Below are 57,095 nucleotides of genomic sequence, written 5' to 3'. Positions count from 1 at the left end.
TGGCGCGGCCCGGGATTGCTATCAGCCGGAACCGATCTTCCCGAACGCCAGCACGTGCAGCCCGAGCCTCCGGCGGACGATCCAGAACAAGAGCACGGTCTCGAAGCTCAGCGACGTCGATATCGCTATGGCGGCGCCGTGGCCGCCGAAGCGCGGTACCAGTGCGACGCATAGCACCAGGTTCATGACGAAGGCGAGCGCGTAGGCGAGCGCGCAGATCTTCTGGTGGCCGAGCATGTTGAGCAGACGTTCGACCGGGCCGATTGCAGCGCGCACCACGAGGCCGATGGCGGCCAGGAACATGATGTCGTAGCCGACGACGAATTGCGGCCCGAACAGCCAGAGCAGCGGCTTGCCGAAGGCGAGCAGGAGGACGGTCGCGGCGAGCGAAGGCCAGAACGTCCACTGGATCGCATGGGCGACATAGGCCGATAGCCGCGCCTTGTCGCCGAGCGCGTTGTATTCGGCGAAGCGATGCGCCGTCGTCGCCGACATCGCGTAGTGGATGAAGGACACCAGCGCCAGCGTCTTCACCACGGCAAAGTAGACGCCGACCTCCTCGGAGGAGCGGAACTGCTGCAGCACCAGCACATCGGTGTAGGAGAGCAGCAGATAAAAGCTTTCGACCAGCAGGATCGGCAGTGAGACCGCAAGCCAGCCGCTGATGTCGTAGGCCTTCTCGCCCGGCTCGAGGTGGGCCGCGAGGCGGCGGTTCAGCACCAGCATCTGGCCGATCATGGCGATCCACACCGCCGCGGCGCTGGCGAGCATCGCGGCGGTGGCGCCGAGATCGAAGCCGAGCACGACGGCGCCCGCGGTGAAGCCGATGATCAGTCCCTGGCGCACGATGAATTGCGGCATCAGCCCGAGCCGCATCCAGTCATGCGAACGGGCAATCCCGTCCTGGGTATTGGCGACCACGAACGCCGGCAGCGTCAGGCAGCCGATATAAAGCGGCACGACCGTGTCCATGCCGATCCATGGCGACAGCAGCTTGACGAGGCCTGCGAGCAGCAGCGAGACCGCGGTCGATACCGCAAAAGTCAGCCAGCGGCTGCCGGAGAGAAAACCGCGCAATAGCGCGTGTTCGCTTGCCGTTCGGTATTCCGGAATGAGCTTCTGCGCCGAGGCGGAAATGCCGAAATCCATCATGCTGCCGAGCAGCAGCACCCAGGTCCAGACATAGACATAGACGCCATAGTCCGAGCTGCCCATCCAGCGCGCGAGCAGGACTTGCGAGAGATAGGCGGCGACGGCGCTGACGACGCGGATGACGAAGATCGTCCCCGCGAGCCGCCGCGTGACGGATGCCTCGCCGGAGCCGCCGATCAGGCCGCGCATACGCGCCATCATGCCCGTGGGCGAAGCGGTTGCGGATTGGGCGTCCATCACGGCCAAGGCGAAAATTCCCAAAATGCCGCGCGTTTGCGACAGGGGCCCTGAACTATCAACGAAACGTTAAGAATGGGTTGGGTGGATAACGGTGAAACCGTAGCCCGGATGGAGCCAACGGGTCGCGCGATGCGCGCCCGTTGACAGGCTCCGCGCAATCCGGGGCCCGTCTTTCAGCGCGGGCCACTGTCCCCGGGTTACGCTTGCGCTTCACCCGGGCTACTAATTCCTAATCACTCCAGATTAGTGTTGAACTCGTAGGCGCGGTCGCCGCCGACCAGGGTCAATTTCAGCGCGGCGCCGTCCGGATTGGCGCCCGGCGGCAGGCCGTCGAGCTCGAAGGAGAACCGTTTCACCCCGGGTGGCGAGTTCGGCTCGAGCTTCGGCACCGGCAGGGCCCAGTCCGGCGTCGGTCCCTCGACGTACAGGCTGACGTCCTTGCCTTCGGGCGCGGCGACATCGACCAGCACGGTCGACTTGCCGCTGCGTTTGACGTCGCGGATCGTCACCGGGTTGGGATCGCCGATATTGGCCGGCTTCGGCACGGTGTCGAGCGCGGACGACAGCGCGCCGTCCTCGGTGGAGGCGACGCTCGCAAAAGCAAGCTCGACGCTGGTCTCCACAGGGATGCACAGCTTCTCGCACACCGCATAGTTAATGTTGGCGCGCAGCGTCAGCGGCTTGTCCGCACTCTTGGCGACGATCCGAAGCGGCAGCACCACCTGGTGCTTGTAGCCGAGCGAGGTGCCGCCGGCGCCGTCGTCAAATTTCATAGGCGCCGGCCACAACACTGTCACCGCGTCGACATTTTCCGACTTCGAGAAATCGAAACGCGGCGGCACACCGGAATCGCCGGGGGTACGCCAATAGGTTTTCCAACCGGGCTCGAGTTGGATGGCTATACCGCCTAGCAAAACCGCGCCGCTACGCGAACCTGCAAGCAGCCGTACCGCCGAATGGGCGTCCCGCTGCCAGGGCGAGGAATCCTCGGCATGTACCTCCGTCGCAGGCCAGACGACTGAAAGAGTGGCTAGCAGGCCGAGCGCAGCCCGCATGGGAACTATGGCGATCATGGAACGTCTTTACCGGCTGGTTATTGCGTAAACCATTGAATTGCGTGTGATGGATGGCGCGAATACGGCGCTCTGCTTGATTGACAGAAGCCTCACCCAATATCAGGATATCAAATCAGCATGGAGGCCTTTCAGATGACTCCTGAAGGCAAAGCACCAAAGACCGCCCGCGGCAAGGTGGCCGGCGTCGGCGACAATTCGTCGGGCAGCGGTTATCTCGACGGCCAGATCCTGATCGCCATGCCTGTTATGAGCGATCCCCGTTTCGAGCGCTCCGTCATCTACATGTGCGCGCATTCCGCCGAGGGGGCGATGGGCATCATCGTCAACCGTCCGGCCGGAAGCATCGATTTCCCGGGGCTCTTGGTGCAACTCGACATCATCCAGAAGGCCGACCAGATCAAATTGCCGGAAAATGCCGAGACCATGAAGGTGATGAAGGGCGGCCCGGTCGATACCGGCCGCGGCTTCGTGCTGCATTCCAGCGATTTCTACATCCAGGATGCGACGCTGAATATCGACGACGATATCTGCCTGACCGCGACCGTCGACATCCTGAAGGCGATCGCCAAGGGCTCCGGCCCCAAGCATGCGATCCTGGCCCTGGGCTATGCCGGCTGGGCCCCGGGGCAGCTCGAAAACGAGATCCAGCACAATGGCTGGCTGCATTGCGACGCCGATTCGGATCTGATCTTCGGCGACGACGTCGAAGACAAATACGACCGCGCCCTGCGCAAGATAGGCATCGATGTCGGCATGCTCTCGAACGAAGCTGGCCACGCGTGAGGCTGTGTAAACCCTCCTCTCTCCGGTCATACTCCGCGAAGGCGGAGTATCCAGTACTCCGCAGCCTCTGAGCATAAGCACTGCTGCCGGATCGTCCGGTCAAGCGGACGATGACGGCGGTATTTCCGACGACAGCTACTCCGCCGCCTGCTGCGCGACGGTCGGCTCGGTGCCGGCCACGGTTGCGCGGCGCATGTCGCGCGGCTGGGACTGGTCGTAGCGGCGGACGCGATGCATGGTCTGGCGATTGTCCCACATCACGAGGTCGTGCAGCTTCCACTTGTGGACATAGACGAATTCAGGCTGGGTCGCATGCTCGGTGAGGTCGCGTAGCAGCAGCCGGCCCTCCGGCATGCTCATGCCGCGCACTGCGCCCGCGTGCGACGAGAGATAGAGCGACTTGCGGCGATGCACCGGATGGATCCGCACCAGGCGCTGCAGCACCGGCTTGAACATCTCCTTCTCCTCGTCGCTATAGTCGAGAAAGCCCAGCGAGCCGCGTGAATACATCAGCGAGTGCTCGCAGATCAGGTCCTCGATTTCAGCCTTGGTCTCCTCGTCCAGCGCGTCATAGGCCGCGCGCATGTCGGCGAATTCGGTGTTGCCGCCCTTCGGGTTCACCACCCGCGCCGACAACAGCGAGAATTTCGCCGGAATCGGCCGGAACGAGCTGTCGGAATGCCACAGGCAGTTGCCGAGATTGAACAGATGGGTGCGGTGATCCTTGGGTAGCGGCTTGCCGTCCTTGCCGAGGTTGGAGACGTCGTTCAGCCCGGAGGAGAGGCGATAATCCGCCTTCTTGGTCACGTTGCCGCCGCGCGCGTTTTCGCGCTCGCCGAAGTTCAGCGCAAAGGCCAGTTGCTGCTCGTCTGTTATGTCCTGGTCGTGGAAGACGAGCACGGCGTATTTGTCCATCGCCGCCTCGACTTCGATCGCTTCCTGCCTGGTCAGCGGCTTTCGCAGATCGAGGCCTGTGACCTCACCGACAAAATGCGGATGAAGCTGCCGGATCGCGATGGCCATGGCGTTCTCTCCTCATGTGCAGGCGGTTTTTCCGCTTCGTTTGAGGAAAGGCTATCCTGTGAACTTGCCAAGTCAACGCGGCGCCGGCGCATGGCCCCTTGCACGCGGCGGCCCGGACACGTTGCAGCGCATCACGCATTTCGCGCCATCAGCCCGCCATCCACCGGGATCACCGCGCCGGTCAGGAACGACGCCGCCGGCAGGCACAGGCTCAAGGTCATGTGCGCGACCTCCTCCGGCTCGCCATAGCGGCCGAGCGCTGTGCGGCGCTTGGCATAGATCGTCTTATGCTCTTCCGGAATCCGGTCGGTAATCCCGGTGCGGATCGGGCCCGGGCAGATGCAGTTCACGGTGATGCCCTCGCGGCCCAGTTCCACGGCAAGCGAGCGTGTCAGCCCGGTGACGCCGGCCTTCGCCGCGGAATAAGGACTGTGCAATGCGGTAGCGCCGAGCGCCTCGGTGGAAGCGATATTGACGATGCGCGGGCATTTCGATTTTCGCAAATGCGGCAAAGCGGCGCGGATGATGCGCTGATGCGCGGTCAGCATCACCGAGATCGCCTTGGCCCAGGCGTCATCATAGCCGTCGTCGTCGATTGCGACGCGCACGGAGATACCGGCGTTGTTGACGAGGATGTCGAGCCCGCCGAAATGCGCGGCGACGCCGTTAATCACGGCCGGGATTGCATTGCGATCGGCGACGTCGAGCGCCCACGCCTTTGCCGTCCCTCCGCTCTTGCCGATCTCCTGCGCAACCGCCTCCGTGCCTTCGGAGGTGATGTCGGTGACGGCGACATTGGCGCCCTCAGCGGCGAACACCAGCGCGGTGGCCCGGCCCATGCCGCTGGCGGCGCCGGTGACGAGAACGGTCAAGCCTTTCACCGAGCGGCTGAGCTGTTTGAATTCGGACATCGTGTGACCAGTGGGATGGAGGGAACAGGTTGCAGGATTGACAAGGCTGGCATCGATCCGCAGACAGGTCAAACAAGCAAGAAGCAAGGGAGAAAGCGTGCGATGAACGAGCTCGATTTCAGCGGCAGGCAGGTTCTCGTGGTGGGCGGCTCCAGCGGCATCGGCAACGGCATCGCGCAAGCATTCCGCGCCAACGGCGCGCGCGTGCATGTCTGCGGCACGCGCGCCAAGGCGAGCGACTATTCGGCAGAGGAAGGTTCGCATCTGGAGGGGTTGGAGTACTCGCAGCTCGACGTCGGCGACGCTCGTGCGATCGAGCAATTCAAGCCGACCTTCGACCGGCTCGATGTGCTGGTGCTGGCGCAAGGCGCGGTGATCTACCGCCGCGGCGAGTTCGAGATGGAGGGCTTTCGCAAGGTCATGGAAGTCAACCTCATGAGCCTGATGGCGTGTGCGACCAAATTCCAGGCGATGCTGAGCGCGAGCAAGGGCTCGCTCATCATCGTCAGTTCGACCGCCGCCTATCATTCAACGATGGGAAATCCCGCCTACAACGCCTCGAAGACCGGCGCGGTCGGACTGACGCGGACGCTTGCCGAGGCCTGGGCCGAGGATGGCATCCGCGTCAATGGCATCGCACCGGGCCTGGTTGATACCAAGATGACCAAGGTGACGACGGCGAACCCGAAGCGGCTCGAAGGCGCGCTGGAGCGGATTCCGCTGAGGCGGCTCGGCACGCCGCAGGACATGGCGGGAGTCGCACTGTTCCTGGCCTCGCCGCTCGCCGCCTACATCATCGGCCAGACCATCGTCGTCGATGGCGGGTTGATTTTGTAGGCACAGGAACCGCGGCTGGGCTCGCCGGTTACTTTCCTGGAGAAGGAGAGGAGTGACCGCGATGGATACTGATCGGATCGCTGGTGCCACCAAGGAGTTTGCCGGCAAGGCGGAAGGCACCGTCGGTGAAATGGCCGGTGACAGCAAGACGGAAGCATCAGGCCGCGCGCGCGAAGCCGCCGGCACGGTGCAGAATCTCTATGGTCAGGCCAAGGATGCCGCGCGCGACGCCGCGGACACCGCCGTCAACTACGCCAGGGATGCTTACGAGAATCGCGGCGAGACCGTTCGAAGCGGCCAGCAGGCGCTGACCAAGACCGTGCAGGACAATCCGATCGGCGCCTTGCTGGTTGCCGGCGGCCTCGGTTTGGCGCTCGGGCTATTGCTGTCGCGCCCGCCGCGCCGTCCGCCACCGCGCTGGCGCTATTAGCCGTCGTTCCAGGGCGCCGCGTAGGGGGCAAAGCGAAGCGTGCCCACCGCCTAACATTCCGCTCGCGATGGTGGGTATGCTTACCTTTGCCCACCCTATCTTTGGAATGACTGCCGTCACCATCTCATGAAATTGCCGAACGGCGCTTCCGCGGATCGTCCGACATCCGCCGGTGGACGTGGAACGATCGAGGCCGGCGGCCGCGGCGGCGCTGTCTGCTGACGTGGCCCGGTGGCAGGCGGCGAGCCGAAGCCGAAGAAATCGCCAAAGGTCGAGGCAGGCGGCGGATTGGGCTGGGCCGGCCGGAACACACGCTTCTGCGCTGCCGGCTTTGGCGGTGCGGGAGCTGCCGCCGCCGGCGCTGTTCCGGCGCCCGCACCTGCGCCAGTCCCCTCGGGGGTGGTCGCGGCAACCGGCGTTTCTCCCTTGGCCTGCTCGCGACCGATTTCGCGGCGCGGCCAGGCAAAATCGTCGGCGCGGCCGGCGGGTGGCGCGAGCGGTTCGCCCTTCACCAGGGTTCGTGCCGTGAGCGGATCGACCGCGGCTGGACGCGAGCCGGGGCCGCCGAGCAACTGATCGGTGCCGACGGAGGAGGCGACCAGCGGCACAATTGGTCCCGCCAATGGCCGCGCAGGCTGGCCGGGCGCAGCATTGGCGTCAGGCGTCGCCGGCTCGGTCGGCAGCGCGACCGGTGTGGAGCGGGCGAGCAGCCGCGTCACCTCGCGGTCCACATAGTGCGCCAGCTTGCGCGCGCCGGCCTTGGTGAAGAAGACGCCGTCCGAGGTGCGGAGCTGGCGAATCTGGCCTTCGAAATCCGGGCCCTTCTGCATGAAGCGACCGGCCTCGTCGACGAAGCCATCCCAGACATCGACGTAGGTGATGCCGGCCTTGGCCGCGCTGTCCCGGTACAGCGAATCCAGGAACAGCATGTCCGACGTTCCCTTCTGGCCGCGGATCGCCGGCAGGCCGACCCACAACACCGGCACGCCCTTGCTCTTCAGCACGCCGATCAGTTCATCGATCTTCTTGTTGTAGAGCTCGACCCAGCGTTCGTCGCGGAATTCATAGACGCCGTTTGCCGAACGCGCGCTGCGCTCGGGCGCCGCGGCCTGCGGCGCGTCGGCGGCATCCTCGGGTGATAATTCGGCATCGACCGGCTTGTCGTCCGGCTTGGCGGCGCCATCCGAAGGCTTGGCGTCCTTCTTCTCGGTTTTCTTGTCGTCCTTCTTGTCGACGACAGGCTCGCGGATCGAAACGCGGTCATTGAGACCGAGTATCACCACGATCGCATCCGCTTTTTCGGTGGCGAGGATGCTCCGCGCGGCGGCGGCCCAATCGGAGGGCTCGCCCTTGGGCTGGTATTTGATCAGGCCGGACACGGTCTTGTGCTTGCGGATCACGCCCATGTCGGGCTGTTCGGAATAGGTGTCCTCGAGGCCATAGGCGAGCCAGTCTGCCATGGCATCGCCAAGCACCAGCACGTTGCGCTCCGGCGCCGTGTCGCGCTTCGCCGGCGGTGGCGCTCGCGAAAAATCCTGACGCGGCGCCTGTTGCTGCTGTTGTTGCTGCGGCGGCGCATGCTGGAAGGGAGTGAAGAAATCCCCGCCGAACCAGCCGCCGCCATTGTTGCGCGGCGCCGAGCGCTGCGGTGGACCGCCAAAGCCCGGAAAGCCGAAGAACTGCGCCGAGGCGGGGCCGGCGATCCCGACCAGCAGCGCGATCGCAACCGCGAGCGCGACCAGCGGGCCGCTCTCGGTGAACATGCGCAGGAAGGACTTTGGCTTCGGCATCAAAGCTCGGTCGAAATGGATTTTGAGGACAACGCCATACTACCGGAATCGGGCCTCAAGCGGGCATATTTTCCAGCATGGATCGGGCATCCGCCCAGGTCGTCAAGGCGGCGGCCAAATAGCGGTATTTGGGTGATTTTTGGGGTCTTATCGCCCTCTCAGGCGCTCCAGCATGTCGGAAGTGGCAAATCCGTCGGCGGGCGTGCCGATCGAGGCCTGGAAACTGCGCAGCGCTTCCCTGGTCTGGCCGCCGATCTGGCCGTCCGGCGTGCCGCGGTAAAAGCCGCGCTGGGCGAGCAGTTGTTGCAGTTCCAGCCGTTCGGCCCGCGACAGCACCCGTTCCTGGCGTGGCCAGGGCTGCACGAAGGGCGGCGCGCCGCGCAGGCGGTCGGCAAAATGGCCGATCGCCAGCGCATAGGCCTCCGCCGGGTTGTACTTCATGATCACCCGGAAATTCTGCATCATCAAAAAGCCGGGGCCTTCGGCGCCGGCAGGGGCGAGCAGATAGGCCTTGTCGGTCGAGCGCGGGAACGGCTGGTTGTTGGCGCGCCGCAGTCCAAGCTGCTGCCATTGCGCGAGCGTCATCGCCTTGGCACGGTCGGCCATCATGTAGTTGAAGTCCTTGGGAACCACGACTTCGTAACCCCAGCTCTGCCCGGTCTGCCAGCCGTCCTTTTTCAGGTTGTTGGCGGTTGAGGCGATCAGGTCGGCCGGGTTGTCGACGACATCGCGCCTGCCGTCGCCGTCACCATCGACCGCGTAACGCTTGAAAGCGGTCGGCATGAATTGCGTCGGACCGAACGCGCCGGCCCAGGAGCCGCGGAGCTGCTCGGGCCGAAGATCGCCGCGATTGAGGATCTCCAGCGCCGAGAGGAATTCATCCTTGAAGTAGGCCTGCCGACGGCCGATGCAGGCGAGGGTGGCGGTCGATTGCACCACGCTGCGGTCACCCATCTGGGTCGAATAATTGGATTCGATCCCCCAGATCGCCGCGACCGCGTAGCGGTCGACGCCGTAGGCTTTTTCCGCGGCGTCGAATTGCACCTTGTATTTGGCGAGGATCTCGCGGCCCTTGGCGAGACGGTTGTCGTTCACGAGGATGTCGAGATAGTCCCAGATCGCCTTGGTGAATTCGGGCTGCGAATCGAGCAGATCCATGATGCGCAGGTCGGGCGTGAGTCCGGCGGTGAAGCGCTCGAAATTCTCGCGTGTGACGTTGCGTCGCGCCGCATCGGGCCACATCGAGGCGACACAATTGTCGAAATTGGCCGCCGCCTGCCGGATCGCGGCCGCCGTCATCAATGGGTGACCCGAAGCGCCGTCCTCGCCGCTCCATGGCGGAGCAGAGCTATCGCCAGTGGCGGCCGCGGGCGGTGGTGAGGGGTTGGGTCCCGAGAAGAGGTTGCCGAACAGATCCGCGAGCCCACCCTGGGACTGGGCCAAGGCCTGATTGGAAACAAGCAGAACCGCCGCGATTATCATCGCGCTGGTTCGGCTCCTGGTCGCTGTTCCCGTCCGCCGCATGGCTCGATCTGCCCGTTCCAACGATTGGTTCAGAAGGCCTTGTGACGGTTTCCAACAGCTTAACAAAGGCGAGATTTTGTTTTGATCGGTCACAACGACAAAAGCGACGCGGCATCACACATCCGCCTTTGTTCCCGGCTGCAAACCGGATAGCAAGGTGCGATACCTGTCTCACACATTTCAAGGCGCCCGACATTCCCATGAAAATCCGTAAAGCCGTCTTCCCCGTCGCTGGTCTCGGTACCCGTGTCCTGCCCGCCACCAAGGCAATGCCGAAGGAAATGCTGACCATCGTCGACAAGCCGCTCATCCAATACGTGTATGACGAGGCGAAGGAGGCCGGGATCGAGCATTTCGTCTTCGTGACCGGCCGCAACAAGGCCACCATCGAGGACCATTTCGACCGGATGTTCGAGCTCGACAGCACGCTGGTCGCGCGGGGCAAGAAGGCGGAGTTGGATGTCCTGGCGCAGTATCAGCCCGAAGCAGGTGCCGTCAGCTTCACCCGGCAGCAGGCGCCGCACGGGCTCGGCCACGCGGTATGGTGCGCCCGCGACATTATCGGCAATGAACCTTTCGCAGTGGTGCTGCCGGACGAACTGGTGCTGAACACGCCGGGCTGCCTCGCCCAGATGATCGAGGCCGCGAGCAAGCTCGGTGAGAAGTCAAACCTGATCGCGGTCGAGGAGGTGCCGGACCATCTCACCCACCAATACGGCATCTGCGGCGTCGGCCCGCGCCACGCCCATCCCACCATGTTTGAGATCAACGGCATGGTGGAGAAGCCGCCGAAGGGCACGGCGCCATCCAACCTCTCGATCACCGGCCGCTATATTCTGCAGCCGGAGATCTTCAAAATACTCGAGACGCAGGAGCGCGGCGCCGGCGGCGAGATCCAGCTCACCGACGCGATGATCGGCCTCGCGAAGACGCAGAAATTCTACGGCGTCGAGTTCGAAGGCGAGCGCCACGATTGCGGCTCCAAGGCCGGCTTCCTGCGCGCCAACATCGCCTATGGCCTGCGCCGCCCCGAACTGCGCGAGGGACTGATCGCGGAGATGAAGAAGTATCTGGAGAAGTGACGGCGAGGAGTTCGCTCGCGCTGTCATCATCCGCGCGCAGGCGGATGATCCAGTATCCGGCGATGCTGGTGATTGATCTCTGAAGCCAACGCGTGCTGGATGCCCCGCCGGAGCCTGTCATCGGGCTCGCTGAAGGCGAGACCCGGTGGCGGGGCATGACGGCTGTGGTGGCTCAGGCCACGAGCGACATTGTCTGCAGACTTGCGACCACACTCTGGTTGCGGCCATTGGCCTTGGCGGCGTAGAGCGCCCGGTCGGCGGCTTCCACTAGATCGGTCCAGTTCTGGCCGGCCAGAGGCGTCAGGCTCGCGACGCCGATGCTGACGGTGGTGATGGTCTCTCCGTCACACCATTGTTCGACCTTGCGGCGGATCATCTCCGCCACGCCGAACGCTTCCACGGCGCTCTGGCCGGGCAGCAGCACGGCGAATTCCTCGCCGCCCAGGCGTGCCGTGCAATCGCCGGCGCGCCGGACCGAATCCGAGATGCAGATCGCGATGCCAACCAGCACCTGGTCGCCGGCCTGGTGACCATAGGTATCGTTGAAGGCCTTGAAATGGTCGGCGTCGATGATGAGCAGGGCGAGCGGCGTCTCATGCCGGCCGGCGCGGCGCCATTCCGTATCGATATCGGCGTCGAACTTGCGCCGGTTTCGCAAACCGGTCAGCGCGTCGGTGGTCGCGAGCTCCTCGAGCTTCTCCTCGGCCTCGGCGCGGCGGCCGATCTCGCGCGCCAGAAACAGCGTGGTGCCGAGCACGAACAGGACCAGTGCCGCCATGATGGCGCCGATCCGGGTCGCCTCCTTGCGCCACAGGCTGAAGACGCCGTCCAGCGGCTTTCCGACCACGGTAAACAGCGGGCCGTTTCCGCTGCGGCGAACATAGAGCCGCGGGGTCTGGTCGATCGGGCCGGCACCGGCATAGGAGCCGTTGTTCTTCAGGTTGTCTGGAGTCCAGTTGCGCCGCCCCGCCAGGTTGGTGCCGATGACATCGAGATCGAACGGCGTGCGCATGATGATCGTGCGGTCACGACGCAGCACGGTGATGGTGTCGCCGGGGGCAAGCGTCAGCCGTCCGAACAGTTCGTGGAAATAGCTGAAGCGGATCGAGCCCGCGACGACGCCGAGAAAACTTCCGTCTTCGCCGCTGATGCGCCGGCTCAGCACGATCGCGTAGGCGCCGCGGTGGAGCATCGGCTTTGAGATGTAGAGGCCTGTGTAGGGCTGGTCGCGATGGATGTGGAAATATTCTTCGTCGCTGCGGTTCTCGATCAGGGGATCGAGCGTCGATGCATCGTCTACCAATTGCCCCGTGCTGTCGAAGACCTGGATCGCGCCAAAGTGCTTTGCGGTGGCGGCGTGGTCGAACAGGATCAGGTGCCGGACCTCATTGCTGACTTCCTTGATCTCCGGCATCACCATCGCGCCGGCAACCGCGCGCAGCGAGAGGTCGTACAGTTCGATGTTGCGGCTGATATCGGCGTCGATGCCGGCGGCGAGGTTTTCCAGCGTCTGCCGTGCCAGCTCTTCCTCGCCGCGGCGCATGTCGAGCATGACGCTGGTGCAGATGGTGGAAAAGCCGATCACGGTCGCGACCGAGGAAGCGATCAGGAGCTTCGTCGATAGCCGCCAGTGCCGCTTTGCTTGTTGTCGCCGTTCGTTTGGCATGTTTGGTCCCGGGCCACCCTTCATGCACCGGAAACATTGTTGCCGCCTTAAACGGCGACAGCGAACTGCGAATGGGTTAACGGTTGGTTGGTTCGACTGACAATTTTCGGCAATGACGTGAATTCAAGGGACCTGAGGTGAACGATTACGGCCCATTGCGGGACTATCTGAAGAGGCAGACGCTGACCGAACTGGTGCTCAGCTTCGAGGAGATCGAGGCCATCATCGACGCGCCGCTGCCGCGCGCGGCGCAGCGCGCCTCCTGGTGGGATAGCCTGCGTAGTCCACAGGAAAGGATGCCGCAGCGTGAAGCCTGTCTCGAAGCCGGCTACGTCGCCACGCGCCAAGCCGACGGCAACAGCGTGAAGTTCAAGCGGCTGCCCCAGCGTCGTTCCCGCGCAGGCGGGAACCCCTAACCACAGGGCGTTGTTGTTAAACTCGCTGTGGCTCCAGCGTGCTGCAAAATGCACACTTGTGGTTATGGGTCCCGGCTCTAGGCCGGGACGACAGCGGAAGATCAGCTCGCGGCTTCCAGCCGCTCCTCGGTGAGCAGGCGCATTGCGGCGTCGGCATCCATCGGTTCGCCGAAGGCGAAGCCCTGCGCGTATTCGCAGCCGAGCTGGTAGAGCTCGACCGCATCCGAATCCGTTTCCGCGCCTTCCGCCACCACGTCCATGCCGAGGTCGTGGGCGAGCGCGATGATCGATTTCAGGATCACGGGCCGGGTGCCGCGGCTGGTGGTGCGGACGAAGGACTGGTCGATCTTGATGGTGTCGAACGGGAAGCGTTGCAGGTAGGACAGCGAGGAGTGGCCGGTGCCGAAATCGTCCAGGGAGAGCCCGGTGCCGAGCTCGCGGATGCGCGCCAGCATCTGCGCGGCGTGCTCCGGATTCTCCATCACCAGCGATTCCGTCAATTCCAATTTCAGCGTGCCGCGTGCCACCGAGGAGCGCGACAGCACGGTCCTGATGTCGTGGATCAGGTCGTGGCGTAGCAATTGCCGTGAGGAGACGTTGACGGACGCAAAGATCGGCTCGCGCGAGCGCATCGCGCGTTGCCAGATCGAAAGCTGCCGCGCGGTCTGGTCCATCACGAACGTGCCGAGGTCGACGATCAGGCCGATCTCCTCCGCGATGGAGATGAATTCGGACGGCGACATCCGCCCGAGCTTCGGATGATCCCAGCGCGACAGGGCCTCGAAGCCGGCGATCGAGCGGTCCTCAAGGCGCACGATCGGCTGGTAGAGGATGGTGATCTCCTGCCGCTCGATGGCGCGGCGCAATTCGCTCTCCAGCGTCAGCCGGTCGGTCTTGCGCGCGCGCATCGCCGGCTTGTAGACGTCGATGCGGTCGCCGCCGATGCGCTTGGAATGATACATCGCAAGCTCGGCGTCCTTGATGATCTCGTCGGTGAGCTGCGTCTGCGGGTCGGAGAGCGCCAGCCCGATCGAGGCGGTCAGGAAGATCTCGCGGTCGTTGAAGGCGATCGGGGCGCGGATGGTCTTGCGGATGGTCTCGGCAAAGGCGGTGATCCGCGCCGGGTCCTGCTCCGACAACAGGATCAGGCCGAACTGGTCGCCGGCCAATCGCGCCAGCGTGTCCTGGGGTTTGAGGATGCGGGTCAGGCGGCGCGCCAGCGTCAGCAGGATGGAATCGCCGACCGCCATGCCGACGGAGTCGTTGACCTGCTTGAACCGGTCGAGGTCGATCACCATCAATGTCGGCCGCAGCGTCGGCACCGTCTTTGCGAGATTGGCGACCGCGCTGAGCCGGTCCATGAACAATTTGCGGTTGGGCAGGCCGGTCAGATTGTCGTGGACCGAGTCATGCAGCATCCGCTCTTCGGAGTTCTTGATGTCGGTGACGTCGGTGAGTGTGCCGACGACGCGCGAGACCTCGCCGTCGGAGCCGACGACAGGCCGCGCCTTCAGCGCGAACCACATGAAATGGCCATCCGGCGTGCGCAGCCGGAAATCCTGCACCAGGCGGCCACGGCGCTGGTCGAGCACGCTGTCGAGCGCGGCACGGAAACGGTCCTGGTCGAGCGGATGCAGCACCTCGAGCCATGTCGCCGCCGGTCCTTCCAGCGTGCCGCGCTTCAGGCCAAGCAGGGCCTCGGTCTCTGGGCTGGTGAACACCTTGTCGGCGGAGACGTCCCAGTCCCAGATCAGGTCGCCTGAGCCGGTCAGTGCCAGCGCCCGCCGCTCGACATCGGAGACGACGCCGGTGGTGGCGCCGCCGCCGGCAAACGCGTGCTGCATCACCGTGAAGCCGATCAGCATCACGATCAGCACGAGGCCGCCGAGCAGCGCCGGGCCGACGATGTCGTTGGTGACGCTGCCCGCCACCGTCATGCCGGCCGCGACCACCCAGACCACCAGCAGGAACCAGGTCGGGATCAAGAGCACGGCGCGATCGAAGCCGTGGGTCGAGAGATAGACGATCAGGGCAAAGCCGGCGAAGGCGATCATGACGAGCGACATGCGCGCGATGCCGGAAGCCACCGCCGGATCGAACAGCGCCAGCGCCACCAGCGATCCCAGGAACAGCAGCCAGCCGATGGTGATGTGGGAATAGCGCACATGCCACCGGCTCAAATTGAGATAGGCGAACAGGAACACGAGCAGCGTCGCCGCCAATATCGCCTCGCCCGCCGCGCGCCAGACGCGCTCGGCGTTGTTCGACATGTCGAGCACCTTGCCCCAGAAGCCGAAATCGACGCCGATATAGACCAGCACCGCCCAGGCGAGCGCGGCTGCCGCCGGAAACATGATGCTGCCCTTGACCACGAACAGGATCGTCAGCACCAGCGCTAGCAGGCCGGAAATACCGATCACGATGCCCTGGTAGAGCGTGAACGAGTTGACCTTGTCCTTGTAGGACTCCGGCTCCCACAGATAGAGCTGCGGGAGCTTGTCGGTGCGCAATTCCGCGACATAGGTGACGACCGCGCCCGGATCGAGCGTGATGCGGAAGACGTCGGCAGTCGGGCTTTCCTGCCGCTCGGGACGGTCGCCGACCGACGGCGTGATGGTGGCGATGCGCGACAGGCCGAGATCCGGCCAGAACAGGCCGGATGAGACGATGCGGTAATGCGGCGCGACGATCAGGCGGTCGAGCTGGTCGTCGGTATTGTTGGCGAGCGCGAACACCACCCAATATTGCCCGCCCTCGCGGGCCCGGACCTCGATGCGGCGGACGATGCCGTCGGTGCCGGGCGCGGTCGAGACCTGGATGCGGTCGGTCTCGCTGCGCTGGTGGTCGAGAACGGCGGTGAGATCGATCGCGGGCGCGTCGCTGCGGACGCTGACGGCGTCAACTGCGCGCGCCGGAGCGGCGCCGACAACCATCATGAGGGCCAGCGCAAGCGGCGCAAGCCACCTGATCAGACGCAATGTCAGTACTCCGCGCTTTCACGATTCATGCGGGCGAACCAGCGCCCCGCCGCTCCCGGATAAATGCCACGAAAGCGAAGGAAATCAAAGGGTTTCCGGCTAGGCCGGCAGTGGAAGCGTTAAACGACCAACACAATTTTGCCAATATGTGCGCTGGTTTCCATTCGCCGGTGAGCGTCGGCTGCCTTTTCCAATGGGAAAGTGCTGTCCATCAGCGGCTTTACCCGCCCCTCGCGGAGTAGCGGCATTACCTTGGCCTCGATCGCCGCGACCATTGCCGCCTTGTCCGCATTACTACGGGGGCGGAGCGTCGAGCCCGTATGGTGCAGGCGCTTCACCATTAATTTCGCGAAATTGGCGCTCGCTTTTGGCGCTCCGGCCAGGAAGGCGATCTGCACGATTCGCCCTTCGACGGCGGCTGCGTCGTAGTTGCGGTCGATATAGTCGCCGCCGACCATATCGAGGATGACATTGGCGCCGGCGCCATCGGTTGCGGCCTTCACCTCGGCTACGAAATCCGCGGTCCTGTAGTTGATCGCGCGATCGGCGCCAAGCTTGAGGCAGGCCTCCGCCTTGTCCTGCGAACCGACGGTGACGATCACCTTGGCGCCGAACGCCTTCGCAAGCTGGATCGCCATGGTGCCGATGCCGGAGGAGCCACCATGGATCAGCAGCGTCTCGCCTTTTTGCAGGCCGCCGCGCTCGAACACATTGTGCCACACCGTCATCAAAGTTTCGGGAAGCGCGCCGGCTTCCTCGATCGATAGCGACGGCGGCACCGCCATCGCCTGCCCGTCCTGCGCGATGCAATATTGCGCATAGCCGCCGCCGGCGACCAGCGACATCACGGTGTCGCCGACCTTGTGCCTGGTGGCACCGGGACCGACCGCCACCACTTCGCCTGATATCTCGAGGCCGGGCAGGTCGCTCGCGCCGGGCGGCGGCGGATAGGAACCGGAACGCTGCGCCACGTCAGGCCGGTTGACCCCGGCCGCCTTCACCTTGACCAGGATTTCGCCCTGGCCCGGTACCGGCACCGGGCGCGTCTCCGGCAGCAATACTTCCGGCCCGCCGGGCTTGCTGATGCCGACGACGGTCATTTGCGCGGGCAGCTTTTCCATGGTTTTTCCTTGGCGAAATGGGAGGATTCCAGACGCGGCACGTTGATTACCCAGCCTGCATCGCGCTGGCAACCGCCGCAACGGGATCGTGACAGAGCATGGCCGGAAAGTGGAGACCGGCTTTCATACTTGAAGCAAAGCACGGAGAACGCGCATGGCGATGGAAGATGACGACCGGCCGAGGAAGAAGATTTCGCACGAGATCGGGCAGGACCTGTCGCTGCTCTCGGTCGAGGAATTGACCGACCGCATCGCGATGCTCTCGGCCGAAGTGGAGCGCCTGCGCGAAGCGATGACAAAGAAGCGCGCCTCCAAGGAAGCCGCCAACAGCTTCTTCAAATCGTAGCGCTCACCCGTAGCCCGGATGGAGCGCAGCGCAATCCGGGACCGGTGCATCCGGCTCGCACCGATCCCCGGATTGCGCTGCTCTCCATCCGGGCTACGAAACTGGTATCCTGTCCCAAACTAGGCCAATGGCCGATATGGCAAACGAAGCTTAAACAAAATCGCTCATTTACGATCAATTAAGCTTTCTCGTTTATGACTGCATCGTCCTCGTTTGGACACCGAGTGGCTCCTGTCCACTCTGTTTGACGCCTCCCTGTTATCAACTTCAAAGCCGCCGGAAACGGCGGCTCTTTTTTGGCTTTGTCACAGGCTTGTCGTCGCCGCCATGCGGCCGGAAACCATAAATCCGGATGCGGCTGGACTCTTCGCCCGGCAAGCGCAATGATTTGTTCATCATAAAGCTGGCGCCAAAGCTGGCGGTGTTCAAAATTAAAAGTGGCGTGAGGGCGTTAACCATGCTGGAGCGGTCGCAAAGCGATTCCGCACTTGTTCTGTTCAGCGAGCGGCTGACCAATTCTGCGGCATTCGGAGCCTTGTTCCGTGAGGGCATGGACCTGGTCGAGGAGACCGCCGCCTATCTCGATGGCGACGGCCGCGGCCAGGCCAAGGCGCTGGAACGGTCCGTCAGCCTGACCTACGCGACCGAAAGCATGCGCCTGACCACCCGTTTGATGCAGCTTGCGTCCTGGCTGCTGCTGCATCGCGCGGTGAAGGAAGGCGAGATGACGCTGACCCAGGCCAATCGGGAGAAGACCAAGGTCAAGCTCTCCGCGGCAGATCCGGGTCCGGCGGAACTGATCGAGAAACTGCCGCAACAATTGCAGGACCTGATCACCCGCTCGATGGACCTGCAGGCACGCGTGCGCCGGCTCGACACCACGATCCATGCGCCGCCCGCCGATCGCGCCGCGATCGGCAACCCGCTGGTGCCGCAGCTCAACCGCCTGAAGGCTGCGTTCGAACGGTAACTGCAACTCTAACCGTCATTGCGAGCGTAGCGAAGCAATCCATAGCGCCGCGGGGTGACATGGATTGCTTCGCTGCGCTCGCAATGACGCGTGGAAACAAAAAACGCCCCTGATTTGGCAGGGGCGTTCGTTGAACGTCGAAAAGGAAGAAGGAAGCGCAGTCTTGCGTTCAGTCCTTTTTCAAAAAGCCGGAAAACTTCTTCTGGAACCGCGACACGCGGCCGCCGCGGTCGAGGATCTGCTGCGAGCCGCCGGTCCAGGCCGGGTGCGACCTGGGGTCGATGTCGAGCTGCAGCTTGTCGCCTTCCTTGCCCCAGGTGGAGCGGGTCTGGTACTCGGTGCCGTCGGTCATCACGACCGTAATCGTATGATAATTCGGGTGAATATCGGCTTTCATGGCAGTTCCTTCGGCGCGCCGGCGCCCGTCGCAAGTGGTCCAAAGATACGGGATTTGGGCCGCTCTATAGCGTAAGGAAACCCGCAAAACAAGCCACCGGGGATCACCGGATTAGGACTCTTCCGGATTTGCCAGCCGCTTCCGCGGGGCCTATCTGGAAAACATAAAAACTGGTCCTTGTCCCGATGAGCGCAGCCGAACAGCTTGACCACCCGCCCAGCCCGATGCCGCCGCGGCGCGATGCGCTGCTCGAAGGCGAAGCGCTGGTTGAAGCCACCTTGACCGAGACGGAAGGGAAGAGCCGCGCCAGGCTGAAGCCGCTGCTGGCGCTCGCGCCCTATGTGGCGCGCTACCGCGGACGGGCGATCCTCGCTTTTATTTCTCTGACGGTTGCGGCGATCACGACGCTGATCGTGCCGGTCGCGATCCGGCGCGTGATCGACTTCGGCTTCACGGCCGAAGGCATCGCCATGATCAACAACTACTTCAGTGTGATGATCGCGGTGGTGGCGGTGCTCGCCGGCGCCAGCGCCTCCCGCTATTACCTGGTCATGACGATCGGCGAGCGCATCGTCGCCGATCTCCGGCGCGACGTGTTCGCGCATCTGATCTCGCTGTCGCCGTCCTTCTTCGATTCCGCGCGCAGCGGCGAGTTGGTGTCGCGCCTGACCGCCGATACCACCCAGATCAAATCAGCGGTCGGCGCCTCCGTGTCGATCGCGCTCCGCAACATGATGCTGTTCCTCGGTGCCGCCGCGATGATGGTGGTGACCAGCCCGAAGCTTTCCGGCTTCGTGCTCTTGGCGATCCCGATCATCGTGATCCCGCTGGTCGCGTTCGGGCGCTGGGTGCGACGCTTGTCGCGCAATGCGCAGGATACGCTCGCGGACGCCAGCGCCTATGCTTCCGAGCTGGTCGGCGCCATCCGGACCGTGCAGGCCTTCACCAGCGAGCGGCTCGCCGCCACGCGCTTCGGTGGCGAGGTCGAGCAGGCCTACGACGCGGCGCGCAGCTCCACCCGCGCACGGGCCGTGCTCACCTTGATCATCATCTTCATCGTGTTCTCGAGCGTGGTCCTGATTCTCTGGGTCGGTTCGCACGACGTGCTCGCGGGCGCGATGACGCCGGGACGTTTGGGCCAGTTTATTCTCTACAGCGCCTTTGCTGCGAGCGCCCTCGGCCAGCTCAGCGAAGTCTGGGGCGAAATCTCCGCAGCTTCCGGTGCTGCCGAGCGGCTGTTCGAGATCCTGCGGGTCAAGCCGGAGATCACGGCGCCGGCCGCGCCGCTCGCGCTGCCGCAGCCCGCGCGTGGTGACGTTGCGTTCGACAATGTCAGCTTCGCCTATCCGACGCGGCGGTCGGTGAAGACCGTCGACGGTGTCTCGTTCTCGGTGCGATCAGGCGAGAAGGTCGCGATCGTCGGTCCCTCCGGCGCGGGCAAGAGCACGCTGTTCCATCTGTTGCTGCGCTTCTATGATCCCGCCTCGGGCACGATTTCGTTCGACGGCGTGCCGATCCGGCAGGCCGATCCAAGCGTGGTGCGCTCGCGCATGGCATTGGTGCCGCAAGACACCGTGGTGTTCGCAGCGTCGGCGCGCGAGAACATCCGTTTCGGGCGGCCCGATGCTTCCGATGCCGAAGTCGAGCGCGCCGCCGACCTCGCGCACGCTACCGAATTCCTGCGCCGGCTGCCCGGCGGCTTCGAGGCCCAGCTCGGCGAACGCGGTGTCACATTGTCGGGCGGCCAGCGCCAGCGCATCGCGATCGCACGCGCGATCCTGCGCGATGCGCCGCTTTTGCTGCTCGATGAAGCCACCTCCGCGCTCGACGCCGAAAGCGAGACGCTGGTGCAGACCGCGCTGGAAGAATTGATGCGCCACCGCACCACACTGGTCATCGCACACCGGCTCGCGACCGTGCTCTCCTGCGACCGCATCCTGGTGATGGAGCATGGCAGGATCGTCGAGCAGGGCACCCATGCCGAGCTGGTTGCTGCCAACGGGCTCTATGCGCGGCTGGCGAGGTTGCAGTTCGAAGGGATTTGAGAGCTCACGATCTCGGCTCTACGGCTTCCACCGCATCTTCAATACCGGACGTCCTGACGTCGGGTTGACGTCCTCGCCTGCATGCACAAAGCCGTTTCGTTCATAAAAACGGATGGCCCGCGCATTGTCCTTATTGACCAGCAGCGTGACGCCATCAGGCGAAAGGCGCTTGGTTTCATCGACCAGCGCGCTTGCCAGCTTTGAACCCCAATGCGCGGGATCGACCACGAGCTGGTCGAGATAGCCGCTTGCATCGATGGTGACGAAACCGATCAGCGCGTTTGCCTCTTCCGCGACGATGATGGTTGCCTTCGGCACCAGTTCGCCGCGCCAGCGCTCGCGCCACCACGCCACGCGCGCATCGAAATCGATCGTCGGATAGGCCTGCTGCCAGGTTCGCCGCCAAAGCTCGATCGCCGCGTCCTCGTCCTCGGCGCGATAGGGGCGGAGGTCAAAAGCCCCGCTCAAGCTGCCACCAACGCCGTCATGCCCGGGCTTGTCCCGGGCATCCGCGTCCTTCCTGCTCGCGACGCCAGAGAACGTGGATGGCCGGGACAAGCCCGGCCATGACGCTGTGGCGAGAGCCTGGCCAACATCGCCGTTACCGTTCCGTCAGCTTCAGTTCGATGCGGCGGTTACGCTTGTAGGCGTCTTCCGTCTGCGCTGTGTCGAGCGGCTGGAATTCGCCAAAGCCGGCGGCGACGAGCCGCTGTGCGGGCACCCCGAGCGAAACCAGATACTGCACCACCGAGATCGCGCGTGCGGCGGAGAGATCCCAGTTCGACTTGAACACCGGGCTGTTGATTGGCCGCACGTCGGTGTGGCCGTCGACGCGGAGCACCCAGGCGATCTCGCTCGGGATCTGCTTGTCGAGGTCGATCAGGGCAGCCGCGAGCTTGTCGAGCTCGGCGCGGCCTTCGGGCAGCAGCGTGGCCTGTCCGGTATCGAAGAAGACTTCGGACTGGAACACGAAGCGGTCGCCGACGATGCGGACGTCTGGCCGGTTGCCCAGGATGGCGCGCAGGCGGCCGAAGAACTCCGAGCGGTACCTCGACAGTTCCTGCACCCGCTGCGCCAGCGCCACGTTCAATCGCTGGCCGAGATCGGCGATGCGCCCCTGCGATTCCTTGTCACGTTTCTCGGAAGCATCGAGCGCTTCTTCGAGGGCGGCAAGCTGGCGACGCAATGCGCTGATCTGCTGGTTCAGCACTTCGATTTGCGCCAGCGCCCGCGCGGAGACCAGCTTCTCGGAATCGAGCGCCTTGGTGAGCTCGGTGGCGCGGCCCTGCGCGTCGCTGCCGGCATTGGCCAGACCCTCATAGAGGCCCTTGACACGGTCGCGCTCGCCTTCGGCCGAGGCAAGTCCGGCGCGGAGCTGCGCGATCTGTTCGCCGAGGCTGAGCTTGCCGAGCTTTTCAAGCGACAGCATGTCGTTGAGCTGGGCGATCTTGGCGTTGAGCTGTTCCAGCGCCTTGTCCTTGCCGGAGACTTCCTGCGACAGGAAGAACTGCACCACCAGGAACACCGAGAGCAGGAACACGATCGACAGCACCAGCGTCGACAGCGCGTCCACGAAGCCCGGCCAGTAGTTGAAGCCGGATTCACCGCGGCGGGCACGGGCAAGGGCCATTTTGACTCTCTGCTAGCGTTAGCAAGGGTACCTCCAGGGAAGCCGCAAGTTACACCTCTCCCTCCGGGAGAGATAACCGTGTGGCTCTCGTCCGTCTTCAGGATCGACACCGTCCCCGTCTCTCTAACTCTTCTCCGGCTGACGCGCGAGGCGTTCGAGCAGGCGCTTGATCTCGCGGTTCTGTTCGCCCTGGCCGTCGGCCCATTCCCGGATCATCTGTTGCTCGGTGCGCATATGCGCAACCAATCCCTGGATCGCTTCGGCCAGATTGGCCATCGCCGCGGTGGTGCCGCGGGTTCCCGCGCCTTCCTCCACCGCGACACGCAGCCGCTCGATCGCGTGCTGCAGGTTGCCGCCACCACCTGCGGCGGCCACGACGCCGTCACCGGCGTATTCGCGCACTGTGGTCGCAAGCCAGTCCTCAAGGTCGGTATAGAAACGGTTCTGTGCCTGGCTGGATTGCAGGTCGAGGAAGCCGAGGATCAGGGAACCGGCGAGGCCGAACAGCGAGGACGAGAACGAGATGCCCATGCCGCCGAGCGGTGCGGCGAGGCCTTCCTTCAGTGTGTCGAACAGCGCGCCGGCGTCGCCGCCGACCTTCAATCCATCGATCACCTTGCCGACCGAGCCGACGGTTTCGATCAGGCCCCAGAAGGTGCCGAGCAGGCCGAGGAACACCAAAAGGCCCGTCATGTAGCGCGAGATGTCGCGTGCCTCGTCGAGGCGGGTCGCGATGGAGTCGAGCAGGTGCCGCATCGTCTGCTGGCTGATCGACATCCGCCCGCTGCGCTCGCCGCCGAGGATCGCCGCCATCGGCGCCAGCAAGGTCGGCCGCCGGTCGATCGCGAGCCCGGGATCGGCGATTCGGAAATTGTTGACCCATCGCACCTCGGGATAGAGCCGGATCACCTGGCGGAACGACAGGATGATGCCGATCAAGAGCACCGCGCCGATCAGCGCGTTCAGCCCCGGATTGGCGAAGAAGGCGACGACGATCTGCTTGTAGAGAACGATGCCGATCAGTGCGCACAGCACCAAAAATACCAGCATCCGCACCAGGAAGATCCGTGGAGAGGACAGTTTGCTGAGTTCGGTCTCCATGTCGGAGCGGGGAGAGGAGGGCATTGCCGGCATGTCCGTTGCGAAAAGCCGCGTTGGGCAGCCAATATGGCACAGCGGCCAAGGGAAGAAAGACAGGAAACCAGCGATTCGCGGCGGAAGCGGAATTGGGCGACGACCGCAGCAGCGTCATCCACCAAAATCGTCTGGTTCGGCAATGTTCCGTGCATCATCAATTGGGCGAATCGCCGACCTCGGCTTAGCGGGACGCGCACCCGATCCTCATTCGGCAGTGTCGCGCGAAGGCAGGGGACGGATGCCTGCACCGGATCGCTGGAGAGGGAGAAACCATCGGAAAACGCCGGAAGCCGATTCTCCCCGATGCGCGCTCGAGAAAATCGGGTCTCAGCCGCTGCGTCGGAGAAGGCGCAGTCCGTTACCCCCACAAGCTCCAATGGAACCGGTTTCACAATCCGGTGAATCGGAGAAAAATATGCTAATTCAATATGTTCTCCGTATGTGACATTGAGCCGCCGCCGCCATGTATTGCGTCGCAGCACCCCCACCTTATCCTGAATAGCGTGACAAGGCGGAGTCGGCAGAGACACCGCGTGTTCATGTGTGTTCAACAATTCAAACTCGGGGCGACGCTTTCAATGTCCGGACTACGCGCACGAACGGCATGCATTCTCCTGATGCTGGCCGCCACGGCGCCACTGCTGGCCGGTTGTGATGAGCCGACTGCGGCGACTGCTGCGTCGGATGCGGCGCCCGAACCCGAGGTCAGCATTGTCATCGCCAAGCCGCAGCCGCGCGCGGTGGTGCGCGAGCTGCCCGGCCGCGTCGCGCCGACGCGGGTCGCCGAAGTCCGCCCGCGCGTTTCCGGCATCGTCGTCGAGCGCCTGTTCCACCAGGGCACCGAGGTGAAGGCCGGCGATCCCCTGTATCGCATCGACCCGCGGCCATTCGAGGTTGAGGTGCAGTCCAATCAGGCTGCGCTCGCGCGCGCCAAGGCCGTGCTCGATCAGGCGGCCCAGCACGCGCATCGCGTTACCACGCTCTACAGCCAGAAGGCGATGCCCGAGGCCGAGAACGAGAAGGCGATTGCCGCGCAGCGCCAGGCCGAAGCGGATGTCGCGGCCCGCGAGGCGGATCTCGCGCGCGCCAAGCTCAATCTGGATTACGCCACCATCCGTGCTCCCATCGACGGCATCGTCGGCGCCGCCCTGGTCAGCGAAGGCGCGCTGGTGGTGCAGAACGATTCCACCTCGCTTGCGACCATCCAACAGATCGATCCGATCTATGCCGACTTCACCCAGTCGGTCACCGAGCTCAACCAGCTACGCCGCGCATTCGAGACCGGCGAACTCGACCGCATCGCGCCCGACGCGATGAAGGTGCGCCTGTTGCAGGACGATGGCACGATTTATTCGATTCCCGGCAAGCTCTTGTTCTCCGACGCCAAGGTCGACGCCTATACCGGGCAGGTGACCCTGCGTGGCGAGTTCCCCAATCCAAGGCGCGAATTGTTGCCGGGCATGTATGTGCGCGTGCTGATCGAGCAGGGCATCGATTCCGACTCGATCGCGGTCCCGCAGCAGGCGATTCAGCGCAATGGCGGTGGCGGCAGCGAGGTGTTCGTGGTCAAGGACGACGGTCGCGTCGCGGTTCAGCCCGTGCGTACCGGCTCGCTGCAGAATGGGCAGGTGTTCGTGACCGAAGGTCTGAAGTCCGGCGACCGCGTCGTGGTCGAGGGCTTCCAGAAATTTGCGGCAGGCGACAAGGTCCGGCCGCAGGCATTCACCGAGGCGGCGGATGCTTCGATCGTTGTGCCGGGGGAAAATAAAGCCGCGCAAGCGCTGCGGTGATCCGAGATGGCGAGCTTTTTCATCGACAGGCCGATCTTCGCCTGGGTCGTCGCGCTCTTCATCTGCCTGATCGGCGCGATCTCGATTCCGCTGCTGGCGATCGCGCAATATCCGATCATTGCGCCGCCCTCGATCTCGATCTCGACCAGCTATCCCGGCGCCTCGCCGGAAAATCTCTATAACAGCGTCACCCGGCTGATCGAGGAGGAGCTGAACGGCGCCTCCGGCATCCTGAATTTCGAATCCACCAGCGACTCGCTCGGCCAGGTCGAGATCATCGCCAATTTCGTCCCGGGCACCGAGACCAGCCAGGCCTCCGTCGAGGTGCAGAACCGCCTCAAGCGCATCGAGGCGCGCCTGCCGCGCGCCGCGATCCAGCAGGGCATCCTGGTCGAGGAAGCGTCCAGCGCGGTGCTGCAGATCATCACGCTGAACTCGACCGATGGCAGCCTCGATGAAATCGGGCTTGGCGACTTCATGATCCGCAATGTGCTCGGGGAAATCCGCCGCATCCCCGGCGTCGGCCGCGCCACGCTGTATTCGACCGAGCGCTCCTTGCGCATCTGGCTCGATCCGGCAAAGCTGGTCGGCTATGGCTTGACCGCCGACGACGTCAACAAGGCAATTGCAGCGCAGAACGCGCAGGTCGCCTCGGGCAGCATCGGCGCGGAGCCGGCGACGGACTCGCAACGGGTTTCGGCGCTGGTTCTGGTGAAGGGCCAGCTCTCTTCGCCGGACGAGTTCGGCGCCATCATCCTGCGCGCCAATCCTGATGGCTCGACCGTGCGCCTGCGCGACGTTGCGCGGCTTGAGATCGGCGGCCTCAGCTACCAGTTCCAGACCCGCCTCAACGGCAAGCCGACGGCGGGCCTCTCGGTGCTGCTGTCGCCGACCGGCAACGCGCTCGCGACCGCAAGCGCGGTGGAAGCCAAGATGAAGGAGCTGTCGCGCTTCTTCCCGGCCAACATCTCTTATGAGATCCCCTACAACATCACGCCCGTGGTCGAGGCTGCGATCGAGAAGGTGCTGACGACGCTGGTCGAAGCCGTGGTGCTGGTCTTCATCGTGATGTTCCTGTTCCTGCAGAACATCCGCTACACCATCATCCCGACCATCGTCGTGCCCGTCGCGCTGCTTGGCGCCTGCGCCACGCTGATGCTTCTCGGCTATTCCATCAACATGCTGACCATGTTCGGCATGGTGCTGGCGGTCGGCATCCTCGTCGACGACGCCATCGTCGTGGTCGAGAACGTCGAGCGCATCATGGCCGAGGAGGGCTTGCCTCCGAAGGAGGCGACCCGCAAGGCGATGTCGCAGATCACCGGCGCCATCATCGGCATCACGCTGGTGCTGGTTGCCGTGTTCATCCCGATGGCGTTCTTCCCGGGATCGGTCGGAATCATCTACCGCCAGTTCTCGGTCACCATGGTCGCCGCCATCTCGTTCTCGGCGCTGCTGGCGCTGTCGCTGACGCCGGCCCTGTGCGCGACGTTGCTCAAGCCGGTCACGGCCGGGCACGGCCATGGCCGCCGCGGCGTGTTCGGCTGGTTCAACCGCACGCTCGATGCCGGCCGCGACGGCTATACGCGCACGGTTGGATGGACGCTGAAGCGCACCGGACGGCTGATGCTGATCTATGTCGCGCTTCTGGTCGGGCTTGGCTGGGGCTTCATGCGGCTGCCCGGCGGCTTCCTGCCGGTCGACGACCAGGGCTTCATCACCACCGACGTGCAGACGCCCTCGGATTCCTCCTTCGCCCGCACCGAGGCCGCGATCGAGAAGGTCGAGAAGTATCTTTTGGCACGCTCCGCCATCGAGAACGTCACGTTTCTCACCGGCTTCAGCTTCCTCGGCCAGGGCTTCAACACCGCGCAGGCCTTCATCACGCTGAAGGACTGGTCGGAGCGCGGGCCGAAGGATTCGGCGGCCGCAATCGTCGCCGACATCAACCGCGACCTTTCATCGATCCGCGACGCCAAGATCTCGGCGCTGCAGCCACCTCCGATCGACAACCTCGGCAACTCCTCGGGCTTCTCGTTCCGCCTGCAGGACCGCGGCCAGAAGGGTTACGCCCAGCTCATGGCCGCCGCCGACCGCCTGATCGCGGAAGCCAATGCCAGCCCCGTGCTGCAGAAGGTCTATATCGAAGGCCTGCCGCCGGCGCCGCAGGTCAATCTGGTGATCGACCGGGAAAAGGCCGGCGCCTTTGGCGTCACCTTCGAGGACATCAACAATACGATCTCGACCAATCTCGGCTCGAACTACATCAACGATTTCCCGAACCGCGGCCGCATGCAGCGCGTCGTGGTACAGGCGGACAAGTTCACCCGCATGAATGCGGATGACATTCTGAATTACAACGTCAAGAACAACCGCGGGCAGCTCGTGCCGTTCTCGTCATTCGCCACGGTCGAATGGCAGAAGGGACCGACCCAGATCGCGGGCTTCAACTATTATCCCGCCGTGCGCATCTCCGGCGAGGCGCGAGCCGGCTATACCTCGGGCGATGCCCTGAACGAGATGGAGCGGCTCGCGAACAGATTGCCGCGCGGGTTCGGCTATGAGTGGACCGGACAGTCGCTGCAGGAGAAGCTGTCGGGCTCGCAGGCGCCGTTCCTGCTAGGCTTGTCGGTGCTGGTCGTGTTCCTCCTGCTCGCCGCGCTGTACGAGAGCTGGACGATTCCGATTGCGGTGCTGCTGACCATACCGCTCGGCGTCACCGGCGCGGTGATCGCCGCGAGCATGCGCGGGCTCGCCAACGACGTCTATTTCACCGTCGGCCTGATCACCATCATCGGCCTTGCCGCCAAGGACGCCATCCTGATCATCGAATTCGCCAAGGACCTGCGCGCCCATGGCAAGCCGCTGCTCGAGGCGACCATCGAGGCCTGTTCGCTGCGTTTCCGCCCGATCCTGATGACCGGCCTCGCCTTCGTGTTCGGCGTGTTCCCGATGGCGATCGCCAGCGGCGCCGGCGGCGCCAGCCAGCAGGCGCTCGGCACCGTCGTCATGGGTGGCATGATCGCGGTCGTGATCCTGGCGCTGTTGATGATCCCGGTGTTCTTCGTCAGCGTTCAACGCGTGCTGGCCGGCGACCGCGAGCCGAAGGAGGCGGCGCCACAGCAGCCGCATGCGGCGCCGGCACGGCCAACGCACTGACATGTCATTGCCGGGCTTGACCCGGCAATCCATCGCCAAAACGACTCTTTGCGAAGATGATGGATGGCCGGGTCAAGCCCGGCCATGACGACTTGGTTGCAAAGAAGCAACTATCCCAGCGGCTTCAAAATCTTCACCAGTTCGCCGTGCACGAATTCGTTACCGCAGACCACGTGTCCGGTTTGCAACGGATCGTCATTGCCCTCGATGCCGCTCACGGTGCCGCCGGCCTCGCGCACCATGATCTGCCCGGCTGCGATGTCCCACGGGGAGAGGTTGCGTTCCCAATAGCCGTCGAGGCGGCCGGCGGCGACGAAGGCGAGGTCGAGCGAGGCGGCGCCGAAGCGGCGGAAGCCGGCGACCTTGTTCTGCAGCACGGCCATCTCCTTCAGCGCCAGTCCATGGTCGCCGCGGCCGATATGGGGCAGGCCGCAGGCGACCACGCATTCGTCAAGCCTGCGGCGGCCGGCGACGCGCAGGCGCTGGTCGTTGAGGAAGGCGCCCTTGCCGCGCTCGGCGATATAGAGCTCGTCATTGGCGGGGTTGTAGATCACCCCCGCGATCACCGTGCCCTCGCGCGCCAGCCCGATCGAGATCGCGAATTGCGGGATCCCGTGCAGGAAGTTGGTGGTGCCGTCGAGCGGATCGACGATCCAGCTGTGGCTCTTGTCGGTGCCCTCGCGGGTGCCGCCTTCCTCGCCGATGAAGCCGTAGCCCGGGCGGGCCTTGGCGAGGTCGGTGTAGAGCATCTCCTCGGCGCGCTTGTCGGCCAGCGAGACGAAGTTCGCCGGCCCCTTCAGCGACACCTGCAGGTGCTCGATCTCGCCGAGATCGCGCTTGAGGCTGCGGCCGGCGCGGCGCGCGGCCTTGACCATGACGTTGATGAGGGCGGAATAGAGCATGATGGAGGGCTTGTCGGTGGGAAAACGGCCCAAGCGCCGTCGGGGATTTCCGACTGCGTGCCCTCTCGGGATGGCGCCGTCAAGGCGTCATTTGCCGGTGCCGAGCCAATTGCGTGCGGCCTCCTCGGCCTTGGCGCGGTCCTGCGGGCTCATGTCCAGCAGCATCTCGTCCAGTTCCGGATCGCCCTTGCCTGCGGTCTTGGCGACGGTGTGCCATTTCAACGCCTCGACCTTGTCCTGCGGCACGCCCTGGCCGGTGGCGAGCAGGCGGGCGAGGCGGTTCTGCGCGATCGGCGAGTTCTGCCGGGCCGCCTTGCGCAGTAGCGCCACCGCCGCCGGCTGGTTCCGCGGCGTGCCGGAGCCGTTGTAGAGCGCGATCGCATACTCGACCTCGGCATCGACATTGTCGGCGAGCGAGGCGGCCTGCAACAGCCGCACCGATTTCTCGAGATCCTTGGGCACGCCGGTGCCCTCCTTGTAGAAGGTCGCGAGCGCGTACTGCGCCTCGGGACTGCCGGCGTCGGCCGCCATCCGCAACAATTCGGCACAGCGCTTGAGGTCCTGCGGCAGCGTCTGGCCGTCGAGGTAAAGCAGCGCCAGATTATAGGCCGCCTTGGGATTGCCGAGTTTGGCCGAGGACGCCAGCAGCTTGACCGCCTCGTCCTTGTTCACCGGGCCGCCGCGGCCGGCAAGCCGCATCATCGCGAGCGCGAACATCGCCTCGCGGTCGCCGGCGTCGGACCCGCGCTGGTACCATTCGGCCGCCTTGCCGTAATCGCGCTTGACGCCGAGCCCGTTGGCATAAAGCTCGCCCAGCATCGTCATCGCCTTGGGGTCGCGGGCGTAGTTTGCGCGGTTGGTGGCGAGGTCGAAGGCGGTCTTGTAGAGGCCGCGCTGATAGGCGCCATAGACGAGATCGACATTGGGATCGTCGAACGGGTGCGTCGGGCTCGGCGATGGGGAAGGTGAAGGCGACGGCTTTGGCGTGGCCGGCTTCTTTTCCGCCGCGGCCTTCGGCTTTTCCGCTGCTGCCTTCGGCTTTGGCGCAGGCTTCGGCGCCTCCTTTTTCGGAGCCGGCTTGCTGGCCGGCGCCTGTGCGGCGGGCGGCGTCAGCGAAATCTGCGCGACCGCGCCCGTCGTCAGCACGGCGCAGCCGAGCACCACCGCTATCGGACGCAGCAGACTCATTCCGGAGTCAGTCCTGCCCTTGGCTTCCCAAGCGCGCTCGCATGCGCTTCGCGGATGGTCGCGCCGACCTCGGCGAGCGCTGTGCCAGCGCCGCGCTGGTCGGCGAAAATGAAATCGCCGACCAGGACGAAGTCTGCGCCGGCGGCTGCAAATTCGAAAGCCTCTTCACGCGAAATGGCGTAGCCGACGCAGGGCGGCTCGAACAATTCGTCCCACCAGTTGAGCCGCTCGGCGATCGCCTGCGTCGAGGGCCGCTGCCCGCTCGCATCGGGCTCGCCGAACAGCACGTAATCGGCGCCGAGCTCGCCGGCGGCCATGGACTCGTGGCGCGTCGGCAGCCCGCCGACGCCGGCGATGCGGTCCGGCTTCAGCGACGGCAGCGCGTCCTCCAGCGCGGCAAGGCCGGTGAGATGCGCGCCGTCGGCGCCGGCGCGCGCGACGAGCTCGACATGGCCGTCGATCAGGAGCGCGGCGGCCGCGTTCTGGACCACCGGCGCCAGCGCTTTCACGCGCGAGATCATCGTGCGCTGGTCGGTCTCGCGCAGCCGCACCAGCACTGCCGCTACATCGGCCGCGGCGAGCAAAGCGGGCAGGCTTGCGATGAGTTCGGAGGGATCTTCCACCACCGGCGTCGCGAGATAGAGGCGCGGCGCCGGGCGCGGCGGAACGGGCTTTGCGGCCAATTATGCCACCTTCTTTTCCAGGCCGGTTTCCCACTCGCCCTTGCTCGCGAGCGCGTTCATGCGTGCGCGGTGGGTGAAGGCGCGCTGGCCGGCCGCGACATTCCCGGCCTTGCCGGACCACGCCTTCTGCGGCGCCGCCTGCAGCGCGCGGCCGTAGGAGAAGGTGAGTTTCCAGGGCAGGCCGCCGATCCGGTTCATGGCGTCAAGATGCGCGGTCGCCTCTTCATCGCTCTGGCCGCCGGAGAGGAAGGCAATGCCGGGCACGGCCGCGGGCACGCAGGCCTTCAGGAGCCGGATGGTCTTTTCGGCAACCTCCTGCACCGATGCCTGCTTCGGGCTCTTCTTGCCGGATACCACCATATTCGGCTTCAGCACCATGCCTTCGAGTGCGACGCGCTGCATGAACAGTTCGCGGAATACGGTGTTGAGCACCTGCTGCGTCACCTCGTAGCAGCGGTCGATGTCATGGCCGCCGTCCATCAGCACCTCCGGCTCAACGATCGGCACGATCTGCGCCGCCTGGCACAGTGCGGCGTAGCGCGCCAGCGCATGCGCGTTGACATGGATTGCGGTGGTCGTGGGAATACCCTGTCCGATGTCGATCACGGCGCGCCATTTCGCAAAGCGCGCGCCGCGCTCGTAATATTTCTTCAGCCGCTCGGCAAGCTTGTCGAGGCCGACGGTCACGAGTTCGCCGGGGCAGGCGGGCAAGGCTTGCGTGCCCTCGTCCACCTTGATGCCGGGGATGCTGCCGGCCTGCTCGATCAGCTTGACCAGCGGCGTGCCGTCCTTTGCGTTCTGCCAGATCGTCTCGTCATAGAGGATGACGCCGGAGACATATTTGCTCATCGCCTCCGTCGAGCGAAACAGCATCTCGCGGTAGTCGCGACGGTTCTCCTCGGTCGATTCCACGCCGATCGCGTCGAAGCGCTTCTTGATGGTCCCTGAGGATTCGTCGGCGGCCAAAATGCCCTTGCCCGGGGTAACCATGGCAAGCGCGATCTTGTTGAGGTCAGCGAGATTCATGGAACGTCCTCCAGATGGTTCATGCCCTTGCAAACCAAAATAGGCGGTTATCGGGCAATTGCCTAGAAAACGTTCGCCGCGGCCGGCGGTCGCGCAAGCCGGAGCAGGATTAAACATTAAAATCGAACAGCGACTACAAATCGAACGACCCTCCGCCTTCCGGGTGCGAGGGGAGGGTGGAGAGCTTGTAGCCCGGGTGGAGCGGAACGCGTCCGCGTTGCAAGTGGCCCCGGGTTACGCTTTCGCTTCACCCGGGCTACGGCGGCGGCTTCACGCCACCTTCGGATCGAGCTCGCCCTTGGCGTAGCGCTTGGCCATTTCCGCCGTGGTCAGCACTTTCTTGATCTTGCTGGCCTGGCCGGCGGTATTGAACTCCTGCAGCCGTTGCTTGCACAGTTTGGTCATCGCTTCCATCGCGGGCTTCAAATATTTGCGCGGGTCGAACTCTTCGGGGTGCTCCTTGAGCACCTTGCGGATCTGCCCGGTCATCGCCATGCGGTTGTCGGTATCGATGTTGATCTTGCGCACGCCGTTCTTGATGCCGCGCTGGATCTCGGAGACAGGCACGCCCCAAGTCGGCTTCATCTTGCCGCCGAACTCGTTGATGATGTCCTGCAGGTCCTGCGGCACGGAAGAGGAGCCGTGCATCACCAGATGCGTGTTCGGCAATTTACGGTGGATCTCCTCGATCACGTTCATGGCGAGGATGTCGCCGTCCGGTTTGCGGGTGAACTTGTAGGCGCCGTGCGAGGTGCCCATCGCGATCGCGAGCGCGTCAACCTTGGTCTCCTTCACGAACTTCACGGCTTCATCCGGATTGGTCAGCAGCTGGTCGTGGGAGAGCTTGCCTTCGGCGCCGTGGCCGTCTTCCTTGTCGCCCATGCCAGTCTCGAGCGAGCCGAGCACGCCGAGTTCGCCTTCCACCGAAATGCCGCCGAGATGGGCCATGTTCGTGACCGTCCTGGTCACGCCGACATTGTAATCCCAGTCGCCGGGCGTCTTGCCGTCGGCCTTCAGCGAGCCGTCCATCATGACAGAGGTGAAGCCGGACTGGATCGCAGTCATGCAGGTGGCGGGCTCGTTGCCGTGGTCGAGATGCACGCAGACCGGGATCTGCGGATAGATCTCGGTGAGGGCGTCCATCATGTGCTTGAGCATCACGTCATTGGCATAGGCGCGTGCGCCGCGCGAAGCCTGGATGATGACGGGCGCGTCAACGCTCGAGGCTGCCTCCATGATCGACAGCGCCTGCTCCATATTGTTGATGTTGAAGGCCGGCACCCCGTAATCGTGCTCAGCCGCATGGTCGAGCAGTTGCCGCAAGGTAATGCGCGCCATCCGAATTCTCCCTGTATTTGCAGTGCGTTCGCGCGTGAACTGGTAGTCAGCGGATTTTCAGGACTTCGACGCCCGGCAGCGGTTTGCCTTCCATCCATTCAAGAAATGCGCCGCCGGCGGTCGAGACATAGGTGAAATCGTGCGCCACGCCGGCCTGGTTCAGCGCCGCGACGGTATCGCCGCCGCCTGCGACCGAAATCAGCTTCTTGGCCTTGGTGCGTTCGGCGGCGTGCTTGGCGGCCACCACGGTGCCGCGATCGAACGGGGGCAGCTCGAAGGCGCCGAGCGGGCCGTTCCACACCAGCGTCGCCGCATCGTCGATCGCGGCATGGATGCGGGCGATCGATTGCGGGCCGACGTCGAGGATCATGCCCTCGGCCGGGATCGCGTCCAGGCCGTAGGCATGCGATGGCGAATTGGCCGCGAAGTGGAAGGAGACGACGGCATCGACGGGAAGGATGATGGCGCAATTGGAGGCCGCGGCCTTGTCCAGGATGCGCAGCGCGGTCGCGGCGAGATCCTTCTCCGCCAGCGACTTGCCGATGCCGACGCCCTGCGCATGCAGGAAGGTGTTGGCCATGCCGCCGCCGATCACGAGCGCGTCGACCTTGGTCACGAGATTTTCGAGCAGGTCGATCTTGGTGGAAACCTTGGCGCCGCCGATAATCGCGATGACCGGCTTGCTCGGGGCTTCCAAGGCCTTGCCGAGCGCGTCGAGCTCGGCCTGCATGGTGCGTCCGGCATAGGCCGGCAGCTTGTGGCCGAGGCCTTCGGTCGAGGCATGGGCGCGGTGCGCCGCCGAGAACGCGTCATTGACCCAGATGTCGCCGAGCTTTGCCAGTTCCGCGACGAAGGCCGGATCGTTCTTCTCTTCCTCCTTGTGGAAGCGGGTATTCTCCAGACAGAGGATCTCGCCGTCCTTCAGCGCCGCCACAGCGTTTGCCGCGGGCTCGCCGATGCAGTCGTCGGCGAAAGCGACCGGCTTCTTGATCACTTTCGACAGCGCCTCAGCGACCGGCTTCAGCGATTCCTTGGGATCGCGTCCCTTGGGACGGCCGAAATGCGCCAGCAGGATGACCTTGCCGCCTTTGTCGGAAAGCTCGGTGATCGTCGGCGCGACACGGTCCAGCCGCGTGGTATCGGTGACGCGGCCATTTTCCATGGGCACATTCAGATCGACGCGGAGCAGCACTCGCTTGCCCTTCACGTCAACGTCGTCGAGGGTGCGGAAGTTTTTCATGTCAGGGCTTCCTCTGTCATGGGCGGGCTTCGCCGTCCGAAGGACGGCGTCGCTTTCGCTCGCCTATGTCCCGTCCATTCACGCCCTTGCTCCTACGGAAACAAAGACGTGGATGCCCGGCTCAAGGCCGGGCATGACGACAAACAAATGGTTACAGCAGCTTCCCGATCGCGACGGCGGTGTCGGCCATGCGGTTGGAGAAACCCCACTCGTTGTCGTACCACGACATCACGCGCACGAGCGTACCGTTCTGCACCTTGGTCTGGTCCATGTGGAAGGTCGACGAATGCGGATCGTGGTTGAAGTCGATCGAGACGTTCGGCGCGGTGGTGTAGCCCAGGATGCCCTTGAGCTGCTGCTCCGAGGCGCGCTTCATCGCCTCGTTGATTTCCTTGGCGTCGGTTGCGCGCTTGGCGACGATCTTCAGGTCCACCACCGAGACGTTCGGCGTCGGCACGCGGATCGCAACGCCGTCGAGCTTGCCCTTCAGTTCAGGCAGCACCAGGCCGATCGCCTTGGCTGCGCCGGTCGAGGTCGGGATCATCGACATCGCCGCCGCGCGGCCGCGGTAGAGATCCTTGTGCAGCGTGTCCAGCGTCGGCTGGTCGCCGGTATAGGCATGGATCGTGGTCATGAAGCCGGTCTCGATGCCGACCGTGTCGTTCAAGACCTTCGCCACCGGCGCGAGACAGTTGGTTGTGCAGGAGCCGTTGGAGATCACCAGGTGCTCCTTGGTCAGCGTGTCATGGTTGACGCCGTAGACGATGGTGGCATCAGCGCCGTCGGCGGGCGCGGAGACCAGCACGCGCTTGGCGCCGGCGGTCAGATGCGCGGACGCCTTATCCTTGGCGGTGAAGATGCCGGTGCATTCCAGCGCGACATCGACGCCCAGATCCTTCCAGGGCAGCTTGGACGGATCGCGCTCGGCGGACACCTTGATCTTGCTGTCGCCGACGCTGATCGTATCGCCATCGACGGTGACGGTGCCCGGGAAGCGGCCGTGCACGGAGTCGAAACGGAGCAAATGGGCGTTGGTCTCGACCGGGCCGAGATCATTGATCCCGACCACTTCGATGTCCTTGCGGCCAGACTCGGCGATGGCTCGAAGCACATTGCGGCCGATGCGGCCGAACCCGTTGATTGCGACCCGGACTGCCATGCTGTTTCACTCCTCTAATAGCTGTTGCCGTCCCCGCTGGCGCGTGCTCCAGCGAGGGTGTTACGGCGGATCGCCCGGTTCGGCCGGACGAGGACGGATTAGATAGGAGTTACCTAGTCCTTTTTCGGGGCAAGCTCAACCGCTAGCCGACGCGCTTCAGGGCAGCGTTAACGGCGGCCTCGGCGGTAATTCCGAAATGCTTGAAAAGGTCCTTGGCGGGCGCGCTGGCGCCGAAACCGTGCATGCCTATGAACTCGCCGTCCTGGCCGATCACGGCATCCCAGCCCCAGCGCACGGCCGCCTCGATCGCGACCTTGATCGGCGCGTTGCCGATGATGGCCTTTTTCCGCTCTTCCGGCTGCGCCAGCAACAATTCGAGCGAAGGCACCGACACAACCCGCGACGGGATGCCGCGTTCCGCGAGCTGTTTCTGCGCGTCGACAGCGATCTGAACTTCGGAACCGGAGGCGAAGAATGACACTTTTGCGTCACCTTGCGCCGCGACCAGCTCATAGGCGCCATGGCTGCACGGATTGTCGGCAGGCGCGGTGGTTCGAAGCTGCGGCAGGTTCTGTCGCGTCAGCGCCAGCACCGTCGGGCCGTCGATCCGGTTCAACGCGAGTTCCCAGCATTCTGCAACCTCGATGGCATCGCAGGGGCGGAAAACGCGCATGTTGGGAATGGCGCGCAGCGCGGAAAGATGTTCGACCGGCTGGTGCGTCGGGCCGTCTTCACCAAGGCCGATCGAGTCATGCGTCATGACATAGACGACGCCGGTGCCCATCAACGCCGCAAGTCGCATCGCCGGCCGCGCATAGTCGGTGAACACCAGGAAGGTGGCGCCGTTCGGCGCAAAGCCGCCGTGCAGGAAGATGCCGTTCATCGCCGCGGCCATGCCGTGCTCGCGGATGCCGTAGTGGATGAAGCGGCCCTTCGGCGTCTTGGCGGAGAAGTTGACCGCCGATTTCGCCTTGTTGTTGTTGGAGCCGGTGAGGTCGGCCGAGCCGGCGAGAAATTCCATCGGCATCGCGGCGGCGATCACCTCGATCGCGGCCTCCGACGATTTGCGGGTCGCGACGTTGAGCGGGTTTTCGAGCAGCGCCTTCTTGTGTCCCTTCAGCGCCTTCGCCAGCGACGCCGGCCGTTCGTGCCGCAGCCGGCGCTCGAATTCCGCGCGCTTGCGGCTGCCGAGCTCGGCGTAACGTGCGTCCCACTCCTGGCGCTCCGCCGCGCCGCGCGCACCCGCTTCGCGCCAGGCCTTCAGCACGTCATCGGGCACCGAGAACGGTTCGAGCGAGATGCCGAGCTTTTCCTTGGCGGCCTTCAGTTCGTCGGCGCCGAGCGCTTCGCCATGGACCTTGTTGGTGCCGGCCTTGGTCGGCGCGCCGTAGCCGATCGTGGTCTTGCAGGCGATCAGCGTCGGCTTGCTCGATTTCTGCGCGCGCGTAATCGCGTCCGCGATCGCTTTCTGATCCTGGCCGTTGATGTGCTCGGCGGCCCATCCCGCCGACTTGAATCGCTTCACCTGGTCGACGGAATCCGCAAGCGATGTCGGGCCGTCGATCGAGATGCCGTTGTCGTCATAGAGCACGATCAGCTTGTTGAGCCGCCAGTGGCCGGCGAGCGCGATCGCTTCCTGCGACACGCCTTCCATCAGGTCGCCGTCAGAGGCGAGCACGTAGGTGTGATGGTTGACGATCTTCTTGCCGAATTCGGCAGCGAGCATCTTCTCCGCGACCGCCATGCCGACCGCCGTCGAGATGCCCTGGCCGAGCGGGCCGGTGGTGGTCTCGATGCCCTTGGTGTGGAAGTTCTCCGGATGCCCCGGCGTCAGCGAACCCAATTGACGGAAGTGCTTGAGATGGTCGAGCGTCATGTCCTTGTTGCCCGTGAGGTACAACAGCGAATAGAGCAGCATCGAGCCGTGGCCGGCCGAGAGCACGAAGCGGTCGCGGTCCGGCCAGGCCGGGTCGGCCGCATCGAATTTCAGAAACTGTGTAAACAGGACGGTCGCGACGTCGGCCGCACCCATCGGCAGCCCGGGATGGCCGGATTTCGCCTTCTCGACCGCATCCATTGCGAGCCCACGAATGGCGTTGGCCATACGGGTGTGATCGACTTGCGTCATGATGAAAATCCGTCTGAAATGAGAAGCTTGGCTTGCATGCGCGCCGCCCGGAGGGCCGCCATATGGGGGTGGTAGGCACGGGGAAAGGCTGGATAGCACCTCAATTCCGGAAGTCCAAGGGAAGTCGAAGGCAAGGAAACGCGCTTTCGGCCGCAAAGTTGCCTCCGGTGTGTCCGGCCGAAGGGGGCACGAACCCTCTGGGCGCCGGTTTCCCGAGCGGACGGGCCTGGGTAAAACCGACAGGTGCGACCCCCGGGGCGGCTCCATCTATCGGTGCATAGTTTACCGGCGGCGTTGCGCCGGCCTCGCTCACCACGTAAATTTCATCGCCTAAGCGCTTGCCGAACCGCAAGGATTCGCGGACGGCCACGCCATCGAGGATGTACCTTGTCTCGTATGAGCGATCGTTCCACCAACGCGGCTGCCAATGCCGAGCCCGCTATCGCCGACGTCGACGCCGCCACACGGCGGCTGATGGCGGCGCTGGATGCTCTGGAAAGCGCCGTTGAGCGGCGGCGCGAGGCTGACCGCGACGAGAACGAACTGGCGAGCCGGATCCAGGCGCTCGGTGCGGATCGCTCGCGGCTTGCGGACGAGCTCGATAGCTCATTGGTGAAGACGCGCAAGCTCGAGCGCACCAATCGCGAGATCGCCGAGAAGCTGGATGCGGCAATCGGCACCATCCGCGCCGTGCTTGATGGCGAGGAGAACACGCGATGAGTCACATCAACGTCACCATCAACGGCCGGCAATACCGCATGGCGTGCGAAGAGGGGCAGGAAGTTCGTCTCTTGAAGCTCGCGGAGAACCTTGAATCGCGCATCGAATCGCTGCGCGGCAAGTTCGGTGAGATCGGCGATGCGCGCCTGACCGTGATGGCGGCGCTCACCGCCTGCGACGAACTGGTCGACGCCGGCGCACGCATCCGCAGCCTGGAGCAGGAAATCGAATCCTTACGCGACTCCGGAGCCGCCGCGGTCGATCGCGCCCGCGCCACGCAAGTCGCGATCTCGAACGCACTCAACGCCGCCGCTGAGCGGATCGAGAAAACCACACAGGTGCTCAACCGCACCATCGGCGGCGGTATCGCGATCGGTTAGCTCGCTGTCTCACCCTCCCCTGAAAGGGGAGGGTCGGTTCGCATGTAGCGCAGCGAAATGCGAACCGGGGACGGTCAACTCTCTCCACTCGGCCAGTCTCTCTGCGGAGAGACTTGACCCCTCCCCGCTGCTCATTTCATTCGCGTCGACCCGCCCCTTTCAGGGGTGGGTGAGGACAACTTCCTTCCCGCTGGCGGAACGCCGCGGGGATCGCTACATTACCCCTTGCGAAGCTGCGTTGCGCGTCAGGAGCCATATATCCCCGGGGCCTTATCGATCCTTTAGGGAACTGTCCCTGGCCGGGTCCGTGGACCCGGACATATGGTGCCCACCTACTTTCGTAGGGAACTCCGGGATCGAGCGCTCCAACGGCCTCTGCGGCTTCGCGCTTTGTTTTTTGCATGCGGTGTTCACGGGTACCCGGCGTCGGTCATACCCCGGAAAGCGGGGTATCCAGTACGCCGCGGCTTCGCAGGTTGATCACTGGAGCATCGGTTCTGATTGATCCGAAGCTCTTCATTTTTGTTTGACGCGTTTTCTTTACGCGAACCGGTATCCACTTCGCTTGAAAACGCTCTGACGGCTCTGGAATACTGGATCACCCGCCTTCGCGGGTGATGACCGTGGAGCAAGACATCATGCGCGCGATCTCTCCGAAGGCTGAGCTCCGCAGCGCCGCGCTCACCCGACGTGATGCGCTGAGCGAAGAGGAGCGCACTGCTGCCGCCGCGAAGATCGCCAAGCGCGGACTGCCGTTTGAGATCGCGCAGGGCACGATCGTCTCCGGCTATTCCCCGATCCGCAGCGAGATCGATCCGATGCCGCTGATGCTGAAGCTCGCCGAGCAGGGCGCACAGCTTGCGCTGCCGGCGGTCACCGCGCGCGGCCATTCCCTGCTCTTCCGTGCCTGGGCCAAGGGCGACCGGCTGACGCTTGGTTCGCTCGGTATCCCCGAGCCGTCGCCGGTTGCGGCCGAGTTGATCCCCGACGTCATGCTGGTGCCGCTCGCCGCTTTCGACCGGGTCGGCCACCGGATCGGCTATGGCGCCGGCTATTACGACTTCACCTTCACCCATCTGCGCAAGACCAAGCACGTGATCGGCATCGGACTTGGCTTTGCGGTGCAGGAAATCAAGGCGGTTCCGGCTTTGTCGCACGACGTCGCGCTTGATTATGTGCTAACGGAGCGCAAGACGTTCGATTTCCGGGAGTAGCTGAATTTGCGTATCCTCTTCGTCGGTGATGTGGTCGGCAAGACCGGCCGCACTGCCATCTCAGAACATCTTCCCCGCATGATCCGTGACTGGTCGCTCGATCTCGTCATCGTCAATGGCGAGAATGCTGCCGGCGGCTTCGGCATCACCGAGGCCATCTACCAGGACTTCCTGGATGCCGGAGCCGACGCCATCACGCTCGGCAACCATGCGTGGAATCAAAAGGAAGCGCTGGTGTTCATCGAGCGCGCCCCGCGCCTGATCCGCCCGTTGAATTTTCCGCGCCACGCGCCGGGCCGCGGCGCCACGCTCGTCGACACCAAGAACGGCAAGCGTGCGCTCGTCATCAACGCGATCGGCCGCGTCTTCATGGAGCCCTCCAACGATCCCTTCGCCGCGGTCGAGCGCGAGCTCGAGGCCTGTCCGTTGCGGCAGGCGGCGGATGCGATCGTGGTGGATTTCCACGGCGAGGCGACCTCCGAGAAGCAGGGCATGGGCTTCTTCTGCGATGGCCGCGTCAGCCTCGTGGTCGGCACCCACACCCATGTGCCCACCGCCGATCACCAGGTGCTGCCCGGCGGCACCGCCTATATGACCGACGCCGGCATGACCGGTGACTACGATTCCATCATCGGCATGCAGAAGGAAGAGCCGCTGCAGCGCTTCCAGACCGGCATCCCCTCCGGCCGCTTTGAGCCGGCCGCCGGCGAAGCGACGCTGAGCGGGGTTGCGGTCGAGACCGACGACGCCACCGGCCTCGCGCTCCGCATCGCGCCGGTACGCGTCGGTGGACGCCTCGAGCCGGCCGTGCCGGGTTTTTGGGTGGGCTAGTTCAAGAACGCGTGTCAACCGCGAGAGGCGCGATGATGGTACGCTCAGCGTGTGCCTCTCCGACCCGATTTCGTTTGTTTAATCTCACCCGAAATGTTGCATCCGAATTGATGGCTCGGCTTTTCACGCATACGGCGTGACATTGCCTCACGGTCGGGAGTGGTCCGTCGCGTTGCGCGGAGCGATCCCGCCAGGGAGGCGACTATGAAGTTCGATTGGATGTCGGACAGCATCCGGCTGCATGATCAGCCGCAGCATTATCCTTGGGATGATGGAGATCCCGCGTACGGTACCAAGTTCTCGCCGGCCCGTTTGCATCATCTGACGGCCGATAGCCATGACGGCGCCGGCGGCTCCTCGTTCGTCTCGCCATCTAATGCGTCCATCCCGTCTCTCGATTCGACTGGAGATGGAGGCGGCAGCCTTCATGGCAACGCGGATGTCCATCAGCCCAACAATGCCGATCAGTTCGGCGGCGCTCCCGCGCACCAATCCAATTCGGGTAACAGCAATACTGGCACGATCGATACAGGAGCGAACGAGGCCGGCAGCGGCGGCGACGGATTTTTCTATGGCGGCATTATTCACGCCTCCCTGGTGATCTATCAGCCGATCAACATCGCGATATCCGTGGGATATGGTTCAATCGCCATCGCCGAGCAGACCAACGATGTTGATATCAACCAGTCCGCGCTGCAGATGGCCGGCATCGGAGGCAATGGCGGTGACGGCAACATGGCCGCTGGCGGAAACGTTGACCTCTCTTCCTTCGGCTCCGGCGGGGTGACGACAGGCGACAATCACGCCGGCAACGGCGGCGACGGTCATTTCCTTGGAACGCTGCTGGATGCGCCTGTTGTCATCTACCATCCCGTCAACTTCGCGTTTGCGGCGCCCGGCGGCAGCGCGCACGCCAGCCAGTCGAACACGGTGGAGATCGATCAGTCCGCCGTGCAGATCGCAGGGATCGGCGGGCAGGGCGGAAACGGCAATGCTGCAAGCGGTGGCGACGTATCCGCTCACGGTCAATCCGGCGGCAGCGGACAGAGCTCAATCGACTCCGGCGGCAATCAGGCCGGCAACGGCGGAGACGGCCAATTTCATGGCGACCTCGTCCACAAGTCCGTCGCCGTCTATGATCCCGTCAACATCTCGGTCGCCGGATATAATTCCACCAACCAGGCATACCAGCTCAACGACGTGCATCTGGATCAGTCCTCGTTCCAGATGGCCGGCAGCGGGGGCGACGGCGGCAGCGGCAATGTCGCGGCGGGCGGCAGCGCAGCGCTCATCTCTGCACTCCTGGGCGGCGGCTCCAATGCGATCGCAACCGGACACAACAGCGCGGGCAATGGCGGCAGCGGCCATTTCTCCGGCAGTCTCATCGACGTCAGCGTCGCGATCTATGCTCCCATCAACATCGCCATCGCCGGACCGCATTCGACGGCTGAGGCGGATCAGATCAATAATGTCCATATCGATCAGAGCGCGGTTCAGATCGCCGGAATCGGCGGCAACGGCGGCCACGACAATCTTGCGCTGGGGGGCGACGCCGCGATGCATCTGTTGTCCGATCTTCATCTGATCGGATAGGGCGCCGAATTTCGATAGGGCATGTAATCCTTTCAGGCGTAGTCCGCGGAATCGAATGACATCCCATTTGGCATCTATCGCGAGCCCGTCGTCGGCGGACAAACTCGCATCGCGCATCCGCTTCCAGGACAGGGAGGAATGTCGCGCGAGGTAAACTCAGCACGGAGGCTCAAATGTCGAAAGGCAAGGGATTTCTCAAGGTTTCCGATTCGATCGATTTCAAGTCAATCAGCACAGGCGGTCAGAGCGTCGGAAACGGCGGCGACGGCTACTTCAAGGGAAGCATCAGCAATTCACCATCGATCAAGTTCGATCCGTCGAACAAGGCCGATGGTGCCGACGTACACGTGAAGACGGGCGACTACGTCAGTCAAAAGGCATCCTGGGATGCCGACGGCGGTGACGCCAAGGCGTCGAAGTACTCGAAGGCTTATGGCGGCGACGCCAAGTCGAACGGCGATCAGAGCTCGTCCAGCGGGTACGACACCTCCAAGGTGTATGCCAACACGACGGCGCATCAGTCGAACTACCTGAAGGCGGACATGCATCAGGAAGTCGCGGCGGGCATCGGCGGCGATGGCGGGAGTGACAACCTCGGCATGGGCGGCGACGTTGACGTCCATATTGGTTAGTACTTTCTGATCGGCGGCCTCATTGAGGCGGCTGAGGCCGGCGGTCCATGCCGCCGGCCTCAGATCTCCCGCAAAACGATCCGCGCAAAAGGTCAAGCCTTGAAGCTCTGGCGGTGACGATCATGCTGGTGCCGCTGCTTCGGTTCAGTCTGCTGCAGACGCCCTGGACGCCGTTGCAGGCGGCGCTGCGGACCTGCGCAGGCTCGCTCGCCATCGTGCTCGCCTATAGCTGCAGCTACAATCTGCTGCTGTTCGCTCCCTCGATCTATCTGCTCCAGATCTACGATCGCGTGCTGCCGAGCCGGAGCAATGAAACGCTCCTGATGCTCACTTTGATCGTTGCACTCACGGTTGTGGTGGGCGGGGTGCTTGACGCGCTGCGTCGCTCGGTCCTGGCGCGCCTGGGGGCCTGGCTGGAAGACCGGCTTCGTCCCACCGTGCTCTCTGCCTGCCTCGACCATGCCTTCCGCAACGAGTCAGCACGCGCTTCGGATGCCTATCGCGATCTCACGGCCGTGCGTCAGTTCGTCGACTCCGGCGCGTCCCTGACGCTGCTCGATGCGCTCTGGATCCCGCCATTCCTCGCCGTGCTGTTTTTCGTTCATCCCCTGCTTGGAGGCATTGGGGCCTGCAGCGTGCTGTTTCTGTTCGGCCTCACGGTTGCCGGCGATCTTCTCACCGAAAATGCGCTGGCGAAATCCGCGATCGCCCTGTCCAGAAGCTACGGCCGCCTTGCGATGGTCGCAGGCCACGTTCACCTGATCCGCAGCATGGGAATGCTGGACGACGTGGCGCGCCGCGTCTACGTGGATGCGCGGAACGCGCAAAGCGAGCACGAACTGGCGCAGCGGCGGAACGAGATCATCATGCTGATCGCCAAGCCGACGCGTTCATTGGCGCAAGTTCTCATCATGGGCGCAGCCGCGTGGCTCGTCCTCGATCACGGCAAGAGCGCGGCGATCATCTTTGTTACGATGCTGATGTTCAGCCGTGCGCTGGCGCCGGTCGAAGGCGCCGTTGCAAGCTGGAAAGCGCTGAAGAGAGCGCTGGATGCCTATCAGCGGCTGACCAACGTCCTTGCCGCCGTTCCACCTACGACCGAAAACACGGACAGTCTGCCGGAACAGTCGACGGGCGATCTTGTCGTCGACAATATCGGCGCGAAGGTTTCGGAAGGCGAGTGGTTTCCCATCAAGACCATCTCGTTCCGTCTCGCGCGCGGAGAGTGCCTCGGCATCATCGGTCCGTCCGGCTCCGGCAAGTCCACACTCGCAGGCATCATTGCCGGAATCTTGTTGCCGGGGCAGGGGCGCGTCCTGCTCGGCGAGACCGACATCTCGGCCCTGCGCGGAGGGCGGCAGGGCCGTTACCTCGGCTATTTGCCGCAGGATATCGATCTCGTCGGAGAGACGATCAAGGATATCATCGCGCGACTGGACGACGCCGATCTGCCAAAGGTCATGCATGCCGCCAAGCTCGCCGGGATTCACGAGAGTATCCTGCGGCTGCCGCTGGGATACGACACCGTCGTCGCCAATGACGGCGGCATATTCTCGCGCGGATTTCGCCAGCGCCTGGGGCTTGCACGGGCATTCTTTGGCGAGCCGCGGCTGGTCGTACTGGATGAGCCGAATGCCAGCCTGGACTACACCGGCGAGCGGGTGCTGCTGGATGCCATCGAACAACTGAAGATCGCCAGCGTCACCGTGGTCATCGTCACGCACCGGATGGGCATCCTCGCGGCGACGGACAAGATCGCCATCATGCAGGACGGCGCGGTCACGGCGTTCGGCGAGAGCGAGGACATCTTCGAGCGGTATTTGAGCCGGCCGCAAGTCGCTTCCCAAGTGGCATCGCAGGAAACGGCTCTCCCATGATCGCAAACCTCCGAGCCCTCGTGCGGTTGCCGCCCGCCTTCCTGCCGAAGCGCGAGAGCGGCGTCGTGATTACCGCGATCGACGAATTCGAGCCACGGCAGTTTCCCTGGTGTCCGGCGCCGACGCAAGCCTCGCCGCGCTACAGGCTCGGCCACGTCACCCTGGCCGGCAATCTCTTGGTCGTCGGTTTTGTGCTGGGTCTGGGGATCTGGTCGGCCTTTGCTCCGCTTGAAAGCGCGGCGATCGCGTCCGGCGTGGTCGAATCGGAATCCAGCCGGAAGACGATCCAGCACCTCGAGGGCGGCATCGTCAGGAAAATATTGGTCGCCGACGGCGATGCCGTGAGCGCGGGACAGACGCTGATCGCGCTCGATGACACCAGGGCCCGCGCCGAGGTGCAAAGCCTGCAGGGACAGTTGTGGGACGCGGCCGCACGCGAGGCAAGGCTTCTGGCCGAGCAGCAGGGGCAGGAGCAGATCTCGTTTCCGACATGGCTCGACAGGATCCGAAGCACGAGCGGCTCGGTCGATTCGGTGCTGGCGGCACAGCAGAACATCTTTGAAACGCGCCGGCAGGTGTTCCAGTCCCAGGCCACCATCCTCAGGGAAAAACGGCTTCAGGTCGCAAAGGAGATCGAGGGGCTCAAGTCGCAGGAGGACGCGGTGGTGCAGCGGGCCACGATCGTGCGCGAAGAGCTCGACATGGTGACCATCCTGGTCAACAAGGGACTCGAGCGCCGTCCGCGCCTGTTGAACCTCGAGCGGGAGCTGGCCGATATCGAGGGACGGCGCGGCGAGATCATTGCGCATATTTCGCGCGCCAAGCAGGTGATCAGCGAATCGCAGGCGACGCTCCTGAAGCTCGAGAGCGACCGGCAGAACGAGATCGCACAGTCATTGCGCGAGGCGCAGAACCAGGGCTTTCAACTGCGCGAAAAATTGCTGGCGGCGCAGGACCAATTGTCCCGAACGGAGGTCAAGGCACCCGAGGACGGGGTGATAACCGACCTGCGGGTTCATACGCCAGGCGGCGTGATCGGCGCCGGCGCCGCGCTGATGGATCTGGTGCCCCGGCAGGACAGGCTGGTCGTGATCGCACGCCTGAAGCCGGAGGACATCGACGTGGTTCATCCGGGGCTGAACGCCGACGTACACCTCTTGCCCTACAATCAACGTCGCGTCCCGCGTCTCAAGGGAACGGTGATGCACGTATCGGCCGACCGCCTGCTCGACAAGCGCACCGACCAGCCATACTACGCGACGAAAATCCGCGTCCAGGATTCCAAGATCGTGGAGAATGGCTTGAAGATCATTCCGGGAATGCCGGCCCAGGTGTTCATCACAACCGGGCGCGGCACCGTGGCGATCTACGCCTTGCGGCCTCTGCTCGACAGCTTCCACACCGCCTTCAGTGAAGACTGAGCGACGGCAGGAATAGCCAGATCAGGATGACGAGAATGCGCCGGGCTCCGGTCCGCGGTGAATGGTCGATCTTGCGCGCCAGCGCAGCACGGCCTCGGTCCGATTGCGGGCGGCACACTTCCGCATGATGTGGTGAATGTGCATCTTCACCGTGTTTTCCGAAAGCTTCAGTTTGGCGGCGATCAGCTTGTTGGGCAGACCGAGCTCCAATTCTGCAAGCACGTGTTGCTCGCGAGGCGTGAATTCGATCTGGTCCTTGTTTGCCAGATATATCGGCGCCAACGGGCTATGGTAGATCGGTTCGCAGCTAGAGGACCCGTCCTGCCCTTCAATTGAAAGCGGTCTGTAGACGCCGCCGGCGAGAACAAGACGCAAGCCGGCGACAGCGAGCTCGACCGGGATCGAGGTCGGAAAAAAGCCTTTGATGCCCCGATGCAGGGCTGCAAGCGCGGTGGCTTCGTCGTCCCGGTTGCAGAACAGGCCGATCGAGGCGTTGGGGCAGCAATCGGCGAGCAGCGCGAGGTCGCCGGCGACGGAGGGATCAGCCACCGATTTGTCCCCGATGCTGAGCGTTGCCAGCCGAACGTCGCGTCCCGTGGCGCAGCCGAGATTGTCGGTCGTGGCCATCTCGACGATGTCGAATCCGCTCAGCTCCTGTCTGAGAATGTGCAGAATGCAGGTCCGCGCCAGCGTGAGCGGATCGATGATGAGCAGGACCGGCAACGGCAGCGATCCGTTGAGCCGCTCTGCAGCAGAGACAAGGTCGTCCATAATATCCTCAATTGAAGGAATTGCCGCCCTACCCCAATCATTTCCATGCCAATAAATAGCGTCGCGCAACCGGCCTTTGGCACAAGCCTCTGGCCGATCGAGCGCGCACGTTGGTCACCGGTATCCGCTTTCCCGGTGTCACGCTTCAGTTACAAATATTCCGATATGCGATCGCCGCGGCTGAGTTCGCTTTGCCGTCGACGACGTAGACGTCATCCTCCTTCACGAGATACAGAAATGGCTTCTCCCCGGTGTCCTCGCCCGACGCCTTTTTTCCCCTGACATGACCACAGATCGTGTCCACCGACCGCCCCAGCGTATTCTTCCTGATTGCCCGCTTCGCGTCCGTGAACTCGGCCGACGCCGGATCTTCCATTTTTGCTGCGACCGACATCTTCGCCTTGCTCAGGACGGCCTCGGATGTCGCGGCAGCCGCGGCGCGGTCCGCCATCGCCTTCGGCGGCGGGTGCTTGCCACGCGCAACCCTTGTGTCCCGACGGGGCGGTGATCGCTTCTCTGGCTTCGCCGCCGCTGCCGCCTTCGTTGCCTTCGCCGCAGCATCGGGCGTGGGCGCGCTCGCCTTCGGCTCCGCCTGAGGTGGCACGCTCCCATCGAAACAGATCTTCGACCCGCACATCTGCAAGCTCGCCTGGGTAGACGGAGGCATGCCATAGCCGATCAGCATTCCTGCCACCAAGCCAATGAGAAGCAGTCCCATGCAATCCCCCTCCTCGGGGTAGGGCAGACTTCCACTCGCACTTCTTGCGACTTGATTTTGCGCTGATCCTCTATGTGTCCCGCAAAAGCGTTAAGCGCGCATTAAGCGTCGAACCATTGCTCAGCCGCGCTCGTGCATGGTTAACGCAGCGAGGAAATGTGTCGGGAGCGAGCAGGCACAAAGCGCATGATCTGCTGCGCGAGATCCGTGGGACGTTCGATCAGGATCTGCGCTCTGGGCGCTAGGCCCGTGATGCTGTAAAACTCACGATCATGCCAGATCTGACTCAATTCGCGCTTTTCTTCGCCGCGGCCTTGGTGCTCGCCATCACGCCCGGTCCGGGCATCTTCTACGTCGCTGCACGCACCCTCGCTGGCGGCCGTGCGGAAGGCGTGGCTTCCAGCGTTGGGACCGGATTGGGCGGCATGGTCCACGTCGTCGCGGGCAGCCTGGGCGTTTCCGCTATCGTGCTCGCGAGTGCGGAACTGTTCACAGCGCTGAAGCTGATCGGTGCCGCCTATCTGATCTGGATAGGCCTTCGCACTCTTCTGTCGGCCCGCAGGGACGCATCGGCAGGTTTGAAGGGACCGGCACCGCCGATCGGGCCGCGGCGGGCGTTTCGTGAAGGCGTGCTGGTCGAGGCGCTGAACCCGAAGACAGCAGCCTTCTTCCTTGCCTTCGTTCCGCAATTCGTGACCCCGACCGCAGGCCACGTCGCTTTGCAGTTCGTGATGCTTGGCTTCGTGTCGGTCGCGCTCAACACCCTCGCCGACATCGTGGTCGCCTTCGCCGCGAGTCGCATCCGCCAAGGCGCAGCAGCACGTCCCGCGTTGATTCGCCGCCTGCGAGAGGCATCGGGAGCTGCGATGGTCGCGCTGGGCATCGGCCTCGTGCTGGCGAAGCGTCCGGCCAATTGATTGCCGGGCTGCGCTGCTTTCACGTGCCACTGCTGAGGGTCGATGGTGATGTCGCGCGTCCTGGTCTAGCATGACGCCGGGGCGGGTCTTATCCCGTGTGGACGGTGATCGTGCGGTCCGACCAAAAAGCTCCAGCGCGTATGAAAAGCGGAGCCATCTCCTTCGGCGTCGGGTCGCCGTGGCGGCCATGGGCCGCGCTGGCGTGGGCCGCACTCCTCTTGGCAATTCTCGTGTCGTTCAGGCCGGCGGTCCCGGTCATCTGGGGTGACACGCCGCCGTTCGTGGAATCTGCGCTGCGCACGCTTGAGGCAGGACGGCCGACCGTGACGGGTGGGCGTGACCCGGGCTACCCGGCATTCCTGGCCGTGACGTTCGCGCTCGGAGGCGACCTCGGAACGGTGGTGCGCCTGCAGCAGGCGGCCTGGGCCGTTCTGATGCTGGCGCTTGCGATAACCGCGCAGGCGGCGACGCGCAGTGCCGTCGGACTGGTTCCGATCATCCTGGTCGCGACGTATCCGGGCTTGTTGCTGTTCACGAACGTCCTCACCGCGGACCTTCTCTTTGCGGTCTTCCTCAATCTGGCAACAGCCGGATTGCTCGTTGCCACCTGCATCGACGGGGCGGCGCGATGCTGCGCGGTCGTTGTCTCCATCCTGTGCGCGGCGATCGCAGCGTGCTTGAGATCGCAGGGACTCCTCGTCCCGATCGCCGCCATCCTGTTGGGCGCCTGCCTTGTCCGGCCGAAGACGCCCGCGCGCCTTGCCGTGATGGCCATCTCCGTAGCGGCGGCGCTGGCGCTTCTCCTTGCCGGCTCACGGTTCGGAGCTTCCAGTTCCGACCAGGCCTCGGCCGTGTTCGTCCCCAAGACACTGTTCTGCAATCACCTGAACATCGTGCTCGCAAGCGATGCCGCGCGAGGTGAGATCGTATCGGCGGCAGGCGACCGCGCCGATGCCACAATGGCGCGGCTTGCCACCGACGTCGCCGCGGAGCCGGGCCGCTGGCCCGTACTCGGGTTCTTTGGCGACGCGTGCCTGTTCGACAGCGAACTGGATCGGGATTTCGCCGACACGACCGGACATGCCGTCGGGGCAGCGGCAGCCTATTGGCGGATCTTCCTGGCCGCCGCGCGCGATCGGCCGCTGGTCTACGCAGGCAAGTTCATTCGTCAGATGGCCTATGGCTTTTCGTCGGCATGGCCGCCTTATGGACTCGAGCCTTTCATACCGGTGTCCAGCGACGACGTGCCGCACGTGTCCGAGATCATGGCGCGGCACGGCCGGGCGGCCGAGCCGAACGATCTGCAAGGCGGACCGGTTCGGATCGGCCTATTGTCCGACTTCCCTGTAACTTCCGCCTATCTGTCCAAGGCATTGTCCGCTGCCTTCGTTATCGCCGTCATGTTCTGGACGGTGGCAGCCGTGCGGCGTCGGCGGCCAGCTTTCGTGACGCGCGCAGGCATCGTGGTCGTGATGTGGGCGGCCTCGATCGCGACCGCCGCCGCCGCTCACACGCTCGACGTCGCGCGATATCTGATCCCCGCGGTGCCGATGGTGGGCTTCATGCTGTCCCTCTTCGCCGTCGAACTGACCGAGACACCGATGGCCGATCGCGCGGTCGCCGCCGCGACGATCAGACGTGCGATGCGTTCCGGCCCGAGGAGCGGCTGATAGGCATCGTAGCAATCCGCTGCGCTCGCTCGCAGCAACGGGGACGACGAAGCGTTGGGACAGCGAAGCTGCCGAATTACATCGCTTGCGCTGATATGAGTTTGGGCGTTGAGTCCATTAGCTAAGCTACCTAAACGGGTGCCGCTGATCCCATCAAATTCTCAAGCAGTCTTTCTGTTCTGATCACGCGATGCGGACAGAACGCCGTATGCCGAGCGCATTTGCCTTTCGTAGATCGCAAGCCAAGCGCTCGGCCGAATGAGCGCAATCGGCATTGGTGCATGCCAACATAGCCGGGGAGGAGAATGATGAGCACTTGGCTAAGTGAACGAGAGCAGCGCCTCGTTGCCGGCGCTGAAGCGGCATCGGCGGCGACGCCGATTCCTACCCAGATCGTATCAAACGGCGAGTATCTCCCGCCCCCGCAGAGCGCCCTTCAGAAAAAGGTTGAAACTCGAATCAACGAGCTTGCTGATTCTAACGGCAAACGGCTGGGCCTGAGCCGCCGGCAGTTCCTGCACACGAGCTGCGGCATGGCCGCGGCCTTTCTAGCCATGAACGATGTTTACGGTAACGTCTTTCAAGTCGCGCCGGCCGAGGCCCGCGAACCCGATTTGATGCTTGCCCGGGCGCAAAACCTTGCCGAGCAGTTCATCTTTGACGTTCAGACCCACTTTGTCCGCGACGACTTCGACCACAAGGAGCTGTTGGGACTAGCGCAATTTGCGAGTGACCACTGGAATCCGAAGATGAAGGAGGAAGGCGTGTCGTCGCTCGCCCGCTACAAGTTCCAGAACTACGTTAAAGAGATCTATTACGACAGCGACACCAATATGGCTCTCTTAAGCGGAGCACCGTTCGACGATCCGAGTTGGTGGCTGCTCTCCAACGAGCAGATCGTCAAGGCGCGCGAACTCATCAACGGCTTCGCTGGCTCCCGGCGCCTGCTGGCGCACAGCGTCATAACACCCAAACAGCCCGGCTGGATCGAGGAGGTTGACAAGGCGATCGAGATCTACAAGCCGGACTCCTGGAAGTCCTATACGATCGGCGATCCGCTGGCGCCTTCCAAGTTCCCCTGGCGGCTCGACGACGAGCAGGTGATGTATCCGTTCTACGAAAAGGCGGTGAAGGCAGGCATCAACACGCTGTGCGTCCACAAGGGATTGCTGCCGCCCGATTACGAGAAATCGTTCGCCGGCGTCTGGGAATACGCAACGGCTTGGGACATCGGAAAGGCAGCCAAGGATTGGCCGCAGATGAACTTCGTGATCTATCACTCGGCGCTGCGGGCGTTCCTCGAGCTGCCGGACAAGGCATGGGCGGATTTCGAACAAACGGGTCGCATCCAGTGGGCCTCCGATCTTGCGGAAATCCCGCAGAAGTTCGGCGTCACCAATGTCTACGCCGAGCTAGGCACGTCCTTTGCCAACTCGGCGGTCGCGCATCCGAAATTCTGCGCCGCGCTGGTCGGCACGCTGATCAAGGGCATGGGCGTGGATCATGTCATGTGGGGCACCGACTCGGTTTGGTACGGCTCGCCGCAATGGCAGATCGAGGCGCTACGCCGGCTCGAAATCCCGGAGGATATGCAGAAGAAGTACGGGTTTGCGCCGCTCGGCGACGCTAACAGCGCCGTCAAGCAGCAGATCTTCGCCGGCAACGCGACCAGGTTCTACAAGATCAAGCTGAGGGCCGCTGATAATAGCAGTATGCCAGGCTTTTCAGAGGACCGCCTGGCGGCGCTCAAGAATGAGTACGCCTTGGGGGCCAAGGAACCCTCGAACCTGCGCTACGGATACGTTCGCGCCGCGTAGATCATGATCCCGGACTCGGCCCCCCTTTGCCGAGGAGACCTCCGTCAATTGGAGAGGGACAACGATTCGCGGCGCGACAAGCTCGCCGTGAATTGCCTTGCCTTCGTCCAATTCGCGTCGATGCGAATTGGATACCGGTTTCGTAGCCCGGGTGGCACGAAGCGCAACCCGGGGTATCTCTGTCGGCGTTTACCAGCGATCCCGGGGTTACGCTGGTGCTTCACCCGGGCTACGGCACAAAGGCTTACTGCGCCGTCTGCTGCCGCAGCTCCGCGACGTCCTTCGCCGTGAGCTTTGAGCCCTTGGCGCCGAAGCGGGCGGTGACATAGTTGGCGACTGCGGCGATCTCGTCATCCGAATAGGCATTGCCGAACGCAGGCATCGAGAGCGCGCCGTCCGGTGTGGTGCGCTTGGTGCCCGACAGCACGATCTGCGCGACATTGGTGGCCGCGGGATCGTTGACCGCCCACGACCCGGTCAGCGTTGCCGTCGGCGACACCAGGCTTTCGCCGGTCCAGCCGTGGCAGCTCACACAGGCGCCCTCGAACACCATCTTGCCCCTCGCATCCGCCGTTACGCCTTCCTTGTGCGAGGCAGGTGCTGCGGGAGCCGTGGTCGCCGGCAGGTCGGGCGAGGCCTGCGGCGGTATGCTGCGCAGATAGACGGCGATGGCGCGGACATCTTCCGGCGCGAGCTGGCTCAGGCTGTGGTCAACAGCTTCGCCCATCGGTCCGGACGCGGTGCCGTGACCGAGCGCATGGCCGGTCGAGAGATAGGAGACCAGCGCCTCATCGCTCCAATTGCCGAGGCCGGTGGCCTTGTCGGAGGAGATGTTGAAGGCGCGCCAGCCCGCGGTCACGGCGCCCGCGAATTTCTTGCGGTTGTCGAGCGCGAAGCCGAGATTGCGCGGCGTGTGGCACTCGCCGCAATGGGCGAGGGCTTCGGTGAGGTAGGCGCCCCTGTTCCACTCCGGGCTCTTCGAGGTATCAGGCGCAAAGCGCGTGTCCGGGTTGAACACCGCCGACCAGAACAGCATCGCCCAGCGCTGGTTGAACGGGAACGCCAACGTGTTCTCCGGCGCCGGCGCGCGCACCGGCGGCAGGCTGAACAGATAGGCCTTCACCGCCAGCAGGTCCTCGTCCGTCATGTAGGTGTAGGACGCATAGGGCATGGCCGGGTAGAGCATTGCCCCGTCATGGCGCTTGCCGCGCTGGACCGCGTTGAGGAAATCCTGGTCGCTGTAATTGCCGATGCCGGTTTCCTTGTCGGGGGTGATGTTGGTCGAATAGAGCGTGCCGAATGGCAGCTTGAACGCCAGCCCGCCGGCGAATTGCTTCTCACCCGGCTTGGTGTGGCAGACCATGCAGTCCGCCGCCTTGGCCAGATATTCGCCCCGCTCCACCAGGCTCGCTTTCTCCAACGCCACTGGCACGCCGGTCGGCTTGCCGGCGCGGTAGTCGGCGACGGCCGCCTTGTTGCCACCTGCGAAATCAAGCGGGCCCGGGCCACGGATGATCCAGACGCCGATCGCAACAGCCGCGATGATGATCACGGCAAGGCTCAACAGGATACGCTTTACCCGTCTCATGCCTTCTTCCCCACGGCGATCAGTGAACGGTCGATCGGCAGGCGCCGCAGCGCCACGCCCGTTGCGGCGTAGATCGCGTTGCGTAGCGCAGGCGGTCCGGCGTTGACGCCGGCTTCGCCAATGCCGCCTGGCGCTTCGCCGCTCTTGACCACGGTGACCTCGATCTTCGGCGTCTCGTTGATGCGCATCATGCGGTAGTCGTGGAAGTTCGACTGCTGCACGCGACCCTTGTCGATGGTGATCTCGCCATAGAGTGCGGCGGTGAGGCCGAAGATCAGGCCGCCCTCGATCTGCGCCTTCACCGTGTCGGGGTTGACCGCGATCCCGGTGTCGACCACCGAGGTGACGCGGCGGAGCACGATCTCGCCGATGTCGTCGATTTCGGCTTCCACCACGGTCGCAAGGAAGCTCGCAAACGAGGGCTGCAGGCAGACGCCCCGGCCGACGCGCGGTGGCAGCTTTTCGCCCCAGCCGGACTTCTCGGCGGTGAGGTTCAGCACCGCGAGCGCGCGCGGACTCTTGGTCAGCATGCTCCGGCGGAATTCGACCGGATCCTTGCCGGCCTTGCGCGCCAGCTCGTCCATTGCGCATTCGAATGCGAACACATTGTTGTTCGGGCCGACGCCGCGCCAGAAGCCTGTCGGCACCGCCGGCGGCTCGGCGCGGACATATTCGACGTGGAAGTTGGAAAAGTCGTAGGGTGTCTCCACGGCGGCGTCGACCGCGTCGATATCGACTCCCTTCTGGAACGCCGGGGGCAGCCAGCGCGCAATGACCGCCGAACCGGCGATCTTGTATTTCCAGGCCGCCACCTTGCCGTCGACCAGAGTCGCGGTGACCTGGTCGCGATAGACCGGGCGATAGACGTCGTGCTGGATGTCCTCCTCGCGGGTCCATATCACCTTGACGGGATAACCGACCTGCTTGGCGATCTTCACCGCCGTGATCACCATGTCCGGCTCGAGCTTACGGCCAAAGCCGCCGCCGAGCAGGTGGTTGTTGACGATCACCTTGTCGACGGGAAGGCCGGCGGCCTTTGCGGCCTCCGACTGCACGCGCGTCATGATCTGCGTGCCGGTCCAGATCTCACAGGCATCCGGCCTGACGTGAACTGTCGCGTTGATCGGCTCCATCGAGGCGTGCGCGAGGAACGGCAGTTCGAAGCTCGCCTCGAATTTGTCGCCGCTCGCAAGACCCTTGGCGATGTCACCGACCGATTTTGCGACCGCGCCGTCCTTCTCGATGGCGGCGCGCAGATGCTGCCAGATGTCCTTTGTGCCGAGCTTTGCGTTAGGTCCCTCGTTCCATTCGATCTTGAGCGCTTCGAGGCCTTTCTTTGCCGCCCACATGTGATCGCCGATCACCGCGACCGTGTCCTCGAGGACCACGACCTTGCGCACACCCGGGATTTTCACCGCAGCGCTGTCGTCGACCTTGCCGACCTTGCCACCGAATACGGGGCAGGCAGCCACCGTTGCTATCTTCATGTTCGGCAGGATCGCGTCGATGCCGTAGACGACCTTGCCGTTGACCTTGTCTGGCGTATCCAGCCGTTTCAGGGGCTGGCCGATATAGACGAAATCCTTGGGGTCCTTGACCGGGACATCCTTCGGCGCCGTCTCGCCTTGCGCGGCCAGCGCCAGTTCGCCATAGCCGAGCTTGCGGCCGCTTGCCGCGTGCAGGACTTCGCCTTTCGACGTCGTGCAGCTGGCAGGCTCGACCTGCCATTGCACCGCTGCGGCCTGTACCAGCATTGCCCGCGCGCTGGCGCCCGCAGCGCGCAGCGGCTTCCACCAGGCGCGGATCGAGGTCGAGCCACCCGTCGCCTGCAAGCCGAAAACGGGATTGGCGTAGAACTTGTCGTTGGGCGGTGCGTGCAGCACCGCAACCTTTGCCCAATCGGCGTCCAGTTCTTCGGCCAGGATCATCGAGATCGAGGTGTAGATACCCTGGCCCATCTCCACCTGCGGCATGATCAGCGTGGTTTGGCCGCTCTCGTCGATGCGGATAAAGGCGTTGGGCGCGAACTTGCCGTCGGTTGCGTCCTTCGGCTGCTCCGGCTCGTTGACGGCCGCGCGCAGCGGCAGGTGGAAGGCAAGCAGGAAACCGGTGGCCAGCCCACCGGTGAGGAGCGCGCGGCGCGAGATGCCGTCCGCGCTGTCTTGCTGGCGGAGTTTTTCTGCTGTCAGCATGGCGCGCCTCCTACGACTGACGTCCGGAGGCGGCCTGCTTGATGGCCTCGCGGATCCGCACATAGGTGCCGCAGCGGCAGATGTTGCCGGCCATCGCCGCATCGATATCGGAATCGTCCGGGTTCGGCGTCGCGGACAAGAGCGCGGCTGCGGCCATGATCTGGCCCGACTGGCAATAGCCGCATTGGATCACTTCAAGATCGAGCCAGGCCTTCTGCACCTTCGCGCCGGCAGGCGAATTGCCGACCGCCTCGATGGTCGTCACCGGGCGGCCCTGCACCGCGCTCACCGGCAGCACGCAGGAACGCACCGCCTTGCCGTCGATATGCACCGTGCAGGCGCCGCACTGCGCGATGCCGCAGCCGAACTTGGTGCCGGTCATGCCTAAGATGTCACGCAGCACCCAGAGCAGCGGCATTTCGGGCGGCGCATCGAAGGATTTCTGTTCGCCATTGATGGTGAGTGTCGTCGCCATAAGCATACCCCAGATTCAGCGGCCGCGGACAGCGGACGCGTCAACGAAACCGTATCGCATCGCGACGAGCTAGGAAGCGAAGACATGTTTCGCAATGCTAGTTCGTGCTGAC

Annotated in this window: 48 protein-coding genes and 1 other RNA gene; 22 read left to right on the top strand and 27 right to left on the bottom strand. The window is 64.1% G+C overall.

Going from position 1 to position 57,095, the window contains the following annotated elements; translation table 11 throughout:
• Window positions 1-21: 21 nt before the first annotated feature.
• Both YY7_RS0113655 and YY7_RS0113650 read right to left on the bottom strand, forming a co-directional pair.
• Window positions 22-1,398 carry an oligosaccharide flippase family protein gene (locus tag YY7_RS0113655; protein ID WP_028163750.1) on the bottom strand — a complete coding sequence of 459 codons (1,377 nt, stop codon included), beginning with the start codon at window positions 1,396-1,398 and terminating at the stop codon, window positions 22-24.
• A 227-nt stretch (window positions 1,399-1,625) separates the two neighbouring features.
• Window positions 1,626-2,465, bottom strand: a complete 840-nt coding sequence (locus YY7_RS0113650; RefSeq protein ID WP_028163749.1) for a protein-disulfide reductase DsbD domain-containing protein — start codon at window positions 2,463-2,465, stop codon at window positions 1,626-1,628.
• 135 nt (window positions 2,466-2,600) lie between these two features.
• Here YY7_RS0113650 and YY7_RS0113645 point away from each other — a divergent pair, with 135 nt between their 5' ends.
• Entirely contained in the window at window positions 2,601-3,251 is a 651-nt protein-coding gene (locus YY7_RS0113645; RefSeq protein ID WP_028163748.1) for a YqgE/AlgH family protein, read from the top strand.
• Window positions 3,252-3,386: 135 nt separating this feature from the next.
• On the opposite strand, the gene YY7_RS0113640 is transcribed toward YY7_RS0113645, so the two are convergent.
• Window positions 3,387-4,274: a TauD/TfdA dioxygenase family protein gene (locus tag YY7_RS0113640; protein ID WP_028163747.1), complete on the bottom strand. Its 888-nt coding sequence runs from the start codon at window positions 4,272-4,274 to the stop codon at window positions 3,387-3,389.
• Window positions 4,275-4,405: 131 nt separating this feature from the next.
• Window positions 4,406-5,185 carry an SDR family NAD(P)-dependent oxidoreductase gene (locus YY7_RS0113635; protein ID WP_028163746.1) on the bottom strand — a complete coding sequence of 260 codons (780 nt, stop codon included), beginning with the start codon at window positions 5,183-5,185 and terminating at the stop codon, window positions 4,406-4,408.
• 102 nt (window positions 5,186-5,287) lie between these two features.
• On the opposite strand from YY7_RS0113635, the gene YY7_RS0113630 reads away from it, so the two are divergent.
• Together YY7_RS0113630 and YY7_RS0113625 are read left to right on the top strand one after the other, a co-directional pair.
• Window positions 5,288-6,022, top strand: coding sequence for an SDR family NAD(P)-dependent oxidoreductase (locus tag YY7_RS0113630; protein WP_028163745.1), 735 nt, complete (start codon window positions 5,288-5,290; stop codon window positions 6,020-6,022).
• A 61-nt stretch (window positions 6,023-6,083) separates the two neighbouring features.
• A complete protein-coding gene (locus YY7_RS0113625; protein WP_028163744.1) occupies window positions 6,084-6,452 on the top strand; it encodes a CsbD family protein in 369 nt (122 codons plus the stop codon).
• 116 nt (window positions 6,453-6,568) lie between these two features.
• On the opposite strand, the gene YY7_RS0113620 is transcribed toward YY7_RS0113625, so the two are convergent.
• Window positions 6,569-8,242 (bottom strand): SGNH/GDSL hydrolase family protein, encoded by a 1,674-nt coding sequence (locus tag YY7_RS0113620; RefSeq protein ID WP_028163743.1) that lies wholly within the window; start codon window positions 8,240-8,242, stop codon window positions 6,569-6,571.
• A gap of 147 nt (window positions 8,243-8,389) precedes the next feature.
• Window positions 8,390-9,724 (bottom strand): lytic murein transglycosylase, encoded by a 1,335-nt coding sequence (locus YY7_RS0113615; RefSeq protein ID WP_245287272.1) that lies wholly within the window; start codon window positions 9,722-9,724, stop codon window positions 8,390-8,392.
• A gap of 242 nt (window positions 9,725-9,966) precedes the next feature.
• On the opposite strand from YY7_RS0113615, the gene YY7_RS0113610 reads away from it, so the two are divergent.
• Entirely contained in the window at window positions 9,967-10,848 is an 882-nt protein-coding gene (locus YY7_RS0113610; protein ID WP_028163741.1) for a UTP--glucose-1-phosphate uridylyltransferase, read from the top strand.
• Between the two features lie 172 nt (window positions 10,849-11,020).
• Here the strand turns inward: YY7_RS0113610 and YY7_RS0113605 are convergent, their stop codons facing one another.
• Window positions 11,021-12,514 (bottom strand): GGDEF domain-containing protein, encoded by a 1,494-nt coding sequence (locus tag YY7_RS0113605; protein ID WP_028163740.1) that lies wholly within the window; start codon window positions 12,512-12,514, stop codon window positions 11,021-11,023.
• Between the two features lie 137 nt (window positions 12,515-12,651).
• Here YY7_RS0113605 and YY7_RS0113600 point away from each other — a divergent pair, with 137 nt between their 5' ends.
• Window positions 12,652-12,930, top strand: a complete 279-nt coding sequence (locus YY7_RS0113600; protein ID WP_028163739.1) for a DUF7662 domain-containing protein — start codon at window positions 12,652-12,654, stop codon at window positions 12,928-12,930.
• Window positions 12,931-13,031: 101 nt separating this feature from the next.
• Here YY7_RS0113600 and YY7_RS0113595 read toward each other — a convergent pair whose 3' ends face one another.
• A complete protein-coding gene (locus YY7_RS0113595) occupies window positions 13,032-15,908 on the bottom strand; it encodes an EAL domain-containing protein (protein WP_028163738.1) in 2,877 nt (958 codons plus the stop codon).
• A gap of 119 nt (window positions 15,909-16,027) precedes the next feature.
• Window positions 16,028-17,029: an NAD(P)H-quinone oxidoreductase gene (locus tag YY7_RS0113590; RefSeq protein ID WP_028163737.1), complete on the bottom strand. Its 1,002-nt coding sequence runs from the start codon at window positions 17,027-17,029 to the stop codon at window positions 16,028-16,030.
• A gap of 154 nt (window positions 17,030-17,183) precedes the next feature.
• Here YY7_RS0113590 and YY7_RS0113585 point away from each other — a divergent pair, with 154 nt between their 5' ends.
• Window positions 17,184-17,375, top strand: coding sequence for a DUF1192 domain-containing protein (locus YY7_RS0113585; RefSeq protein ID WP_028163736.1), 192 nt, complete (start codon window positions 17,184-17,186; stop codon window positions 17,373-17,375).
• A gap of 267 nt (window positions 17,376-17,642) precedes the next feature.
• On the opposite strand, the gene YY7_RS60275 is transcribed toward YY7_RS0113585, so the two are convergent.
• Window positions 17,643-17,834 carry a hypothetical protein gene (locus tag YY7_RS60275; RefSeq protein WP_155255154.1) on the bottom strand — a complete coding sequence of 64 codons (192 nt, stop codon included), beginning with the start codon at window positions 17,832-17,834 and terminating at the stop codon, window positions 17,643-17,645.
• Here YY7_RS60275 and YY7_RS0113580 point away from each other — a divergent pair.
• Window positions 17,833-18,345 (top strand): DUF1465 family protein, encoded by a 513-nt coding sequence (locus YY7_RS0113580; RefSeq protein ID WP_028163735.1) that lies wholly within the window; start codon window positions 17,833-17,835, stop codon window positions 18,343-18,345. The genes YY7_RS60275 and YY7_RS0113580 overlap by 2 nt on opposite strands.
• Window positions 18,346-18,514: 169 nt before the next feature.
• On the opposite strand, the gene rpmE is transcribed toward YY7_RS0113580, so the two are convergent.
• Window positions 18,515-18,742, bottom strand: a complete 228-nt coding sequence (rpmE, locus tag YY7_RS0113575) for a 50S ribosomal protein L31 (protein WP_028163734.1) — start codon at window positions 18,740-18,742, stop codon at window positions 18,515-18,517.
• A gap of 185 nt (window positions 18,743-18,927) precedes the next feature.
• On the opposite strand from rpmE, the gene YY7_RS0113570 reads away from it, so the two are divergent.
• Complete coding sequence (locus YY7_RS0113570) at window positions 18,928-20,787, top strand: ABC transporter ATP-binding protein/permease (RefSeq protein WP_028163733.1); 1,860 nt, start codon at window positions 18,928-18,930, stop codon at window positions 20,785-20,787.
• A gap of 18 nt (window positions 20,788-20,805) precedes the next feature.
• On the opposite strand, the gene YY7_RS0113565 is transcribed toward YY7_RS0113570, so the two are convergent.
• From YY7_RS0113565 to YY7_RS0113555, 3 genes are all read right to left on the bottom strand, one after another.
• The gene (locus tag YY7_RS0113565; RefSeq protein WP_028163732.1) at window positions 20,806-21,255 is read right to left on the bottom strand and encodes a GNAT family N-acetyltransferase; all 450 of its coding nucleotides are present in this window, start codon (window positions 21,253-21,255) and stop codon (window positions 20,806-20,808) included.
• 133 nt (window positions 21,256-21,388) lie between these two features.
• Window positions 21,389-22,417 carry a peptidoglycan -binding protein gene (locus tag YY7_RS0113560; RefSeq protein WP_028163731.1) on the bottom strand — a complete coding sequence of 343 codons (1,029 nt, stop codon included), beginning with the start codon at window positions 22,415-22,417 and terminating at the stop codon, window positions 21,389-21,391.
• Between the two features lie 123 nt (window positions 22,418-22,540).
• Entirely contained in the window at window positions 22,541-23,542 is a 1,002-nt protein-coding gene (locus YY7_RS0113555; RefSeq protein ID WP_028163730.1) for a hypothetical protein, read from the bottom strand.
• A gap of 590 nt (window positions 23,543-24,132) precedes the next feature.
• Here YY7_RS0113555 and YY7_RS0113550 point away from each other — a divergent pair.
• A complete protein-coding gene (locus YY7_RS0113550; RefSeq protein WP_155255152.1) occupies window positions 24,133-25,344 on the top strand; it encodes an efflux RND transporter periplasmic adaptor subunit in 1,212 nt (403 codons plus the stop codon).
• A 6-nt stretch (window positions 25,345-25,350) separates the two neighbouring features.
• Window positions 25,351-28,503 carry a multidrug efflux RND transporter permease subunit gene (locus tag YY7_RS0113545; protein ID WP_028163728.1) on the top strand — a complete coding sequence of 1,051 codons (3,153 nt, stop codon included), beginning with the start codon at window positions 25,351-25,353 and terminating at the stop codon, window positions 28,501-28,503.
• Between the two features lie 110 nt (window positions 28,504-28,613).
• Here the strand turns inward: YY7_RS0113545 and YY7_RS0113540 are convergent, their stop codons facing one another.
• From YY7_RS0113540 to tkt, 8 genes are all read right to left on the bottom strand, one after another.
• On the bottom strand, window positions 28,614-29,405 hold the full coding sequence (locus YY7_RS0113540) for an inositol monophosphatase family protein (protein ID WP_028163727.1): 792 nt from the start codon (window positions 29,403-29,405) through the stop codon (window positions 28,614-28,616).
• 87 nt (window positions 29,406-29,492) lie between these two features.
• Entirely contained in the window at window positions 29,493-30,593 is a 1,101-nt protein-coding gene (locus YY7_RS0113535; protein WP_028163726.1) for an SEL1-like repeat protein, read from the bottom strand.
• The gene (locus YY7_RS0113530; protein ID WP_028163725.1) at window positions 30,590-31,276 is read right to left on the bottom strand and encodes a thiamine phosphate synthase; all 687 of its coding nucleotides are present in this window, start codon (window positions 31,274-31,276) and stop codon (window positions 30,590-30,592) included. Before YY7_RS0113530 ends, YY7_RS0113535 begins: the two co-directional genes overlap by 4 nt.
• A complete protein-coding gene (locus YY7_RS0113525) occupies window positions 31,277-32,302 on the bottom strand; it encodes a class I fructose-bisphosphate aldolase (RefSeq protein WP_028163724.1) in 1,026 nt (341 codons plus the stop codon).
• Window positions 32,303-32,572: 270 nt separating this feature from the next.
• Complete coding sequence (gene fba / locus YY7_RS0113520) at window positions 32,573-33,640, bottom strand: class II fructose-bisphosphate aldolase (protein ID WP_028163723.1); 1,068 nt, start codon at window positions 33,638-33,640, stop codon at window positions 32,573-32,575.
• Window positions 33,641-33,686: 46 nt separating this feature from the next.
• Window positions 33,687-34,880: a phosphoglycerate kinase gene (locus YY7_RS0113515; protein ID WP_028163722.1), complete on the bottom strand. Its 1,194-nt coding sequence runs from the start codon at window positions 34,878-34,880 to the stop codon at window positions 33,687-33,689.
• A 151-nt stretch (window positions 34,881-35,031) separates the two neighbouring features.
• A complete protein-coding gene (gene gap, locus YY7_RS0113510) occupies window positions 35,032-36,039 on the bottom strand; it encodes a type I glyceraldehyde-3-phosphate dehydrogenase (protein WP_028163721.1) in 1,008 nt (335 codons plus the stop codon).
• 142 nt (window positions 36,040-36,181) lie between these two features.
• Complete coding sequence (gene tkt / locus YY7_RS0113505; RefSeq protein ID WP_028163720.1) at window positions 36,182-38,167, bottom strand: transketolase; 1,986 nt, start codon at window positions 38,165-38,167, stop codon at window positions 36,182-36,184.
• Between the two features lie 396 nt (window positions 38,168-38,563).
• Between tkt and YY7_RS0113500 the strand changes: the two genes are divergently transcribed.
• The 9 genes from YY7_RS0113500 to YY7_RS0113465 all read left to right on the top strand — a co-directional run bounded on the left by YY7_RS0113500 (window position 38,564) and on the right by YY7_RS0113465 (window position 46,835).
• On the top strand, window positions 38,564-38,887 hold the full coding sequence (locus YY7_RS0113500; protein WP_028163719.1) for a DUF4164 domain-containing protein: 324 nt from the start codon (window positions 38,564-38,566) through the stop codon (window positions 38,885-38,887).
• Window positions 38,884-39,267, top strand: a complete 384-nt coding sequence (locus YY7_RS0113495) for a cell division protein ZapA (protein ID WP_028163718.1) — start codon at window positions 38,884-38,886, stop codon at window positions 39,265-39,267. Before YY7_RS0113500 ends, YY7_RS0113495 begins: the two co-directional genes overlap by 4 nt.
• A gap of 227 nt (window positions 39,268-39,494) precedes the next feature.
• Window positions 39,495-39,655, top strand: a non-coding RNA gene (gene ssrS / locus YY7_RS57440) — 6S RNA.
• Window positions 39,656-39,905: 250 nt separating this feature from the next.
• Window positions 39,906-40,481 (top strand): 5-formyltetrahydrofolate cyclo-ligase, encoded by a 576-nt coding sequence (locus YY7_RS0113490; RefSeq protein ID WP_028163717.1) that lies wholly within the window; start codon window positions 39,906-39,908, stop codon window positions 40,479-40,481.
• 6 nt (window positions 40,482-40,487) lie between these two features.
• Window positions 40,488-41,312, top strand: coding sequence for a TIGR00282 family metallophosphoesterase (locus YY7_RS0113485; protein ID WP_028163716.1), 825 nt, complete (start codon window positions 40,488-40,490; stop codon window positions 41,310-41,312).
• 204 nt (window positions 41,313-41,516) lie between these two features.
• A complete protein-coding gene (locus tag YY7_RS0113480) occupies window positions 41,517-42,905 on the top strand; it encodes a hypothetical protein (protein WP_028163715.1) in 1,389 nt (462 codons plus the stop codon).
• 173 nt (window positions 42,906-43,078) lie between these two features.
• Window positions 43,079-43,537: a hypothetical protein gene (locus YY7_RS0113475; protein ID WP_028163714.1), complete on the top strand. Its 459-nt coding sequence runs from the start codon at window positions 43,079-43,081 to the stop codon at window positions 43,535-43,537.
• 122 nt (window positions 43,538-43,659) lie between these two features.
• Window positions 43,660-45,414: a type I secretion system permease/ATPase gene (locus YY7_RS0113470; protein ID WP_051396693.1), complete on the top strand. Its 1,755-nt coding sequence runs from the start codon at window positions 43,660-43,662 to the stop codon at window positions 45,412-45,414.
• Entirely contained in the window at window positions 45,411-46,835 is a 1,425-nt protein-coding gene (locus tag YY7_RS0113465) for an HlyD family type I secretion periplasmic adaptor subunit (protein ID WP_051396691.1), read from the top strand. Before YY7_RS0113470 ends, YY7_RS0113465 begins: the two co-directional genes overlap by 4 nt.
• 21 nt (window positions 46,836-46,856) lie before the next feature.
• On the opposite strand, the gene YY7_RS0113460 is transcribed toward YY7_RS0113465, so the two are convergent.
• Together YY7_RS0113460 and YY7_RS63060 are read right to left on the bottom strand one after the other, a co-directional pair.
• Complete coding sequence (locus YY7_RS0113460; RefSeq protein ID WP_035690034.1) at window positions 46,857-47,606, bottom strand: response regulator transcription factor; 750 nt, start codon at window positions 47,604-47,606, stop codon at window positions 46,857-46,859.
• 145 nt (window positions 47,607-47,751) lie between these two features.
• Window positions 47,752-48,324, bottom strand: a complete 573-nt coding sequence (locus tag YY7_RS63060; RefSeq protein ID WP_245287271.1) for a hypothetical protein — start codon at window positions 48,322-48,324, stop codon at window positions 47,752-47,754.
• 272 nt (window positions 48,325-48,596) lie between these two features.
• Between YY7_RS63060 and YY7_RS0113450 the strand changes: the two genes are divergently transcribed.
• The 3 genes from YY7_RS0113450 to YY7_RS0113440 all read left to right on the top strand — a co-directional run bounded on the left by YY7_RS0113450 (window position 48,597) and on the right by YY7_RS0113440 (window position 52,728).
• Window positions 48,597-49,241, top strand: coding sequence for a LysE family translocator (locus YY7_RS0113450; protein WP_028163709.1), 645 nt, complete (start codon window positions 48,597-48,599; stop codon window positions 49,239-49,241).
• A 140-nt stretch (window positions 49,242-49,381) separates the two neighbouring features.
• Window positions 49,382-50,911 (top strand): hypothetical protein, encoded by a 1,530-nt coding sequence (locus YY7_RS0113445; RefSeq protein WP_028163708.1) that lies wholly within the window; start codon window positions 49,382-49,384, stop codon window positions 50,909-50,911.
• Between the two features lie 533 nt (window positions 50,912-51,444).
• Complete coding sequence (locus YY7_RS0113440) at window positions 51,445-52,728, top strand: amidohydrolase family protein (RefSeq protein WP_245287270.1); 1,284 nt, start codon at window positions 51,445-51,447, stop codon at window positions 52,726-52,728.
• 244 nt (window positions 52,729-52,972) lie between these two features.
• On the opposite strand, the gene YY7_RS0113435 is transcribed toward YY7_RS0113440, so the two are convergent.
• From YY7_RS0113435 to YY7_RS0113425, 3 genes are read right to left on the bottom strand one after another with little or no spacing between them, the layout of a single operon-like run.
• Window positions 52,973-54,316: a c-type cytochrome gene (locus YY7_RS0113435; protein WP_028163706.1), complete on the bottom strand. Its 1,344-nt coding sequence runs from the start codon at window positions 54,314-54,316 to the stop codon at window positions 52,973-52,975.
• Entirely contained in the window at window positions 54,313-56,508 is a 2,196-nt protein-coding gene (locus YY7_RS0113430) for a xanthine dehydrogenase family protein molybdopterin-binding subunit (protein ID WP_028163705.1), read from the bottom strand. Before YY7_RS0113430 ends, YY7_RS0113435 begins: the two co-directional genes overlap by 4 nt.
• A 10-nt stretch (window positions 56,509-56,518) precedes the next feature.
• Complete coding sequence (locus YY7_RS0113425) at window positions 56,519-56,983, bottom strand: (2Fe-2S)-binding protein (protein WP_028163704.1); 465 nt, start codon at window positions 56,981-56,983, stop codon at window positions 56,519-56,521.
• Window positions 56,984-57,095: the final 112 nt, after the last annotated feature.

The sequence above is a fragment of the Bradyrhizobium elkanii WSM2783 genome, from assembly GCF_000472865.1.
Lineage (GTDB): Bacteria > Pseudomonadota > Alphaproteobacteria > Rhizobiales > Xanthobacteraceae > Bradyrhizobium > Bradyrhizobium elkanii_A.
This window is presented reverse-complemented; position numbering and strand designations above follow the sequence as displayed.

Excerpts from the sequence above, each read along its gene's own strand:
- YY7_RS0113650 (WP_028163749.1), bottom strand. The coding sequence starts at position 2,465 with ATGATCGCCATAGTTCCCATGCGGGCTGCGCTCGGCCTGCTAGCCACT.
- YY7_RS0113645 (WP_028163748.1), top strand. The coding sequence starts at position 2,601 with ATGACTCCTGAAGGCAAAGCACCAAAGACCGCCCGCGGCAAGGTGGCC.
- YY7_RS0113640 (WP_028163747.1), bottom strand. The coding sequence starts at position 4,274 with ATGGCCATCGCGATCCGGCAGCTTCATCCGCATTTTGTCGGTGAGGTC.
- YY7_RS0113635 (WP_028163746.1), bottom strand. The coding sequence starts at position 5,185 with ATGTCCGAATTCAAACAGCTCAGCCGCTCGGTGAAAGGCTTGACCGTT.
- YY7_RS0113630 (WP_028163745.1), top strand. The coding sequence starts at position 5,288 with ATGAACGAGCTCGATTTCAGCGGCAGGCAGGTTCTCGTGGTGGGCGGC.
- YY7_RS0113625 (WP_028163744.1), top strand. The coding sequence starts at position 6,084 with ATGGATACTGATCGGATCGCTGGTGCCACCAAGGAGTTTGCCGGCAAG.
- YY7_RS0113620 (WP_028163743.1), bottom strand. The coding sequence starts at position 8,242 with ATGCCGAAGCCAAAGTCCTTCCTGCGCATGTTCACCGAGAGCGGCCCG.
- YY7_RS0113615 (WP_245287272.1), bottom strand. The coding sequence starts at position 9,724 with ATGATAATCGCGGCGGTTCTGCTTGTTTCCAATCAGGCCTTGGCCCAG.
- YY7_RS0113610 (WP_028163741.1), top strand. The coding sequence starts at position 9,967 with ATGAAAATCCGTAAAGCCGTCTTCCCCGTCGCTGGTCTCGGTACCCGT.
- YY7_RS0113605 (WP_028163740.1), bottom strand. The coding sequence starts at position 12,514 with ATGCCAAACGAACGGCGACAACAAGCAAAGCGGCACTGGCGGCTATCG.
- YY7_RS0113590 (WP_028163737.1), bottom strand. The coding sequence starts at position 17,029 with ATGGAAAAGCTGCCCGCGCAAATGACCGTCGTCGGCATCAGCAAGCCC.
- YY7_RS0113585 (WP_028163736.1), top strand. The coding sequence starts at position 17,184 with ATGGCGATGGAAGATGACGACCGGCCGAGGAAGAAGATTTCGCACGAG.
- YY7_RS0113580 (WP_028163735.1), top strand. The coding sequence starts at position 17,833 with ATGCTGGAGCGGTCGCAAAGCGATTCCGCACTTGTTCTGTTCAGCGAG.
- YY7_RS60275 (WP_155255154.1), bottom strand. The coding sequence starts at position 17,834 with ATGGTTAACGCCCTCACGCCACTTTTAATTTTGAACACCGCCAGCTTT.
- rpmE (WP_028163734.1), bottom strand. The coding sequence starts at position 18,742 with ATGAAAGCCGATATTCACCCGAATTATCATACGATTACGGTCGTGATG.
- YY7_RS0113570 (WP_028163733.1), top strand. The coding sequence starts at position 18,928 with ATGAGCGCAGCCGAACAGCTTGACCACCCGCCCAGCCCGATGCCGCCG.
- YY7_RS0113560 (WP_028163731.1), bottom strand. The coding sequence starts at position 22,417 with ATGGCCCTTGCCCGTGCCCGCCGCGGTGAATCCGGCTTCAACTACTGG.
- YY7_RS0113555 (WP_028163730.1), bottom strand. The coding sequence starts at position 23,542 with ATGCCCTCCTCTCCCCGCTCCGACATGGAGACCGAACTCAGCAAACTG.
- YY7_RS0113550 (WP_155255152.1), top strand. The coding sequence starts at position 24,133 with ATGTCCGGACTACGCGCACGAACGGCATGCATTCTCCTGATGCTGGCC.
- YY7_RS0113545 (WP_028163728.1), top strand. The coding sequence starts at position 25,351 with ATGGCGAGCTTTTTCATCGACAGGCCGATCTTCGCCTGGGTCGTCGCG.
- YY7_RS0113540 (WP_028163727.1), bottom strand. The coding sequence starts at position 29,405 with ATGCTCTATTCCGCCCTCATCAACGTCATGGTCAAGGCCGCGCGCCGC.
- YY7_RS0113535 (WP_028163726.1), bottom strand. The coding sequence starts at position 30,593 with ATGAGTCTGCTGCGTCCGATAGCGGTGGTGCTCGGCTGCGCCGTGCTG.
- YY7_RS0113525 (WP_028163724.1), bottom strand. The coding sequence starts at position 32,302 with ATGAATCTCGCTGACCTCAACAAGATCGCGCTTGCCATGGTTACCCCG.
- fba (WP_028163723.1), bottom strand. The coding sequence starts at position 33,640 with ATGGCGCGCATTACCTTGCGGCAACTGCTCGACCATGCGGCTGAGCAC.
- YY7_RS0113515 (WP_028163722.1), bottom strand. The coding sequence starts at position 34,880 with ATGAAAAACTTCCGCACCCTCGACGACGTTGACGTGAAGGGCAAGCGA.
- gap (WP_028163721.1), bottom strand. The coding sequence starts at position 36,039 with ATGGCAGTCCGGGTCGCAATCAACGGGTTCGGCCGCATCGGCCGCAAT.
- tkt (WP_028163720.1), bottom strand. The coding sequence starts at position 38,167 with ATGACGCAAGTCGATCACACCCGTATGGCCAACGCCATTCGTGGGCTC.
- YY7_RS0113500 (WP_028163719.1), top strand. The coding sequence starts at position 38,564 with ATGAGCGATCGTTCCACCAACGCGGCTGCCAATGCCGAGCCCGCTATC.
- YY7_RS0113495 (WP_028163718.1), top strand. The coding sequence starts at position 38,884 with ATGAGTCACATCAACGTCACCATCAACGGCCGGCAATACCGCATGGCG.
- YY7_RS0113490 (WP_028163717.1), top strand. The coding sequence starts at position 39,906 with ATGCGCGCGATCTCTCCGAAGGCTGAGCTCCGCAGCGCCGCGCTCACC.
- YY7_RS0113480 (WP_028163715.1), top strand. The coding sequence starts at position 41,517 with ATGAAGTTCGATTGGATGTCGGACAGCATCCGGCTGCATGATCAGCCG.
- YY7_RS0113475 (WP_028163714.1), top strand. The coding sequence starts at position 43,079 with ATGTCGAAAGGCAAGGGATTTCTCAAGGTTTCCGATTCGATCGATTTC.
- YY7_RS0113470 (WP_051396693.1), top strand. The coding sequence starts at position 43,660 with ATGCTGGTGCCGCTGCTTCGGTTCAGTCTGCTGCAGACGCCCTGGACG.
- YY7_RS0113465 (WP_051396691.1), top strand. The coding sequence starts at position 45,411 with ATGATCGCAAACCTCCGAGCCCTCGTGCGGTTGCCGCCCGCCTTCCTG.
- YY7_RS0113460 (WP_035690034.1), bottom strand. The coding sequence starts at position 47,606 with ATGGACGACCTTGTCTCTGCTGCAGAGCGGCTCAACGGATCGCTGCCG.
- YY7_RS63060 (WP_245287271.1), bottom strand. The coding sequence starts at position 48,324 with ATGGGACTGCTTCTCATTGGCTTGGTGGCAGGAATGCTGATCGGCTAT.
- YY7_RS0113450 (WP_028163709.1), top strand. The coding sequence starts at position 48,597 with ATGCCAGATCTGACTCAATTCGCGCTTTTCTTCGCCGCGGCCTTGGTG.
- YY7_RS0113445 (WP_028163708.1), top strand. The coding sequence starts at position 49,382 with ATGAAAAGCGGAGCCATCTCCTTCGGCGTCGGGTCGCCGTGGCGGCCA.
- YY7_RS0113440 (WP_245287270.1), top strand. The coding sequence starts at position 51,445 with ATGGCCGCGGCCTTTCTAGCCATGAACGATGTTTACGGTAACGTCTTT.
- YY7_RS0113435 (WP_028163706.1), bottom strand. The coding sequence starts at position 54,316 with ATGAGACGGGTAAAGCGTATCCTGTTGAGCCTTGCCGTGATCATCATC.
- YY7_RS0113430 (WP_028163705.1), bottom strand. The coding sequence starts at position 56,508 with ATGCTGACAGCAGAAAAACTCCGCCAGCAAGACAGCGCGGACGGCATC.
- YY7_RS0113425 (WP_028163704.1), bottom strand. The coding sequence starts at position 56,983 with ATGGCGACGACACTCACCATCAATGGCGAACAGAAATCCTTCGATGCG.